Origin of the sequence: Zoogloea sp. 1C4, assembly GCF_009469605.1 — a bacterium.
GTDB lineage: Bacteria > Pseudomonadota > Gammaproteobacteria > Burkholderiales > Rhodocyclaceae > Zoogloea > Zoogloea oryzae.
In genome coordinates this window covers 73,368-131,038 of sequence record NZ_SSXU01000005.1, presented here as the reverse complement: position 1 = coordinate 131,038, position 57,671 = coordinate 73,368, and the positions used below count along the sequence as shown (strand labels likewise).

Genomic DNA, 57,671 nt, shown 5'->3' with positions numbered 1-57,671 from the left:
GGTGCAGCCAAACTGGCGCTCAATCACACAAAGACATGCGCTCTACCCACGTCCGGATCGATGACTCCCCTCGGCGCCCCATCTACCGGATCAGGGTCAGGGGCCGATCAGGGTCGAGCACTTCAGTCCGAGCACCGGGCCGGCTTATGTAAGCTCAATTAAACGCCACATCCCCTTTCATCGCAAGCCGCATCCACTGGGCATGGAACGCGGGAGATGCAGGCGATGCCCGCTACCCCGCCGCCCGCGGCGGCGGCGCTTGTGCTTTACCCTTCCCTTCTGATTCCGTCCCCTCCTCCGCCGCTTTCACTCGGGAGAGCGACTTGCGCTCGAATTTCTTCTTCAGGCCCATGGAGGCGATCTGGTTGGCGTCTTCGCCGTAGATGGCCTTCACTTGGTTCTTCGTTTCAATCATGATGCGTGGAATTCTTCTTCGGCGACGATAGCGCCGCCGCGGGCTTCTGCGGCGGCGTTGTTGGCGACGATCCCGGCTTCCAGCGCCCGGCGGTAGCGCTCGTCGACAGCAACGAGGATGGGGGCGGGATTGGTCGGGATAGGCGTGCTCAGGCGTGAGGGCGTGACGGGCGAGACTGAAGCGTATTTGGCCGCGGCAGAATCAAGCGCGTGCACGGCCGCATCGCCATCGGCGGCGGCTTGGTGGTCCTTGGTCACGGCCGGATCGTGCTCGTGCACCACCATGGACGATGCGGCGGTGGACGAGGACGCCTTGGCCCGGCGCGAGGAGGATCTTGACGCGCGGGAGGACGCCTCGGCCAGGGACGACGCGTGTTTGACGGCGGGTGGTTACGGCTGCTGCGCCCGTACTGTGGCGAAGGTGGTGTTGGGTTACGCTGCGCGAACCCGACCTACGCGGGCTGGGGCCGGCGAAGTTCGATCTGGGGCCGGTTCAAGTTCGGGTTGAACCCGTTCAAGTTCTTGTTGAACCGGTTCAAGTTCGAGATGAAGTCGTTCAACTTCGACTTGAGCCCGTGCAAGTCAGACTCGAACTTGTTCAACTTCAGGTTCGCCCGGCCAGCCCGACCACACCGGCACCCACCCGGCCGCGCCCGCCGGGCATGCAAACTGCGCAGCCACTCCCACCCCGGCGATCCACGCCAGTTGATCGCCTACCCACAGCAGCGGCAGCTCATCCCGTAGCCAGCCCGGCACGCCGGCTTCCTGCAGCAGCTTCTTCAGCGCCCGGGACGGCCCGTCAGGATGCACACGCAGACGCTCGCCGCCCCCACGCCGACGCAGCAGGCACGGCCCTCCGGCCAGCAGCGCCGCCGCCAGCCCTTGTCCCGTCGCCGGCCGGAAGGCCACCTCGCCACCGGCCCAGGCCAGCGTCGCCTCGCCAGACCACACCAGCGCTGCCGGTGCATCCCGGCACTCCACGGCCTCCAGCCACCATTCGTCGCGGTAGATGCACAGCGCCACGCTGCCCAGCGGCAGGCGCAGCCCGGCCGGCGCCGCAGCGGCGCGGAACTGGCGCTCCAGCTCGACCAGCCTGTCCTCATCGGGCATCGCCGCGCCGGCCGCCGCCAGCACCCGACGCAGCACATTGCGCAGCCGCGGCGACGTGAGCCCGACGGCCCCGGCACGCCGATAGCGCCGCGAACCCGGCCGGGCCAGCGCAGCCAGATCAGCGTCGGCCAGCTCGTCCAGCAGGTCCGACGCCTCGGCGGCAAGTCGGCCGAGACGCGCAAGCCCTGCCGCCGCACCGGGAAAGCGCGCGCTCACGGCCGGCAGGATGTCGTTGCGCAGAAAGTTGCGCGAGAAATGGCTGTCGGCATTGCTCGGATCGTCGATCCAGCCCAGATCGTGAGCGGTGGCATGGGCCATCAGCGCCGACCGGGGTACGTCCAGCAGCGGTCGCCACAGGCCCGGCTTGCCGCCACCCGGGACGACCGCCCGCATCCCGCCAGCGCCGCGCACGCCAGCTCCGCGCAGGGCACGAAAGAGGACTGTTTCGGCCTGGTCATCCCGGTGATGGGCGAGCGCCAGCCAGTCGGCGCCGCCTTCCAGCAGCACCGCGCGGCGGGCATCGCGGGCGGCGGCTTCGAGGCCACCGGGATGGGCGCGATCCACCGTCACGTCGTGCACGGCAAAGGGCACGTCCAGCCGCTCGCACAGCGCGCGGCAGACGTCACCCCACGCCGCCGATCCCGGCACAAGGCCGTGGCGCACGTGGGTGGCGGTCAGATCAAAATGAAACTGCCCGCGAAGCCCCGCGAGCAGATGAAGGAGAACCGTGGAATCGAGCCCGCCGGAGAGGCCGACCCGGATGCGCCCCGCGGGTGCCGGCAGGCGCTGCCAGCTCGCCGCGACGCGGGCAGACAGATCAGTCGACGGCAATTTCCTTGAACTTGCCGTAGCTCATCAGCCGCTCGAAACGCCGTTCGAGGAGCTCGGACGGCGACAGGTCGGACACCTGGCGCAGGGCATCCTGCAGCGCCCGCTTGAGGCTCTGGGCCATCGCACGATGATCCCGGTGGGCGCCGCCCACGGGTTCGTTCACCACCTTGTCGATCAGCCCCAGGGACTTGAGGCGGCCGGCGGTGATGCCCATCGTCTCGGCGGCATCGGGGGCACGGTCGGCGCTCTTCCAGAGAATGGAGGCGCAGCCTTCCGGCGAGATCACCGAGTAGGTGGAGTACTGCAGCATCATCAGCTGGTCGCCCACGGCGATCGCCAGCGCGCCGCCGGAGCCGCCTTCGCCAATGATCGTGCAGATGATGGGCACCTTGAGATTGGTCATCTCGTAGAGGTTGTGGCCAATGGCCTCGGACTGGCCACGCTCCTCGGCGTCGATGCCGGGATAGGCGCCCGGGGTGTCGACGAAGGTGAAGATCGGCAGCCCGAACTTCTCGGCCAGACGCATCATGCGCAGGGCCTTGCGGTAGCCCTCGGGGCGCGGCATGCCGAAGTTGCGGAAGATCTTTTCCTTGGTGTCGCGGCCCTTCTGGTGGCCGATGACCATGCACGGCTGGCCGTTGAAGCGGGCCAGGCCACCGACGATGGCCTTGTCGTCCGCAAAGCTGCGGTCACCGTGGAGCTCTTCGAAGTCGGTGAAGATGTGCTCGACGTAATCCAGCGTGTACGGCCGCTGGGGGTGGCGCGCCACGAGGGCGCACTGCCAGGGCGACAGCTTGGCGTAGATATCCTTGGTGAGACCAAAGTTCTTCTGTTCCAGGCGGGCGATCTCTTCGGAGATATCCACGGCCGAATCGTCCTGCACGAAGCGCAGTTCTTCGATCTTCGCCTCGAGCTCGGCAATCGGCTGCTCGAAATCCAGGAAGGTCGTTTTCATTGGGGGCAGGCTCAAAAAAATTTCCCGCATTTTACCCCATCGCCCCGAAAGAAACCCAACGGGCGGGCAGACACCACGCCCGACAGGCAAATCGCATTGCTGCACAGCGCAACAAGCCGCTAACATCCCGTCCTTTTACCCGCTCCGCGGCCCCTCCCCCTTCATGGCTTCGATGAATCTCCTGCGCGCCCTCGCCACCGTCAGCGGCATGACGCTGCTGTCACGCATCCTCGGCTTCGTGCGCGACTTCGTGGTCGCCCGGGCCTTCGGCGCCGGCGTCGAGACCGACGCCTTCTTCGTGGCCTTCCGCCTGCCCAACCTGCTGCGGCGGATGTTTGCCGAAGGCGCGTTCTCGCAGGCCTTCGTGCCCATCCTCGCCGAATACAAGAACAAGCGCGGAGAAACGGAAACCCACCGCCTCGTCAATCACGTGGCGAGCGCGCTGGGCCTGGTGGTGCTGATCGTCTCGATCATCGGCGCGATCTTCGCCCCGTTCATCATCTACGCCACCGCACCGGGCTTCTCGGCCGACGCCAACAAGTTCGAGCTCACCGTCCAGCTGACCCGCATCACCTTCCCGTACATCTTCTTCATGTCGCTGGTGGCGCTGGCCGGTGGCGTGCTCAACACCTGGAGCCGCTTCGCGATCCCGGCCTTCACGCCGGTGCTGCTCAACATCGCCTTCATCGGCATGGCGCTGTTCGCCGCACCCTACTTCGATCCGCCGGTAATGGCGCTGGGCTGGGCGGTGTTCATCGGCGGTCTGGCCCAGCTGGTGCTGCAGATCAAGCCCCTGGCGCAGATCGGCATGCTGCCGCGCTTCTCGCTGAATTTCTCCGATCCGGGCGTGCGGCGCATCCTCAAGCTGATGGCGCCGGCGATCCTCGGCGTGTCGGTCAGCCAGATCTCGCTGCTCATCAACACGGTTTTCGCCTCCTTCCTGCCCAGCGGCAGCGTGTCGTGGCTGTACTACGCCGACCGCCTGATGGAGTTCCCGGCCGGGATGCTGGGCGTGGCGCTCGGCACCATCCTGCTGCCCAGCCTCTCCAAGATGCACGCCGACAAGAACCCCACCGAGTTCTCGGCGCTCCTCGACTGGGGCCTGCGCCTCACCCTGATGCTCACCCTGCCCGCCGCGCTGGGCCTGGCCCTGCTGGCGGTGCCGCTCATCACCACCCTCTTCTACCACGGCGCATTCACCGCCGCGGATGTCTTCCAGACGCGCACCGCGCTGGTGGCCTACAGCGCCGGGCTGGCCGGGCTGATCCTCGTCAAGGTGCTGGCGCCGGCCTTCTACGCCCGCCAGGACGTGCGCACGCCGGTCAAGTTCGGCCTCATCACGCTGGCGGTCACCCAGCTCATGAACCTCGTGTTCATCGGCCCGCTGCAGCACGCCGGGCTGGCGCTGTCCATCGGCCTCGCATCGTGCATCAACGCCGGCATGCTCTACCGCGGCCTGCGCCAGCGCGGCATCTACATGCCCCAGCCGGGCTGGGCCAAGTTCGGCGCCAAGCTGGGCGTGGCGCTGGTGGTGCTGGGGCTGGCGGTGTGGTTTGCGGTGGGCGCCGATGCGGTGTGGCTCAAGTATCCGGGCACCGAGCGGACGATCCGCCTGCTGGTGCTGGTAATCGGCGGCATCCTGGTGTATTTCGCCACCCTGTTCGCCCTGGGTTTCCGGGTCAAAGACTTCCGCCGCCGCGGCACGAGCTGAAATAAAATCCGGGGAAACCTGCAAGAACAACCCGGAGACATCAGCATGCAACTGACCAGCCAGAGCCTGACCGACGGCACCCCGATTGCCGGCGAATTCGCCTTCTGCGTGCCCGCCGCCGAGGGCCACGTGGCCCTCAGCACCAACCGCAATCCGCATCTTGCCTGGGCGGGTGCCCCTGCCGGCACCCAAAGCTTCGCGGTGATCTGCCACGACCCCGACGTGCCCAGCCGCGGCGACGACGTGAACCAGGAAGGCCGCAGCGTGCCGGCCGATCTGCCGCGGGTCGACTTCTTCCACTGGGTGCTGGTGGACCTGCCCGCCGGCACCACCGCCATCGAGGCCGGCGCCCATTCGAGCAGCGTCACCGCCAACGGCAAGCCCGGCCCGGACGCCCCGGGCGGCGGCCGGCACGGCATCAACGACTACACCGGCTGGTTTGCCGGCGACGCGCAGATGAAGGGCAACTACTTCGGCTACGACGGCCCCTGCCCGCCGTGGAATGACTCCATCCGCCACCGCTACGTGTTCACGGTCTTCGCGCTGGACATCCCCCGCGTGCCGGTCGAGGGCATCTTCACCGGCCAGCAGGTGCGCGACGCCATCGCCGGCCACATCCTGGCCCAGGCCAGCCTCACCGTCAGCTACAGCCTCAACCCCGCCGTCCCGGCGTAACGGGCATCACTCTCCGCCGGCCCGCCCTTCCCGGCGCGGGTCGGCCGCACCAATCCAGCCCTTTCCGCTGCGCACCACCAGCGCAATGCCGCTGGTCATGTCGGTCTCGCGCAGCATGTGCCCGCGGGTCCGCAGCCCGTCGATCACCTCCGGCGCCATCCGGCCCCGCTCCACTTCCGTCGGCCCGTTGCGGCTGCCGAGGCGCGGCTGGCTCACGATCTGCGCCGGGCTCAAGCCACCTTCCAGCAAACCCAGCAGCGCCTGGGCCACGTAGTTGGGAATCTGGCTTCCGCCCGGCGAACCAAGCACCGCGTAGAGCCGGCCCTTCCGGTCGAACACCAGCGTCGGCGCCATCGAACTGCGCGGGCGCTTGCCAGGCTCCAGCCGGTTGGCGCCGTCCGTCGAAAAATCCGTGAGCTGGTTGTTGAGCAGAAAGCCACCGGCCATTCGCCGGTTGCCGAAGGCGTCCTCGATGGACGACGTGAGCGCCACCCCGTTGCCGGCCCCATCGACGATGGAAAGATGCGTCGTGGACGGCCGCTCGCCTTCCTCGCCGGGCGCTGCGCAGTCGATGCCCGCCGACCGCCGCGCCGGGCCGGCCATCTCGCCCACCAAGGCCGCCCGCCGGGCCAGATAGCGCACGTCCAGCAGCGCCGCCACCGGCACTGGCCGGAACGCCGGATCGCCCACGCACCCCGCCCGGTCGGCGTAGGCCAGCCGGCCGGTTTCGGCGAAGTGGTGGGCGAAGGCCGTTGAATCCGGCGGCATGCCCGCTGGCAATGCGCGCCAGATCCCGAGCATCGCCAGCACCGTTGTCGCACCGGAACTCGGCGGCGGAAAGCCGCACACGCGGTAACCACGAAACGGCCGGCACAGGGCGTCCCGGCGGGTCGGCGCGTACGCCAGCAGATCCCGCCGGCCGAGCAGCCCGCGCGCATCCGCCACGTCGGCCGGCGAACCACCCCGCACCGCATCGCTGATCGCCTCGGCCAGCGGGCCGCGACGCAGCGCCTCCGGGCCTTCGGCCGCAATGTGCCGCAGGCTGTCGGCGAGGGCCGGATTGCGCAGGCGATGGCCCACCGGCCACGCTTGCCCGTCGGCATCAAAGAAATGAGCCTGCAGCGCCGGATCGGCAAAGCGGCCCTCGTGGGCGAGCAGCCGATGCAGGCGTGGCGACACCGCAAAGCCATCTTCCGCCAGCCGGATCGCCGGCTCGAACAGCCGCGCCCAGGGCAGGCGGCCAGACTTGGCATGGGCCGCGGCGAGCATCGCCACCAAGCCCGGCGTGCCGACGGCCCGCGGATCACGCGCTGCATCGAGAAAGCCCAGCGGCGTGCCCGACCCATCGGTGAAGGGAAAACGGGATGCCGCCAGCGGCGCGGTCTCCCGGCCGTCCCAGGCGTCGATCCGCCTGGTGCGGGCATCAAAGTGCATGAGCAGCCCACCGCCGCCGATGCCCGACGACTGGGGCTCGACCACGCCCAGCACCATCTGCGCGGCGATCGCCGCATCCAGTGCCGACCCGCCTTGCCGCAGGACGGCGACGGCGGCGTCGGTGGCGTGGGGATTGGCGGTGACCGCCATGAAGCGCGTGCCCGCGGCGGGCGGTGAAAGCGTGAAACCGGCCGCGATCTCCGGCGGCGGCGGAAGCTCGGCCCGGGCGCCCAAGGCGACCAGGCCCAGCGTCAGCAGTACGCCATCAAGGCGCATAGGCGGGCAGGCAGGCCGGGACCAGAGGCAACTGCAGGCGCAGGTAATCCGGCAGCCCGCCTGCAAAGCGGGGCCAGTCCTCACCTTCGATCAGCGGACGGCACCAGCGCCGGAAGGCATCCGTGACGCCGAAGCCGTCCGCCGCGATGAACTCGGCCGGCAGCCGGCGCTCCAGGTTGCCCACCGCCTCGAAGGGCGACAGGTTGGTGCGCCAGCGGTAGGGCGAATCGGCGAGGCGTTCGATCCCCACCACGCCCTGCTGCCCCGCCAGCGCGCGCCGCACCGCCGCCTTGCCCACGGCCGCGGCCTGGGCGGTGTCGGTTTTCGAGGCCAGATGGCGGGCCGAACGCTGCAGATAATCGGCCAGCGCGTAGTGCACCTTGTAGCCCAGGCAGGCATGGATGCGCTCGGCCACCACCTCGCCGGCGCCGCCCAGCTGGATGTAACCCTTCTGGTTGCGATCCTGCATCGCCAGCACCTTGCCGTCGGGCCCGCAGATGCCTTCCGCCACCACCACCGCGCAGGCGCCGACCCGCTCCACCACCGCCTTCACCCGGGCCAGGAAGGCCGCCTCATTGAAGGCGACCTCGGGCAGCAGGATGAGGTGCGGCGCGGCGTCGGCGTCCTCGGCGGCCAGGGCGCAGGCCGCGGCGAGCCAGCCGGCGTTGCGCCCCATCACCTCCAGCACGAAGGCGCGGCCGTCGTTGGTGGTCATCGCGGCGAGATCGAGCCCCACTTCGCGGACGGAGGTGGCCAGATACTTGGCGGCGGAGCCGAAACCCGGGCAGCAGTCGGTGCCGACGATGTCGTTATCCACCGTCTTGGGCACGCCCACCACGGTAAGCGGATAGCCCCGGGCGTCGGCGGCGGTCTGGATCTGGCGGCAGGTTTCCATCGACCCGTTGCCGCCGTTGTACAAAAAGTAGCGCACGTCGTGGGCCGCCAGCACCGCAAACAGCCGGTCGTACTGGGCCGGGTTGCGCTCGAGCGGGTCAAGGTCGAAGCGGCACGAACCGAACGCGCCGCCCGGCGTGGCGCGCAGGCGCCCGAGATCCGCGTCGCTGATCCCGGCGGTATCCACCAGCGTCTCGCGCAGCACGCCGAGAATGCCGTTGCGCGCGGCCAGCACGCGGCCGATGCGGTCCGGGTGGGATCGGGCCTCGTCGATCACGCCCGCCGCAGACGCGTTGATGACGGCGGTGACGCCGCCCGACTGGGCATAGAGGAGATTTCCGTGAAGCGGGTTTGCTGTCATCGCATCCACCGTGCAGCGAACCGACGTTCGCCGCCCAGAAATGAAAAGGGCCGGCTGTGAAGGCCGGCCCTGATGCTGCGCGCGGAGCGCTTACTTCAGTGCGTCAAAGGCGCGATCGCGGATTTCCTCGACCTTGCCAAGACCGGCGATCTTGCGATACTGCGGAGCGTTCGGCTCGCCGTTCGCAGCCCAATCCGAATAGTAGGCCACCAGCGGCTTGGTCTGGGAATGATAGACATCCAGACGCTTCTTGACGGTTTCTTCCTTGTCGTCGTCACGCTGGATCAGCGGCTCACCGGTTTCGTCGTCCTTGCCTTCAACCTTGGGCGGGTTGAACTTGACGTGGTAGGTGCGGCCGGAAGCCACGTGAACACGGCGACCGGACATGCGGCCGATGATTTCCTCGTCGGGCACGTCGATCTCGAGCACGAAATCGATGGGCACGCCGGCGGCCTTCATGGCCTCGGCCTGCGGAATGGTGCGCGGGAAGCCGTCGAACATGTAGCCGGACTGGCAGTCGGCTTCCTTCAGGCGATCCTTGACCAGCCCGATGATGATGTCGTCGGACACGAGGCCGCCGGCATCCATGACCTTCTTGGCTTCGATACCCAGCGGGGTGCCGGCCTTGACGGCCGCACGCAGCATGTCGCCGGTGGAAATCTGCGGAATACCGAATTTTTCCTTGATGTAATTGGCTTGAGTGCCCTTGCCGGCTCCCGGCGGTCCCAACAGAATCAGACGCATGCTTACCCTCCTCTGGTTATTGTCGCAGCGATGTGGAACAACGAACTTAACTTGAAACTTACGTAAGGTCAAACACGCGGCGGACCCGCTCGAGATCGTCGGCGGTATCGACGCCCGCGGGTGGCGCGTGATCGAGCACCATGACCTGGATCGGGAAGCCGTGGGCCATCGCCCGCAGCTGTTCAAGGGCTTCCCACTGCTCCAGCGGCGAAGCCGCGAGCGTGGAATAGCGCTTGAGAAAACCCGCCCGGTAGGCGTATAGGCCGATGTGCCGGAAAGCCGGCAACCCGGCGGGCAGCGTGCTGCGGTCGGCGGCGAAGGCATCCCGCGCCCAGGGGATCGGTGCCCGGGAGAAATACAGCGCGCGGCCATCGGCCCCCATCACCACCTTGACGACGTTCGGGTTGAAGAACTCGTCGACGGATTCGAGGGGATGGCAGGCGGTGGCGATGGCGGCAGCCGGATCGGCGGCGAGCGCGGCGGCCGCATCGGCGATGAGCTGCGGCGGAATCAGCGGCTCGTCGCCCTGCACATTGACGACCAGCGTGTCGTCAGCCCAGCCCAGTTGCGTCGCAACTTCGGCGAGGCGGTCGGTGCCGGAGGGATGATCGGCGGAGGTGAGGATCACCTTGCCGCCGGCCGCTTCGACCACCTCGGCGATGCCGCTGTGATCAGTGGCCACCCACACTTCGTCGGCGCCGGCCTGCACGGCCCGGTCGAGGACGCGCAGGACCATCGGCTTGCCGGCGATGTCCAGCAGCGGTTTGCCCGGCAGCCGGCTCGACGAATGGCGGGCCGGGATGACGATCTTGAACGGGACGCTCATCGGGCCTGGGCGAGTTCTTCTTCGGTCAGCGGACGAGCCTCTTCTTCGAGCATCACCGGGATGCCGTCGCGGATCGGATAGGCCAGCCGGGCGCTGACGCTCCACAGCTCCTGCTTGTCCTTGTGGAAGTCGAGCGGGCCCTTGGTGATGGGGCAAACCAGGATTTCAAGCAGTCGGGGATCCATCGATCTTCTCCACAATCAGTTCTGCCGCGCCCGGCGCAAGCTGCGCCCGGACCGGCCACACCCAGCTGTCAGCCGGGGCGAAAGGCGCGCATTTTACCGCATCCTTCTCGGTCATCAGAAGCACATCGCCATCGGGCACCGCCACATCGGCGGCGGTAAAGGCGTGATGATCCGCAAAGGGCCGCCGTTCGATGGTGAGGCCCATGGCTTCGAGCTGGGCAAAGAAGCGCTCGGGCCGCCCGATGCCGGCCATCGCGTGGACGCGCCGCCCCTTGAGATCGGCCGGCAGGCAGTGCTCGGCCCGGTTGCCGACGCGCTCGAAGGCGCCACCGGCCAGATGAAAATCGAACACCGGCACCGGCTTCACCGCATCAGCCAGATCGGCCGAGAGCCCACCGTGGGCGAGGATCACCGTCGCCTCGGCCAGCCGCCCAACGCCTTCGCGCAGCGGGCCGGCGGGCAGGCGCAGGCGGTTGCCGAGGGTGGCTTCGTCCACCACCACGATTTCCACGTCCCGGGCCAGCCGGTAATGCTGCAGGCCGTCGTCGGCGATCAGCACGTCCACATCCGGATGCGCCGCCAGCAGCGCCCGCCCCGCCACCGGACGATCGCGCCCGACGAAAACAGGGCAACCGGACGCCGCAGCCATCAGCACCGGCTCGTCGCCATAGCGGCTTGGGTCGCCGCCCACAGGCACCTCGGCCACGCCTTCAACCGTTCCGCCGTAGCCACGGCTGACGATGCCCGGCCGCCTGCCGCGGGCGCGCAGCTCGGCCGCCAGCCACAGGGCGATCGGCGTCTTGCCGCTACCGCCGACGGCGATGTTGCCCACCACCACTACTGGCACCGGCAGCCGCTCGGCCTTCTTCAGCCCAAGCGCAAACAGCCGGCGACGCGCGCCAGCGAGGAATCCGAACAAGAGGGAGAGGGGAAGCAGGCTCCACGCCGCCGCCCCACGGTGCTGCCAGAAGCCGGGGGCGCTGCGTGGCATGGAGAAGACTGGATGGCTCGGAAGGGACTAGCGCTGGGCCGCCTGGGTGGCGAAGGAGATGTGCACCAGGCCAGCCTGCTGGGCCGCCTGCATCACGTCGATCACGCGCTGGTGCGCCGCCTTGGCGTCGGCATTGATGATGACCACCGGATCCTTGGCGCCGGCCGGCACCACCGCCTGCATCGCGGCGGCAATGGCCGGGATGCCGGTGCCGCTGACCGCGCGCTTGTTGATGACGACCTCGCCGGTGGCGGTGACCGCCACGTTTACCTCGACGGCCTTCTCGTTGCTGGCCTGGGCATCTGCCGTGGGCAGGTTGATCTCCAGCCCGGCGAAACGGGAATAGGTGGTGGTGAGCATCAGGAAGATGATGATCACCAGCAGCACGTCGATCATCGGGATCAGGTTGATCTCCGGCTCCTCGCGGGAGCGGCCACGGCCGAAATTCATGGGATGTGCCTCAGCGACGTTCGCCGTGGACCACTTCGACGAGACGGATCGCCTGCTGCTCCATCTCGATCACGAAGCCATCGACGGTGGCGCGGAAGTGGCGCCAGAAGATCATGCTCGGCATCGCGATGACCAGACCGAAGCCGGTGTTGTACAGCGCGATGGAGATGCCGTGGGCCAGCTGCTGGGGGTTGGAACCGCCCGGCGTCTGGGAGCCGAAGATCTCGATCATCCCGACCACGGTGCCGAACAGGCCCATCAGCGGGCTGATCGAGGCGATGGTGCCGAGGGTGGTGAGGAAGCGCTCCAGATCGTGGGTCACGGCGCGGCCGGCTTCTTCGATGGATTCCTTCATCACCTCGCGGGAGCTGCGCATGTTGCGCAGGCCGGCGGCGAACACCCGGCCCATCGGCGAACTGAGGGCCACGCGGTTGATCATCTCGGGGGTTGCGCCGGTCTGACGCAACTCAGCCACGACCTTTTCGAGCAGGCCATCGGGAAGAATCTTGCTGCGGCGCAGCGTCAAGAGCCGCTCGATGATCAGCGCCACGGCAACGATGGAAGCAAACAACAAGGGCCAGATTGGCCAGCCGGCAGCCTGAAGAATGGCGAACACGCGAGGACTCCTGCGAATCGTACGAAGCCCGAGAATGTAACCTGCCCTCGGGAGGAGAGCAACACGAAACGCGCTCAGGACAATCCACAAAATCTGTGGATAACTTTGTGGATTGTTGCCCGGCGAACACCCTAAACCCGCAGCGGGTAAGGCTTTTTCCTACTCGGGTCAAAAATTAAGCGACAAGCACTTTCGTTTAAAATCAACAACTTACAACTTTTAACCCAAGTCAAGCCCGGCGGCCGGTTTTTTTTGACGTGGATCAGAGGTACATGTGGATTCCGGTAGAATCCGCACCCATGAACACCCTCCGAAATTCTGCAGAAGTCAAGCCCGGCGAAGTCGTTTCCGTCTCATGGCTCAACCGCGCCGCGCGCGAGGCGCTGGAGGGCAGCATCCCCCTTTTATGGGTCGGCGGCGAAATCTCCACCCTCACCCGCGCCGCCTCCGGCCATCTCTACTTCACCCTCAAGGATGCCGACGCGCAGGTGCGCTGCACCATGTGGCGCAACCGCGCGCAGATGCTTCCTTTCAAGCTCGAGCACGGGATGCGGGTGGAAGTGCGCGCCCTCGTCACCCTCTTCGAGCCCCGGGGTGACTACCAGCTCAATGTCGAGTCGGTGCGCCACGCTGGCGTGGGCAACCTGTATGAAGCCTTCCTCCGCCTCAAGGCGCGGCTGGAGGCCGAAGGGCTGTTCGATCCGGCGATCAAGCGCCCCCTGCCCCGCTTTCCCCGCGGCGTCGCGGTGGTCACCTCGCCCCAGGCTGCCGCCTGGCAGGACGTGATCGCGGCCTTTGCCCGACGCGCGCCGCACCTGCCGCTGTGCCTGTATGCCACCCTCGTCCAGGGCGACGGGGCCCCCGCCCGCATCGCCGCGGCGATCCGCCGGGCCGGCGCCCGGGCTGCAGCCGACGGCAACGACGTGCTGCTGCTGGTGCGCGGTGGCGGCAGCCTGGAAGACCTCGCCGCCTTCAATGACGAAGCCGTGGCCCGGGCGATCCGCGCCTGCCCGCTGCCGGTGGTGGTCGGCGTCGGCCACGAGACCGACGTGAGCATCGCCGACTTCGCCGCCGACCTGCGCGCCGCCACCCCCACCGCCGCCGCCGAGATCACCAGCGCCGGCTTCGTGGATCTGCGGGATCACCTGGAACGCCTGTCGATGCGCATCTCCCGCGCCATGCAGCGGCGCTTCGAAACCGCCGCCCAGCGCCTCGACCGGGCCGCCGCACGGCTCACCCACCCGCGCCAGCGCATCGAGCAGGCCCGTCTGCGCTTGGGCAACCTGGAGCAGCGCCTGCAGGCCCGCGTCCAGCGCCAGCTCGCCGCCAGCCAGGCCCGAACCACCGCGCTGGGGCTGCGCCTCACTGCCCGCCGGCCCGACCTGGCCGCCCGCAAGCGCACCGTCGACACCCTCGCTGCGCGGCTGGAGCGCGCCGGACGCAGCCTCATCCAGCGCCAGCAGGATCGCCTCGACGCCCTCGGCCAGCACCTCGCCCACCTCGATCCGAAAGGCGTGCTGGCGCGCGGCTACAGCATCACCCGCGACGCCGATGGCGGGATCGTGCGGGATGCGGCGAGCCTTGAACCCGGTTCGCGTATCCGGGTCGAATTCCACGTCGGCGAGGTCGATGCAACAGTGAACAGCAAAAAAGGCTGAACCCGGTGCAAAATAACGCATGGTGCAGCGGCAGCCGGAGGAGGTCTGGCCGCGTCCGATTGTGCAGTGAATCAAATCCCGACTAGAATAGTCGGGCAATTGAAACCCCAACCAAAACCCGGAGAACATCAATGGCTCACACCCTGCCCGAACTGCCCTACGCCAAGAACGCGCTGGTTCCGCACCTGTCCGAAGAGACTTTCGATTACCACTACGCCAAGCACCACAACGCCTACGTGGTCAATCTGAACAACCTCGTCGCCGGCACCGAGTACGAGAACCTGTCCATCGAAGAAACCTTCCTGAAGGCCCCGGCCGGCGGCATCTACAACAACGCCGCCCAGGTCTGGAACCACACCTTCTTCTGGAGCTGCATGAAGCCGAACGGCGGCGGCGCTCCGACCGGCGCGCTGGCCGACGCCATCAACGCCAAGTGGGGCTCCTTCGACGAGTTCAAGAAGGCTTTCCAGGCTTCCGCCGTGGGCAACTTCGGTTCCGGCTGGACCTGGCTGGTCAAGAAGGCTGACGGCAGCGTCGACATCGTCAACACCGGCGCCGCGGGCAACCCGCTGAAGACCGGCGAAGGCAAGCCGCTGCTGACCATCGACGTGTGGGAACACGCCTACTACATCGATTACCGCAACCTGCGTCCGAAGTTCGTCGAAACCTTCCTGGCCAGCCTGGCCAACTGGGATTTCGCCTCCGCGAACTTCGCCTGATCGCCGGCTGAATCAGCGCAGTAAAAAGCCCCGGGAAGCATTGCCTCCCGGGGCTTTTTCACGTCAATCGCCCGGCCGGAATCAGGTGGTTGCAAACCAGCGCCGCTGCAGCCACAGCGACACATTGACCAGCCCGATCATCACCGGCACCTCGACCAGAGGCCCGATCACCGCCGCGAAGGCCGCGCCCGAGTCGATGCCATACACCGCCACCGCCACCGCAATCGCCAGCTCGAAGTTGTTGCTGGCCGCGGTGAAGGACAGCGTCGTGCACTTGCCGTAACCCGCCCCGGCCTTGCGGCTCATGGCAAACGACGCGAAGAACATCACCACGAAGTAGATCAAGAGCGGGATCGCGATGCGCACCACATCCATCGGGATGGTGACGATCATCCGGCCCTTCAGGGCAAACATCACCACGATGGTGAACAGCAGCGCCACCAGGGTGATCGGCCCGATCTTCGGCACGAAGCGGCTGTGGTACCACTCCTTGGATACGTAGCGCAGCATCACCACCCGGGTGAGCACCCCGGCCACGCAGGGGATGCCCAGGTAGATCAGCACGCTCTCGGCGATCTGGCCGATGGAGATGTCCACCACCACCCCGGTCAGCCCGAACAGCGGCGGCAGCACCGTCACGAAGAACCACGCATACACGCTGTAGAACAGCACCTGGAAGATCGAGTTGAAGGCCACCAGCCCGGCGGCGTATTCGGTCGAGCCCTTGGCGATCTCGTTCCACACGATCACCATCGCGATGCAGCGGGCCAGCCCGATCAGGATCAGCCCGACCATGTACTCCGGCTTGTCGGGCAGGAAGATCACCGCCAGCGCAAACATCAGCACCGGCCCGATCACCCAGTTCTGCACCAGCGACAGGCCCAGCACCTTGCCGTCGCAGAAGACGTCGGGCAGCTCCTCGTAGCGCACCTTGGCGAAGGGCGGGTACATCATCAGGATCAGCCCGATGGCGATGGGGATGTTGGTGGTGCCCACCTGAAAGTGGTTGATCGCCCCTTCGATGCCCGGCACCAGATTGCCCAAGGCCACGCCCAGCGCCATGGCGGCAAATATCCAGACCGTCAGGTAACGGTCGAGGAAAGACAGTTTGCGGCTTACTTCACTCACGATTCACCTCGATGACCACGGCCGATCTCGTCGAGCTCGTGCTTGAGCGCCATGCCGTCCAGCTTGGCAATGGGCAGGCTGGCGAACAGCGAGATGCGCCGATGGAGGATCAGCAATGCCTGGGAGAAGGCGTGCTGCCTGGCTTCGACCGAGCCCTCGACAGCCGCCGGGTCTTCCAGCCCCCAATGGGCCGTCATCGGCTGACCGGGCCACACCGGGCACACCTCGCCGGCGGCGTTGTCGCACACGGTGAACACGAAATCGAGATGCGGCGAATCAGGGCCGGCAAACTCGTCCCAGCTCTTGCTGCGCAGCCCCTCGGTGGGCATGTGGTTGCGCTTCAGGAGTTCGATGGCCAGCGGATTGACCTGTCCCGCCGGGTGGCTGCCGGCGCTGAAGGCCCGGAAGCGCCCCCCGCCCACCTTGTTGAGGATGGCTTCGGCCAGAATGCTCCGGGCCGAATTGCCGGTGCACAGGAAAAGCACGTTGTAGATCTTGTCCGACATGTCACGCTCCTTGGTTGGCTTGGGTCCGGCGGACCATTTGGCAAAGACGTTCCACGCCCACCGGCTCGTGGCGCAGCAGCGGCACCAGGGCGTAGCGGGCGGCGTGGCGCGCAGCCACGTTCTCGATCTCGGCCAGCTCGTTGCGGGCGCGCCGACGCAGCAGCGTCGACCTCGGCCCGGCCGCCGCCACGCTGTTGTTGATGACCCACGCCCACGGCTCGATGCCAGCGCGGCGCAGGTCGGCCTGCAGGTTGGCGGCTTCCAGCACCGGCGTGGTTTCGGCCAAGGTAACGATCAGCACCTTGGTCCGCTGCGGGTCCTGGAGCTGCATCATCGGCGTGGTGAAGTGGGCGATGCCGCTGCCCATCTGGCGCATGATCTCCCGGTGATAGGCGCCGGTGGCGTCGAGCAGCAGCAGGGTGTGGCCGGTGGGCGCGGTGTCCATCACCACAAACTTGCGCCCCGCCTCGCGGATGATCCGGGAGAAGGCCTGGAAGACGGCGATCTCCTCGGTGCAGGGCGAGCGCAGGTCTTCCTCCAGCAGCGCCCGGCCCTGGGCGTCGAGCTTGGCGCCCTGGGTGTCGAGCACATGCTGGCGGTAGCGTTCGGTCTCGGCGGCCGGGTCGATGCGGCTGACGGTGAGCTGATCCAGCGAGCCTTCCAGTGTCTCGGCCAGGTGGGCGGCCGGGTCGGATGTGGTGAGATGCACCGGCAGGCCGCGCCGGGCGAGCTCCACCGCCACCGCCGCGGCGAGGGTCGTCTTGCCGACGCCGCCCTTGCCCATCAGCATCACCAGCCCGTGGCCGTCGGCGGCGATGCCATCCACCAGCCCGGCGATGTCCGGCGCGGCGGGCGGCGAAACAGGCGCCACATCGTCGGTCGGGCAGACGTCTGCCGGCGCGAAGAGCTGGCGCAGCGCGTCCAGCCCCACCAGGTTGAAGGGCTTGAGGGCGATCCGGTCGGTGGGCAGGCTGGCGAGCCCGGCGGGCATCGCGGCGAGGGCCGCCTGCTCCCGGGCGAAGATCGCCGCGGCGAGCGGGTCTTGCGCAGCGCCGTCCTCCGCCTCGCCCGCCGGCAGCAGGCCGTTGATGACCAGAAACTGCCGGTCGATGCCGATGGCGGCGAGCTCATCGTGGGTGCGCGCCACTTCGCGCAGGGTGGCCTGCTGGGCGCGGGCCACCAGCACCAGCCGGGTGCGCGCGCCGTCGGCCAGGGCATCCACCGCCGCCTTGTACTGGCTGCGCTGCTTCTCCAGCCCGGCCAGCGGGCCGAGGCAGGAAGCGTCGCCCTTCCCCGCCTCCAGAAAGCCGCTCCACGCGCCGGGCAGCTGCAGCAGGCGGATGGTGTGGCCGGTGGGCGCGGTGTCGAAGACGATGTGCTGGTAGTCGTGGGTCAGGCTGGAATCCACCAGCAGCCCGGTGAATTCGTCGAAGGCGGCGATCTCGGTGGTGCAGGCGCCGGAGAGCTGCTCCTCGACGCCCTTCACCACGCTGTCGGGCAAGAGCCCGCGCACCGGCCCGACGATGCGGTCGCGGTAGGCCTGGGCGGCCGCCTGCGGGTCGATCTCGAGGGCCGAGAGGTTGGGCACCGCCGGGATCGGCGTGATCCGGTTGCCGATCTCCACGCCAAACACCTGCCCCACGTTGGAGGCCGGGTCGGTGCTCACCAGCAGCACGCGCCGGCCCCGGGCGGCAAGGTCGATGGCGGTGGCGCAGGCGATGGAGGTCTTGCCCACACCGCCCTTGCCGGTGAAGAACACAAAGCGCGGCAGCGCCTCGAGGAATTGCATGGCGGCCTCCGGGCTCAGCAGCACTTGCTGCCGCTGCAGCAGGGCTTGGGCGCGTCCGGCGCCACGTCGGCCAGGCCCAGCCAGCGGGCGATCTCGGCCCGGGCCGGGTAGCGGCCGGCCAGCGCCACTTCGCCATCCAGCAGCACCAGGGGCAGCGCCTCGGCGCCGGAGCGCTCCAGGAAGCCCTTGACCACCGGGTTGCCGGCAAAGGCCAGGGGCTCCTGGGCGAGATTGAAGCGTTCGACGCTGGCGCCCTGCTGGCGCGCCCAATCCACATCGGCGGAAAACTGGACAAGGGCCTGATCCACATCCACACCGCACACGCCGGTGCTGCAACACAGGGCCGGATCGAAAATCTGGAGAGTTTTCATTTTGACGTTCTTAATAATGTTGAAATATGGTTTACGGCAAAAGCTGGCCGATGCGATCGAGCTCGGCCTTCAGCGCGGCGCGGTCGTGCTGCAGGGTTTCCAGCGGCAGCGCCAGGAAGGCTTCGATGCGGGCGCGCAGGATGCGGTAGGCGGTGCCAAAGGCCGCGTCGATCTCGGCGTCGGTGCCGGTGGCGTGGGCCGGATCTTCCACGCCCCAGTGGGTGCGCAGCACGGGGCCGAGGTAAACCGGGCAGGTCTCGCCGGCGGCGCTGGCACACACCGTGACCACCACGTCCGGCGTCACCGGCAGCGCATCCCACGACTTGCTGTGGTAGCCGTCGGTGGCGATGCCTTCCCGCGCCAAGAGCGCGAGCGACCGGGGATGCACGTAGCCGGCGGGCTTGCTGCCGGCGCTCAGGGCTCGCCAGCCGGCCGGCGCCAGGTGGTTGAAGGTGGCCTCGGCGAGGATCGACCGGCAGGAATTGCCGGTGCACAGAAACAGCACGTTCATGGTCAGGGTTTTCCGTCGTCAGCGGGGATGGGTGGCAGCACGGCCTCCGGGCAGCACGAGGCGGCCCGCAGGTCGGCGCATTTTTCGGGCTGGCCGGAACAGCACTCTTCGGTGAGATAGGCGATCAGATCGAGCATCAGCGGGATGTTGGCCCGGTAACGCTGGAAGCGCCCCTCCTGCTCCACCGACACCAGCCCGGCGTGGGCCAGCGCCTTGAGGTGGAAGGACAGGCTGGACGGCGAGATGTCCAGCGCCGAGGCGATGTCGCCCGCCACCATGCCCTCCGGCCCCTGGCGGACCAGCAGCCGGAAGGCTTCCAGCCGCCAGCCGGACGAGAGGGATTCGAAGATCGTGGTTGCTGTTCTGGTTTCCATGCAGCAACTATACAACGCTTCAACAACTATTGAAATGAAGATTCCGTGAAACCCCACCGGGGTTCACAGCTGCATCCACACGCCGCCCGGCTCGCGCTCCACCGCGATGCCGGTGGCGGTGGTCGTGTAGGTGAGGAAGCACATCTGGCGCGGGTCCGACAGCACCGCCGGGTTCAGCACCGCATACACCTCGCCATTGCAGCGAGCCGAGGCGGTGACGAGGCCGGGGTGGCCTTCCCGGTGCAGCCGCGCGCCGACCTGATGGGTCAGGCCGTAATCGACGGGATCGACCAGCGCCGGGAAGGCCAGCGCCGTGGGGCGCAGATCCACCAGCGCCGCGTCGCAGCGCACCCGGTAGCACTTGCGGTCGATGCGCACGCCGGGCTGGGTGAAGCCGGCGTCGTCCAGCAGGCCGCTGCGCCAGTGATGCACGGTTTCGTGGACGCTGGTCTCCACCGTATCGGCGCCGTACCACACGCCGAAGCTGCCGTCGGAATAGCGGCTCTTCATCCAGTGGCGGAAGGGATAGTGGATGGCGTCGTTCCAGCGGGCGTCCTCGAAGGGCCGGTCGATCACCGGCACCGGCGAGACGAACATCCGCGGCTTGGTGGCGAGCTCGAGCTTGATCGCCGTCTGCCAGTCGGCCGGGTTGTCGGAAAGGTCGTCGAACAGATCCTGCGAGACGCGGATCGACACGATGTTGCGCACCAGATCGCCGTGGGTTTCGGCGAGGCGCGCCTGGGCGAATATCGGGTCGATCACTGGCCGCGCGCCCGGTCGAGATAGGCCAGCACCATCAGCAGGCCGGCAAAGCCGAACTCGCGGATCACGTCGATGGGCGAACGGTGCTCGAAGGCCCGGTTGCGGGTCTTCATCCACGCATAGGCCAGCTCGCGGTTATGGGGAAAGAGCAACCGCAGGTTCTTGTGGATGCCCAGCAGGTGGCCGGCCCGCTCCAGCGTGTCGCGGCTGCCCGACAAGGCCTCGCCCTTGCGGTAGCGCGCCAGCACGGCGCGATTGGAAGTGGCAAAGCCGAGGGCATCGAGCTGCTCTTCGGTGCTGAGTTTCCAGTGGTCGAAAAGCTGCATCAGCATGCCAGCCACGGCCTTGCGGTCGATGTCGTCGGTGACGGCGGCTTGAGGGGCGTTCATGATGGGCTCCGGGATGCGTTGTTGCAATTGTAACCCTGAAAGTTTCAAAAGCAACAATGAAGCCGTGGGGAGTGAGGAGAGATGAGTGAGGAGATGCGGCAATGAAAAACGGGCCGCTGGGCAAGCCCCTCTCAATTCCGGTTGAGAAACCCGGCCAAAATTGGCCAAAGCCCCATCCCGTCGAGGGTTGGGGCTTTTTCTTGTCGAAAACCCGTCCCGCAGATTTTTCGGTAAAACACACCGGTCAAAAGCCTTGAGGCAAAACGGCTACAAAACGAAAGCCCCTCCAAAATCAACCGATTTTCAGAGGGGCTTGCCTTCCTGGCCCTTCATTTTTGGTTGGCACTGCCAGCTAATTTCCATTAGCCCAGAGTTAATTTCTATAAACAACCCGGCCCAAGCTGACCGAACAGATTTTTGAAGAAGTAGCCGCCAGCACGGAAGCGGAGACTTTAACGGGAAGCTGCGAAGCAGAAATGGGTGCTTTTTCATCCCATTGCCATTCCACCGGGTTACCATCTCGGAAAAACAATGGGAGCCTAAATGCAAGCGAATCCGAGATCGCTCGACACCCTGTTCAACTCACAGCTTCGCTACGTCGTGCCGATGTTCCAGCGCCTCTACGTCTGGAAGGAGTCGCCGCAGTGGTCGACCCTTTGGGAGGATGTTTCCGAGAAAGCGCAGCTCCTGATGCGCGGCGTCAAATCCAATCCGCATTACCTCGGGGCCCTGATCATCGAAGGGGTCAAGCCCAACTCGCCGCGAGAGGTGAAGCGCTTCCTCATCATCGACGGCCAGCAGCGGCTCACCACACTCCAACTCCTGTTTTGCGCCTACCGCGACATCGCCCGCGCGAACGAGTGGAAGACGCTGGACCGGACGACGACGCGGTATTTGGAGAACGCCGACGCCGACGTGATGGAGAAGCCGGACGAGGAGCTCTTCAAGCTCTGGCCGACCACGCTCAACCGGGACGCCTTCCGCAGCGTCGTCTCCGCCGGAAGCCCGGAGGAGGTCTCCAAGCGGCATCCGCTCGTCTATCTGCCCAGGAAGCGCAAGCCGGAGCCGCGCAGCAACCTCGCCGAGGGCTACCTGTATTTCTCCAAGATGATTTCGGCATGGATCGACGCGTCGGCCGCGGAGTTCTCGAAGACGCGAGAAGAGGCCGCGTTCGCGCTGCTCCAATCGTTGCAGCAGGATTTCTGCGTCGTCGAGATTTCCCTGTCGGAGGGCGACGACTCGCAGGAAATCTTCTATTCGCTCAACTCCCAGGGCCAGCCGCTGACGCAATCCGATCTACTGCGCAGCCTGATCTTCATGCGGGCGGAGAAAGAGCAGATCGACCGCGACGAAATCTTCGCTGAGTATTGGAGCAAGTTCGAGACGGACTTTTGGAGCATGGACGTCCGCCGGGGCGGCCGAACCTATTCGAGGCTCGACCTCGGCCTCCGCTTCTTCCTCATGGCGAAGACCGGACAGATGGTCGACGCCCGCCGCGTGAACGAGGAATACCGCCGCTGGGTGTCCGCCCATCCCCCGCGCTACGCCACGGTCAAGGACGAGCTCGCGGACTTCACCCGGCACGGCGAGGCTTATCAACGCTACGAGTCCGCGATCCCCTCGGAGCTGCCCTGCACGGACCTGCGACGGGTCCTGATGGACTTCGACGTCTCCACGGCTCTGCCTCTCGTCATGTTCTTGGAGTTGGAGGCCGGCCTCGACGCGGAGCAATCGAAGGATTGCCTCGACGCCGTCGAGTCGTTCATCGCTCGTCGCGTGCTCGCGGGCGAAGAGACGAAGGAATACAACAAGCTGTTCGTCGACGTGATCGGAAGCCTGCGCGGACTGTCCGGCGACGCGGTGCTCCCCGCGTTGCGCAAGAAGCTGCTGGAAGGCGGCGGAACGACCCGGCATTGGCCGACGGACGGGGAGGTCGTCGAGAAGGCCATCTCCCGCCCCGTGTTCAAGATGATCAAGACTCCGGCCTTGCGGCTGATCCTCGAACGCCTGGAAACCGCCCTCCGAAACAAAAAGACGGAAAACTTGGACATTCCGGCCGGGCTGCAAATCGAGCATGTCCTACCGCAGAAATGGGACGCCCATTGGCCGTTGAAGGGCGTCTCGATCCCCGCCAATGTGGCCTTGTATCCGCACCTGGCCCAAGGCGAACTGGCGCCCTTGGCCGACGCCGTGCGGACGCGCAATTCGACCCTGCAAACCCTCGGCAACCTGACGCTTCTGAACCGATACCTCAACCCCGCCGCCAGCAACGGCTCGTTCGAGTCGAAGCTGGTCGAATACCGGAACTCGGTGCTGCGATTGAACCGCCATTTCGACGCCGCGACCGCTTGGGACGAGGAGGCCATCGCCAAGAGAGGGAAAGCGCTGGGCGAGGCGATCTGCAAAATCTGGCCTCGGCCGACCGTCCCGGAGAAATCCGAATCCTGATCCAGAAATGATAAAGGCCCCGAAATCGGGGCCTTCATGCTTTGGGCTACTGCCTTAAACCTGTCTCAAAAAAATCAATCGTTTTTGAGAGGGGCTTGGCCGCTGGGGCCCGTTTCGGTACTGCCGGGATGCGGGCAGGCCCGCTGGCGCTTACACCACCACGGTCTGGGCCTGGCCTTCGGCGCGGGCTTCGATGGTGCCAAGGTTGTACACCGTCTCGCCGGTGGAGCGCAGCTGGGCGGCAGCCATTTCGGCGTCTTCAGCGGCAACGATCACCACCATGCCGACGCCGCAGTTGAACACCCGGTACATTTCCTGGGCGTCCACATTGCCAGCGTGCTGCAGCCACTGGAACAGGTAGGGCATCTCCCACGCGTCCTTCTTCAGCACGGCGGTGAGGTTGTCAGCCAGCACGCGGGGCACGTTTTCGAGGAGGCCGCCGCCGGTGATGTGGGCCATGCCCTTCACGAGGCCGGCGCGCTTTTCCATCAGCGCGAGCAGCGACTTCACGTAGATGCGGGTCGGCTCCATGATGACGTCCTTCAGCTTGCGGCCGTGGAAGTCGCCTTCGAGGTTCGGCTTGGCAATCTCGATGACCTTGCGGATCAGGGAGTAGCCGTTGGAGTGGGCGCCGCTGGAAGCGAGGCCCAGCACCACGTCACCCGGGCGGATGGTGGAGCCGTCGATGAGGTTGCACTTGTCCACCGCGCCCACCGCGAAGCCGGCGAGATCGTATTCGCCATCGGGGTACATGCTGGGCATCTCGGCGGTTTCGCCGCCGATCAGCGCACAGCCGGACAGCTCGCAGCCCTGGGCGATGCCCTGGACGACGGTGGCGGCGGTGTCCACATCAAGCTTGCCGCAGGCGAAGTAATCGAGGAAGAACAGCGGCTCGGCGCCCTGCACCAGGATGTCGTTGACGCTCATCGCCACCAGATCCTGGCCGACGGTGTCGTGCTTGTTGAGCTGGAAGGCCAGCTTGAGCTTGGTGCCCACGCCGTCTGTGCCGGAAACCAGCACCGGCTCCTTGAACTTCTTGGAGATCTCGAACAGGGCGCCGAAACCGCCGATGCCGCCCAGCACCTCCGGGCGCATGGTGCGCTTGGCAAAGGGCTTGATGCGGTCGACCAGGGCATCGCCGGCATCGATGTCCACGCCGGCGTCACGATAAGTAAGGGAACTCATGGGTTCTGTGATCTCTTCAGAAGCGTCCGGATGCCACCGGGAACGCTCATCGGATTGAGCACCCCGCCGGAACCGGCTACATTAACGGGCCTTGCGCCGGGGTTTTGGCCCCTGCCACGCAAACAAACCCGAATTTTAGCCGAAATGTCGCCGGCCCGCCCCTGCCGGGTGCGCCGTCGCAACAATCGCGTGCCCCCATCCGCGTGAAGCAACTCACCCTCGACCTGCGCGCCGACTCACCGCCGCTGCTGGAAAATTTCGTCGCCGCTGCCAACGCCGACCTGCTCGCCGCCCTCTACGAAGCCGTGCCCGTGGCCGATGTGCCCCAGCACCTCTTCCTGTGGGGCGACGCCGGCAGCGGCCGCAGCCATCTGCTGAAAAGCGTCGTCACCGCCGCTGCCCAGGCCGGCCGCCCGGCGTGCTACCTGCAGGCCGCCGATGTCGGCGCCACCCTGCCCGAAGCGCCCGGCCTGCTGCTGGCGGTCGATGACGTGGAGGCCCTCGGCCCCGACGCCCAGATCGCTCTGTTCCGCGCCTTCAACGCTGCCCGCGGCCAGAAGATGACCCTCGTCACCAGCGGCGCGGTGGCCCCGCTGCAGCTGGCGCTACGCGAAGATCTGCGCACCCGCATCGGCCAGAGCCTGATCTTCGAGGTCAAGGGCCTCACCGACGACGACCGCAACGCCATCCTCCAGGCCCAGGCCGCCACCCGCGGGCTGCGCCTCGAACCCGAGCTGGTGCAATACCTCCTGCGCCACGGCCGGCGGGATCTCACCAGCCTGCTGCGCACCCTCGACGCCCTCGACGCCGCCTCGCTCGAACGCAAGCGTGCCGTCACCCTGCCCCTGCTGCGGGAAGTCCTGCAGCGCGACCCGACCCTTTAAGCGCACACCATGGAACTCGTACTTTTCGACCTCGACAACACCCTGCTCGCCGGCGACTCGGATTTCGAGTGGGCCCAATTCCTGATCTCCAAGGGCGTGCTCGACAAGGAAGTCTACGAAGCCCGCAACCAGCAGTTCTACGACCAGTACAAGGCCGGCACGCTGGACATCTTCGAGTTCCTCGACTTCCAGCTGAAACCCCTGGCCCGCCACAGCCGCGCCCAGCTCGACGCCTGGCACCAGGAGTTCATGGACACCCGCGTCCGCCCGATGATGACGCCCAAGGCCCAGGCCCTGGTGAAGCAGCACCTGGATTCCGGCGCGGTGGTGGCCATCGTCACCGCCACCAACAGCTTCGTCACCGGCCCGATCGCCCGGGCCTTCGGCATCCCGCATCTGGTTGCCACCATTCCGGCCCAGGAAGACGGCGCCTTCACCGGCAAGCCCCGCGGCACCCCGGCCTTCAAGGCCGGCAAGATCGAACGCGTCGAAGCCTGGCTCGAAAGCCTCGGCCTGTGCTGGGAGAGCTTCGCCAAGAGCAGCTTCTACAGCGATTCCCACAACGATCTGCCGCTCATGAACAAGGTCGGCAACCCGGTGGCCGTCGACCCGGACGACACCCTGCGGGCCCACGCCGGCAATCACGGCTGGCCGGTGATCTCGCTGCGTTAAACCACTCACGGCCGGGCGTTCCGGCCGGCTCAAGTTCGCGGGCATCGGGCCGTTAGGATTGCGTCATCCAATCACGCGCAGCCCTGAACCCCGAAGCCATATCTCAAGCGGGGCTGCGTCACATCGCCAGCCCCGATGAAGAACGCCTCCTCCCCCCACGCCAGCCTCAAATGCATCGCGCTGGCCCTGGCGGGCTGCTCCGCCTGCGCCCACGGCGCCGACGACCTGACCGAGCTGTCCCTCGACCAGCTCATCGACGTGCCGGTGGTGAGCGCCTCGCGCTTCGAGCAGAAGGCCTCCGAGACCACCGCCGCCGTCAGCGTCGTCACCCGCGACGACATCCGCCAGTTCGGCTGGCGCACCGTCGCCGAGGTGCTGCGCAGCCTCCACGGCTTCTACACCCACAGCGACCGGGGCTACGACTACGTGGGCGCCCGCAGCTTCGCCCGCCCCCAGGACTACAACACCCGCGTGCTGCTGCTGGTCGATGGCCAGCGGGTCAATGACGCCATCTACGACCAGGCCTACATCGGCACCGACGGCATCATCGACCTGGACATCGTCGATCGCATCGAATTCATCCGCGGGCCGGGCTCCTCGATCTACGGCGGCAACGCCGTGTTCGGCGTGATCAACCTCATCACCCGCAGCGGCGCACAGCTCGATGGGGGCGAACTTGGCGCGCGCATCTCCAGCCACAACACCATCGACGGCCGGGCCAGCGTGGGCAAGCGCCTCGACAACGGCGCCGACTTCCTCGCCTCGGTCTCCGGGATGAACGCCACCGGCCCGGCGCTGTACTTCCCCGAGTTCGACACCCCGGCCAACAACGGCGGCCACACCGCCCACACCGACTACACCCGCCAGGGCAGCGTCTTCGCCCGCGTCGGCATCGACGGCCTGCGCCTCACCACCGCCGCCAGCCGGCGGACCAAAGGCGTGCCCACCGGCGCGTTCGGGGCCGAGTTCGACGACCGCGGCCGCGCCTACATCGACACCCAGAGCTACCTCGCCGTCGACTACACCCGCGCCCTCGATGCCGCCACCGAACTCTCCGGCCGCACCTACCTGTCTGACTACACCTACTCGGCCCCCGCCCTTCTGGGCACGCCGCCGGTACGCAACTACGACGAGGCCCACGGCAGCTGGTACGGCGTCGAGCTCAAGCTGGTAAGCAGCCTCTCGGCCCGCAACAAGCTCGTCGCCGGCATCGAGCACCAGCGCAACCGCATCCAGAACCAGCGCAACTACGACGCGGCCCCCTACCGGCTCAACGCCGACGACCACCGCCAGAGCGAGCGCAGCGGCGTGTTCGTGCAGGACGATTTCCAATGGACGCCCGACCTCAAGCTCTCGGTGGGCGGCCGGGTGGATCAGGTCACTGGCCAGGGCGCCCAGTTCAGCCCACGGCTGGGCGCGGTGTATCGGCTGTCGGCCCAGACGGTCTGGAAGCTCCAGTACGGCACCGCCTTCCGGGCGCCCAACGTGTACGAGAGCAACTACAGCTACGCCGGCAGCGCCATCGCCAACCCGCGCCTGCGCGGCGAAAAGATCACCACCTGGGAAACCAGCGTCGAGCACTACCTCGACAGCCAGACCCGCCTGCTCGGCACCGCCTACGTCTATCGCCTCGCCGGCCTGATCGACCAGACCACCGAAGCCCGCTCCGGCCTGCTCCAGTACGTCAACGCCGGCCGCAGCTCGGCCCGCGGTGTCGAGCTGGAAATCGAGAAGCTGTGGACCAACGGCGCCCGCCTGCGCACCAGCCTCGAACTCCAGCACGCCCACGACGCCACCGGCAACGATCTCACCAACTCGCCCAACGTCATCGGCAAGCTCAACCTGTCGGTGCCCATGCCCTGGCAATCCCTGCGCCTGGGCACCGAAGCCCAGTGGCTCGCCGCCCGCAAGACCCACGCCGGCATGGTGCCCGACCACGGCCTCGCCAACCTCACCCTGCTGCGCCCCATGGCCGGCAACCACTGGGAATGGTCGGCCTCGGTCTACAACCTGTTCGACAACCGCTACTTCGACGCCACCGCCTACGACCCCACCGTGCCCCAGCGTGACCGCCTCGCGCAGGACGGCCGCAGCTATCGCCTGAAGGCGGTGTACCGCTTCTGATGGCAGCCCGCGTCATGACTGCCCGCTTCCGCCACCACGCCGTGTATCTGGCCCTGTGGGCCCTGCTCGCCCTGGCCAGCCCGGCTGCGCCGGCCGCCCCGGAGATCGCCGAGGAGAACGCGGTGAAGGCCGCCTTCATCTACAACTTCGCCAAGTTCTCCGAATGGCCGGACGACCCGTGGAGCCGCGCGCCCCGGCTGCGCATCTGCGTCACCGGCAACGGCAGCGACCTCACCGAGGCCGTCGCGGCCCTCGAATCCAAGCCCCCGGTGCGCGGCAAGGCGGTGGACGTGCGCCTCCTCGCCCGCGCCGATGAAGGCGGCCAGTGCCACATCCTGGTCATCACCGGCCGCGCCAGCGCGCTCCCGGTGCTCCAGTCGCTGGGCAGCGCGCCGGTGCTCACGGTGGGCGAATCCGACGGCTTCGCCAGCGCCGGCGGCGTGATCGGCCTTTACATGGAAGGCGACAAGGTGCGCTTCGAGGCCAACCCGGATGCCGCCCAGCGGGCCGGGCTCAAGCTCAGTTCCCAGATCCTCCGGCTCGCCCGGCTGGTCCGCGACGGCAAGGGAGGCCGCTGATGTCCGCCACCGAACGCCCGCCCTCGCTCCTCGAAAAGCTCCTCCGGGCGGGGTCGCTGCGCAAGAAGCTGCGCCTCATCAACCTGCTCACCACCGGCAGCGCGTTTCTCATCGCGGTGCTGCTGCTGGCGGTTCACGACTACTTCGAACTGCGCTCCACCTTCATCGAGGAAGCCCGCACCAAGGCCGAGTTCGTCGGCCGCAACAGTGCCTCGGCGGTGGTGTTCGACGATCAGGTGGCGGCCGAAGGCTTCCTGCGCTCCCTGGCCGATGACCACCAGGTGCGCTTCGCCGCCCTGTGGAAAGCCACCGGCCAGCCCCTCGCCACCTACACCCAGGCCGGCACGGGCGCCGCCCCGGTGCTCGCCCACGCGCCGGCCGCCGGCTACCTCCTCAGCCTGTCGGCGCTGGACGTCACCCAGCCGATCCGGGTCGACGGCGCCCAGGCCGGCGCGGTGACCCTGCGCTTCGACCTGGGCAAGCTCTACCTGCGCCTGATGTGGCACATCATCGCCTTCGCGGTGGTGATCCTCATCGCCCTGGCCATCGCCCACGGGCTGCTGGCGCGGCTCAACCAGACCATCACCGACCCCATGACCCGCCTCGTGGACGTGATGGACCGGGTCACCGCCGGCGCCGACTACGGCATCCGCGCACCGGTCGACTCCAGCGACGAGATCGGCGAGCTGGCCCGGGGCTTCAACGCCATGCTAGAACAGATCCAGGAGCGCGACCGCAGCCTCGCCAGCCACCGGGACCAGCTCGAACACAAGATCGAGATCCGCACCCTCGAACTGCGCCGCGCCAAGGAGCTCGCCGAGGCCGCCAACCAGGCCAAGAGCGATTTTCTCGCCACCATGAGCCACGAGATCCGCACGCCGATGAACGCCATCCTCGGCATGACCGAGATGCTCCGGAGCACACCCCTCAACGCCCAGCAGGCACGCTTCTCGGACGCGGTCTACCAATCCGGCGAGCACCTGCTCAACATCATCAACGACATCCTCGACTTCTCGAAGGTCGAGGCCGGCAAGCTCGAGCTCGAAACCATCGACTTCCACCTGCGCCAGCTCATCGAGGACGTGGGCTACATGTTCGCCCGCGCCGCCGAGGCCAAGGGCGTCGAGCTGGTCTGCGCGGTGCCCCACGACGCCCCGCTGGCCCTGTGCGGCGACCCTGTGCGCCTGCGCCAGATCCTCACCAACCTGATGAGCAACGCGGTCAAGTTCACCCACCAGGGCGAGATCGTCATCCGCGCCCAGCTGCTGGACGAAGACGACGCCCAAGCTCGCTTCCGCATCGAGGTCAAGGACAGCGGGATCGGCATCGCCCCCGACGCCCACGACCGGATCTTCAGCGTCTTCTCCCAGGCCGACAACTCCACCACCCGGCGCTACGGCGGCACCGGCCTCGGGCTGGCGATCACCCGCCGGCTGGTCGAGCTGATGGGCGGCCGCATCGGGCTGGACAGCACCCCGGGCGAAGGCGCCCGCTTCTGGATCGAACTGCCCTTCGCCAAGCAGGATGCCAACGCCCGCACCGGCGTCGACCCGGCCGGGCAGCTCAATGGCCGCCGCGTGCTGCTGGCGGTGGACAACACCAGTCAGCGCCAGGCCATCGGGCAGATCGTCCGGGGCTGGGCGATGCAGCCCGCCGGCGTCGCCACCGGCACCGACGCCTTGCGCGCCCTCGAACACGCCGCCGCCCGGCACCAGCCCTACGACCTCGCGATCATCGACCTGCATCAGCCGGAGATGGACAGCGCCCGGCTGGCGGACGCCATCCGCCGCCACCCGGCCCTCGCCCGCCTGCCCCTGCTCATCGTCGCACCGGTTGGCACGCAGGGCAGCGCTGGCCAGCCGTCGGTCGCCGATGGCGTGCTCACCAAGCCGGTGCGCCAGTCCGACCTTTACGACGCCATCGCCACCGCCCTCTTCCGGGCACCCGCCAAAGCCCCTGCAAGCACTGCCGCCACCAAGCCGGCCACCGGGCTCGCCGGCCACGTGCTGGTGGCCGAGGACAACCCGGTCAACCAGCAGCTGGCGCTGGCCATGCTCCAGTCCTTCGGCCTGCAGTGCACCCTCGCCCACAACGGCGTCGAGGCCGTCGAGAAAGTCCGCAGCGGCCACTTCGATCTGGTGCTGATGGACTGCCAGATGCCCGAGATGGACGGCCTCGAAGCCACCGCGCGGATCCGCGTGCTGCAGGACGAAGGCCAGATCCGCCCGCTCCCGGTGATCGCCCTCACCGCCAACGCCGTGTCTGGCGACCGCGAGCGCTGCATCGCCGCCGGCATGGACGCCTACCTCAGCAAGCCCTTCACCCGCGAACAGCTCTCGCGGATGCTCGCCACCTGGCTGCCCGGCGGGCACGCCGCCGCCCACGAACCCGCAGCCGCGCCCCTGCCGGCCGGCGACGCCCCGATCAACCCGGCCGCCCTCGACGCGATCCGCCGCATCCCCGGGCCCAACGGCCCCGCCCTCGTCGAGCGGGTGATCCGCAGCTTCCTCGCCGAGACCCCGCCGCGCCTCGCCGAACTCGGCCGCAGCCTGCGCGAGGCCGACGCCGAATCCCTGCGCCGGACAGCCCATTACCTCAAGTCGAGCACCGCCCATGTGGGCGCCGAGGTGCTCGCCGCCCAGCTCAAGGCCCTCGAAGCCAGCGCGCGCACCGCCAGCCCGGATGCCACGCAGCGCCTTCTGGCCACCATCGAAGAAGAGTGGTCCCGGGTACGCGATGCCCTGCAGGACACCCTCGAAGGACACGTTCCCCATGTCGAAGCCTGATTCCCTCCCGCCACCCCGCGTCCTGATCGTCGACGACGACTACACCGCCCGCCTGCTCGAAAGGGAAGCCCTCGAACAGACCGGCTTTGCGGTCATCGAAGCCTGCGACGGCAACGAAGCCCTCGCCGCCGTCGACCGGCAGCCGCCCGACCTGGTGCTCCTCGACGTGGACATGCCCGGCCTCGACGGCTTCGAGGTCTGCCGCCAGATCCGCCAGCGCTGGGCCGCCTGCGACATCCCGATCATCATGGTCACCGGGATGGACGACCTCGCCTCCATCAACCTCGCCTACGAGGTGGGTGCCAATGATTTCATGGCCAAGCCCATCAACTGGCCGATCCTCGGCCACCGGGCCCGCTACGTGCTGCGCGCCGCCGAGAGCGTGCGCATCCAGAAGGAACTCGAAGCCCGCCAGACCGCCATCGTCCGGGCCATTCCGGACATGCTGTTCACCCTGCGCGGCGACGGCATGATCCTCGACGCCAAGGCCGGCGCCGGCCGCCGCGACGCCATCCAGCCACGCCTGTTCATCGGCCGGCGGGTGGCCGACGTGCTGCCCGCCGAGCTCGCCGAGCAGCTGGACGACAACCTCCGCCGGGCCCTCGCAGACGGCATGCTCCAGGCCCTCGTGCTCACCCTCCCGGTCGACGGCCAGGACAGGCACTACGAGGCGCGCCTCGCCCGCAGCAGCCAGGATCAGGTGATCGCCGTGGTGCGCGACATCACCCGCGAGAAGCAGAACGAAGAGAAGATCCGCCGGCTGGCCTACTACGACCCGCTCACCGGCATGCCCAACCGCCAGCATTTCGTCGAGCGCCTCGAGCAGGAACTCCAGCGCTCCGCCCGCGAGCGCCGCAAGCTCGCCCTGCTGTTCCTTGATCTGGACGGCTTCAAGCGCATCAACGACACCCTCGGCCACGACACCGGCGACGTGGTGCTGCGCGAAGTGGCCCTGCGCCTGAAGGAAAAGCTGCGGGTCAGCGACATCGTCTCCCGGCCCGGCGCCGACGAACCGAGCCCGCCCCTGCACCTGGCGCGCCTGGGTGGCGACGAATTCGTGATCGCCCTGCCATCCCTCGAAGACGCGCGTGCCGCGATCCAGATCGCCCAGCGGGTGCGCAGCGCCCTCGCCCGCCCCTTCCAGGCGGACGACGCCGAGGTGAGCATCGGCGCCAGCATCGGCATCGCCATGTACCCCGAAGACGGCACCGACGCGGCCACCCTGCTCAAGCACGCCGACACCGCCATGTACCACGCCAAGGAGCGCGGCCGGAACAACTGGCAGATGTACAGCGAGGACCTGACCCATCAGGCGGTCGAACGACTCAAGCTCGAGAACGACATCCGCAAGGGGCTGGAGCGCGGCGAGTTCGTGCTGCACTACCAGCCCATCGTGGATACCGCCGACAGCCGCATCGTCGGTGTCGAGGCGCTGCTGCGCTGGCAGCACCCGGAGCGCGGGCTGCTCGAACCCTCGGCCTTCATTCCGGCTGCCGAAGAGAGCGGGCTGATCATCCCCCTCGGCCACCGGGCGCTGGACGCGGCCTGCGCCCAGGGCGCCGCGTGGCAGCGGGCGGGCGTCGCCCCGGCGCGGATCGCCGTCAACCTGTCCGTCCGCCAGCTACGGATGCCGGATTTCACCCACGGCGTGACAAGCCTCCTCGCCCACCACGGGCTCGACGCCGGGCGGCTGGTGCTGGAACTCACCGAAGGGCTGGTGATGGACGGCGACCCGGCCATCGCAGCCGAACTGCACCAGCTGCGGGCGGCCGGCGTGCATTTCGCGCTGGACGATTTCGGCATCGGCTATTCATCCATCGCCCACCTCAAGCGCCTGCCCATCGGCAGCCTGAAGATCGACCGCAGCTTCGTCCACGGCCTGTTCGACAACCCCAACGACGCGGGCATCACCACCGCCATCCTGGCGATGGCCCGGCATCTGGGGCTGGACGTGGTGGCCGAAGGCGTCGAGACCGCCGCCGAGCGGGATTTTCTGCGGGACGCCGGCTGCCGGACGATGCAGGGCTACCTGTTCTCGCCGCCGCGCCCGGCCGCCGAGATGGAAACCCTGCTGCGGGACGCCCTGCGCGAGCCGGCCTGAACCAGCCTGACGGGGATCAGAGCCCGCTGGCCTTGAACCACGCCAGCAGCCGGCCCCAGCCATCCGCCGCATCGGCCGCCCGGTAGCTCGGGCGGTAGTCGGCATGAAAGGCGTGGCCGGCATCCGGATACACCACGAACTCCGCCCGCTTGCCGGCCTTGGCCAGATCGGCCTTCATGTCGTCCACGTCGGACACCGGGATGCCCTGGTCCTTGGCGCCGTAAAGGCCCAGCACCGGGGCGCTGATCTTGTCCACCACGTCGATCGGGTGCTGGGGCGTCATCGCGCTGGCCACGCCGGTCAGGCGGCCATACCAGGCCACGCCGGCCTTGAGCTTCGGGTTGTGGGCGGCGTACAGCCAGGTGATGCGCCCGCCCCAGCAGAAGCCGGTGATGCCCAGCCGCGCCGCATCGCCGCCATTGGCTGCAGCCCACGCCGCGGTGGCGTCCAGGTCGGCCAGCACCTGGGCGTCCGGAACCTTGCTCACCACCTTCGCGAGGATGTCCGCCACGCTGTCGATGCCCACCGGGTCGCCCTGGCGCTGGTAAAGATTGGGCGCGATGGCCTGATAGCCCTGGCGAGCCAGACGCCGGCACACATCGCGGATGTATTCGTGAACGCCGAAGATTTCCTGCACCACCAGCACGGTGGGGAAAGGCCCCTTGCCCGCGGGCTGGGCACGGTAAGCCTTGAGGGCGACGCCATCCGGCGCCGGCAGCGTGATCTCGCCCGCTACCAGCCCGTCGGCCGGGGTGACGACCACGCTATGCCCGAGGGCCGGCTGCACGGCCAGCGCAAAACCCGCCGCCAGCGAACCGCCGACGAAGGTCCGCCGGCTCAGGGGCAGGCCGGGAACGAGACTGTCGAAATCGGAATCCTGAACCGTTGCCATCGAACGCTCCTCACTGTTGGGAAGAGCGTCAGCATACCGCGCCACCGGCGCGGCGCGATCAGTTCCAGGCCGCGTGGGCGGTGGTCACGGCAGCGGGGCGGTCGAACCACACGCCGCTGCGGCTCGCCGGGCGCCGCTCGGCCAGCGCGCGCTCGGTGCCACAGGCGTACTGGCGGGTGAATTTCTCGGTCAGGGTGACGTGCTTGCCGAGCACCTGGATGAAGCCCGCATCCGACAGCTCCCGGAAGATCCGCGACAGGGTTTCCGGCGTGAAGCCCATGCGCGCCGCCAGCACGTTCTTGGGGATCGCCAGCTCCAGTTCGATCCGCGCCGCCTTCGCCGCCGCCGCGGCGCCCAGCCGGCGCAGGTATTCCACCACCTTGGCCGAGCCGGACTGCAGGCAGTCGGCGGCAATGTCGCGCTCGATGGACGACTGACGCTGGGCCACCGCGGCGAGCATCTGGCGCATCAGGCGCGGCTCGCTGTCCATGGCCCGGAAGATGCCGTCGCGCCCGACCGACACCAGCACCACCGGCGACACGGTCTCCACCGACGACACGTAAGGCGCATCGCCAAACAGCTCGGCCACGCCGAACAGCTGGTTGGGCGACAGGATCTCGATGACCTTCTCGCCGCCCTCCGGCGACGAAACCGCCACCTTCAGGTGCCCGGACATCACGTGGAAGAGCGCCTTCGGACGCTCGCCCGAGGCGTAGATCGCCGCCCCCTTGGGCAGGCTCACCACATGAGCTGCGCGCGCTACCTCGGCGATCACGGTATCGGGCAGATCACGAAACAGGGCAAGCTCGCCCAACACCAGAGACAGATCATCAAGACTCGTGCGCATCACATTTACCTCGCTGCTACAAAGTGGGGTCATGCGGGGAAAAACTGCCTTCGACCCCAGTACATGGCACGCAGTCTAGGAGCCCAAACCGGGCTGAAAGTTGACTTAGATCAGAGTCCAAACCTGCTCAAAAATGAGGCAAATACCTCCAACGAGGTATCCGTTTCACCACCCCAAATCCGGCGCCATACCATTGCTTTATAGCGCTTTTTACTAAAAACGCCGCGACACCACCCGAGTCGCACAAAGCCGCTGCCTATCCTTTCGTCTAACCCCATTTTCCTGGCCCGCGTACCCACCGGACGTGACCCCGGAGGCGACTCGGGGCGAGAATGGCGACCTGCCGAACAACCCAGGCCTGCCCCGTGACCGCCCAGCCCTCAAACCAAGGCGTATCCCCCGCCTCGCCGCCCCCGTCCGGGCGCCGCCGCCCGTCGGTGGTGCTGCGCCTGGGTGCGTGGATCGCCGCCATCGCCAGCCTCGCCGCGGTGTCGATCTTCGCCTCGATCACCGTGGCCGAGCTGTCGTCGGGCGAGGCCCGGGCGATCAACCTCGCCGGCTCCCTGCGCATGCAGTCCTACGCCATCGGCGCCGCCGTCACCCAGGGCGACGCCCGCGGCATCGAGCAGGCCATCGCCGAGTTCGAGACGCGCTTCACCAGCCCCGACCTCACGCGCACCATCCCCCAGGGCGCCGATGGAAGCCTGCGCCAGGCCTACGACGCGGTGGGCAGCGTGTGGCGCGGGCGCTTCCACCCGGCTGTGGAGAAGGCCGCCACCGAAGTGGCCGCCGGCCAGCCCGGCGGCGGACGGCTTTCCGCCGAGACGGCCGAGATCGTCACCGCCATCAACCAGCTGGTGGTGCTGATCGAACAGGGCCTGGAAGACAAGCTGCAGCTCCTGCGGCTGGTGCAGGGCATTTCGCTGGTGTTGCTGGTGATCGTCGGCGCGGCGGCGGTGCTGCAGCTGAAACAGAAGGTGTTGCTGCCGCTGCACGACCTGCTCGCCTCCGCCGACCGGGTGCGGCGCGGTGATTTCGCCGTGCGGGTACCAATCCGCGAGCCGGACGAACTCGGCCAGCTCGGCGAGGCCTTCAACTTCATGGTCGAGGATCTCTCCCGCAGCTACGCCCAGCTGGAAAACCGGGTCCAGGAGAAGACCGAGGAGCTCGCCCGCAGCAACCAGTCCCTCGACCTGCTCTACCGGACCACCCGCGCCCTCTCCGAGCGCGCCGTGACCCGGGCGACGCTCCAGCAGGTGCTCGACGACATGGAACAGGTGGTCGGGGTGACGAGCGGCGCAATCTGCCTGAGCCGGGCCGACGCGCCGGAGACCGTCTGCCGCACCGGCGCAGACGGCATCGCCATCGACGCCCTGTGCCGCTCCACCTGCCACGGCTGCGAAAGCGGCGACCGTGCCATCGTGGCCCACCCCAAGCCCGCCGGTGGCCAGACGATTGCCGCCCCGCTCTTCGACGGCAGCCGCAGCCACGGCGCCCTGCTGCTTGCCCTGCCGCCGGGCCAGGCCCTCGCCCCCTGGCAGCTGGAGCTCCTCGAGACCGTCGGCCGCCACGTGGGCGCCGCGCTGGCCTCGACCCAGCGCAACGAGGAGCGCCACCGCCTGGCGCTGCTCGACGAACGCTCGGTGATCGCCCGGGAGCTGCACGACTCCCTCGCCCAGTCGCTGTCCTATCTCAAGATCCAGGTCACCCGGCTGCAGACCCTGCTGCGCAAGAGCCCCACGCCCGAGCCCGTCACCGAGATCGTCGGCGAGCTGCGCGACGGGCTCAACGAGGCCTACCGCCAGCTGCGCGAGCTGCTCACCACCTTCCGCCTGCGCATCGACGGCCGCGGCCTCAACGCGGCCATCGACGACACGGTGCAGGAATTCCGCCGCCGCACGGGGCTGGAGATCACCCTCGACAACCGCCTGGGCGGCGTCGAGCTGGCCCCCAACCGCGAGATCCACGTGCTGCAGATCATCCGCGAGGCCCTCACCAACATCGAACGCCACGCCCAGGCCGGCCGGGTGGCGATCGCCCTCGCCCCGAACGGCGCCGATCGCCTGCGGGTGACGGTGGACGACGACGGCGTGGGCTTCGACGAGGCCGACCGCCCGCTCCATCGCTACGGCATCGTGATCATGCACGACCGCGCCCAGAGCCTCGCCGGCCAGATCAGCGTGCGCCCCCGCGAAGGCGGCGGCACACGGGTCGAGCTGGATTTCCCCGCCGACGCCACCCTCTCCGATTCTCCGACCTCCGCCCAAGGAAGCGCGCCATGAACGCCCCCGCCACCACCTCCGTCATCATCATCGACGACCACCCGCTGTTCCGCAAAGGCGTCTCCCAGCTCATCGCCCTGTCCGACCAGCTCCACCTCATCGGCGAAGCCAGCAGCGGCGAGGAAGGGCTCGAACTGGCCCGCGCCCTCGAGCCCGACCTGATCCTGCTCGACCTCAACATGCGCGGGATGAGCGGCATCGAGACCCTGCGCGCGCTCCGCGAGGCCGACCTCGCCGCACGCATCCTGATCCTCACCGTGTCGGACGCCGCCGACGATCTGGTCGCGGCGATCCGCGCCGGCGCCGACGGCTACCTGCTGAAGGACATGGAACCGGAAGAACTGTTGGCGCGCATCGTCGAGGCGCTCTCGGGGCGCATCGTCATCAGCGAGAGCCTCAACGGACTCCTGGCCCGCTCCCTGCGCGACGAGGCCCAGGCCGCCGAACGCAGCCTCGCCCCGCTCACCGACCGGGAGCGCGACATCCTCGGCTGCCTGGCGAGCGGGCTGTCGAACAAGCTGATTGCCCGCGACCTCAACATCGCCGAGGGCACGGTGAAGGTGCACATCAAGAATCTGCTGAAGAAGCTCAAGTTCCGCTCACGCCTCGAGGCCGCCGTGTGGGCCATCGACCAGAACCTGCGCCCGGGCACCCCCGGGCCGCGCTGAACCCGCCCCGTCAGGCAGGCGCGTCGTCCCGCAGGGGCAGCGCGTCGGCGTAGCGCCGGCTCTCCGGTGCGTCCGGCTGGAAGCGGATCACGATCCGCGTGCCCGAATGGATGCGGCTACTGGTGTCGGCCCCGACGACCAGCTTGCCGCCAATCTGATTCACCAGCCCCACCACCAGGCGCCAGCCCAGGCTGCGGCTGGTGGCCGGCGAGAAGCCCGGCTGAAGCCCCACCCCGTCGTCCTCCACCCACAGGCGGGCGCCGTCCTCGCCGTCGGCTTGCAGGCCCACCTGGATGCGCCCCGCGCTGCCGTGGGGGAAGGCGTGCTTGACGGCGTTGGAGACCAGCTCGTTCACGATCAGCGCGCAGGGGATCGCCGTCTCGATGCCGAGCACCACCTGATCCAGTGCCGATTCGATGCGCACCCCCTGCCGCCCGTGCTGGGACGCCAGCCGCTCCACCAGCTGGCCCAGGTAGCGCTTGAAGTCGATGCTCGCCAGATCGTGGGAGCGGTACAGCTGCTCGTGCACCTGGGACATGGCCATCACCCGCGCCGCGCTGTCCTCGAACAGCTCGCGCACGTCCGCGTCGTCCACGCTGCGCCCCTGCATGGTGAGCAGGCTCGCCACCACCTGGAGGTTGTTCTTCACCCGGTGGTAGATCTCCTTCAGCAGCGCCTCCTTCTCGTGGAGCGCCGCGCTGATCCGCTGTTCGGCGATCTTGGCGTCGGTGATGTCGGCATGCGACCCCGCAACCCGCAGCGCCCGGCCGTCCGACTTGCGCTTGACCACCGCGCCACGGGACAGGATCCAGCGCCACTCGCCGCTCTTGGCGCGCATCCGGAACTCGGCCCGGAAGGCCGCATCGGGCGAGGCGATGAACTCCCGGAAGCGCGCCTCGGTGGCCTCCCGGTCGTCCGGGTGAATCTGCCGCATCAGCGCTTCGGGGCCCAGTTCGAGCTCGCCCACCTCGTAGCCGAGCATCGTGAAATAACGCGGGCTCACGTAGATCGCGCCGGTCTTGAGGTTCCAGTCCCAGATGCCGTCGGTGGCCCCCTCGACCGCCAGGCGCAGGTGTTCCTCGCTCTGCTCCAGCACCGACTCGGCCCGGTTGAGGCGCTTGATGTTGGCGATCAACACCACAATCACCACCGTCAGGGCGACCAGCGCCGCCAGCATCGCCCAGAAGACACCGCCGCTGCGCTCGACCACCCCGGGGGGCTTGCCGATCAGTTGGGCGCCCTCGGGCAAGCGGCTTTCAGGCACGCCAAAGCGCTCCATCACGGTGTGATTGAAGAGCAGCACCGGCTCGGCATCGACCACCGGCAGCGACCGGGCCGGGGTGCCCGCGAGGACGCGCCGGGCCATCCCGGCGGCGACCCGCCCCTGGGTGACGCCGTCTTCCACGCTGCCGCCGATGGTGATCCCGTCCCGCACCCGGTGGCTGGTGATGTCGAACACCGGCGCCGGCGACACCTGGGCCATGCGGGTGATCACCTCGGAATAATCCAGCCGGCGCCCCTGGTCATCCACCGCAGTGGCCAGGGGCAGGATGATGTCGTTGGGCGACAGCCGCGCCACGATGGTGAGGATCTCGCTCAGGCCCAGGTCGAAATACTGCTCCACCGGCAGCGGGCTGCCCATCTTGAGCAGCGCCTCGTGGGCGTGGGCGAAGCCGGTCGCCGACCCGCCCAGATTGCCGAACACCACCATCCGGCGGGCGTCCGGCAGCAACTTGCGGGCCGCGCCCAGGGTGCCGACGATGTCCACGTTCTCCCGCACGCCGGTGATCGGCACATCGGGCCGCACCCGCGCGGGGTCGAAATCACGCACGTCCGAGAACACCACCGACGCCTTGGGAAACAGCGCATCCCGGTGACGCAGCGCGAAGTCCAGCGCCGGGTCGTCGGTGACGATCACCAGGTCGACACGCCGCTCGCCAACCCGCTGGCGCAGATGCGCGACAGTGCCCGCATCATCGTCGCGGCGGGGCTGACGCAGGGCGTCCAGGTCATGGACAAAGACCTCCGGCGGCGCGTCGCCACTGCGCAGCACCTGCAGGATCCCGCTCACCTGGGCGTCCGTCCAGGCAAAGCCCCAGTGGTAGGAATTGATGACCAGCACGGTCTTGCGCTCGGCCACCGGCAGGACCGGGGCGTCCGTGCGGGCCGCCACCGGCCCGAAGACCAGCGCCGCCAGCATCGCCAGAAGCGTGAATACGCGCAGCACGATCGCCTCTCCGGCCTACTGGACCGAAACCGCCGACCCCATCCCGGCACGGCGACCCAGCCCCAGCAGGCTCTCGATCACCATCGCCGGCGCCGGTTGCTCGAACAGGAAGCCCTGTAGCAGGTCACAGCCGAGATCGTTGAGGAAGCGCGCCTGGGCACTGTTCTCGACGCCCTCGCCCACCACCGTGAGCCCCAGCGCCCTCGACATGGTGACGATGGCCGAGACGATGGCGCCACTCTCCCGGTTGTCCGGCAGGTCGGTCATGAACGAGCGGTCGATCTTGAGGGCGTGGATCGGCAGACGCTTGAGATAGCTGAGGCTGGAATAGCCGGTGCCAAAGTCGTCCACCGCGATGCGCAGGCCGTTGCGGCGAAGCTCGTCGAGGGTCGCGCGGGCCCGCTCGGGCTGCTGCATGATGCTCGACTCGGTGAGCTCCAGTGCCAGGCACGACGGGTCGAGGTCGAACTCGGCCAGCGTGCCCATCACCAGCCCGACCAGATCCGGATCGCGGAACTGGCGCGCCGACAGATTCACCGCCACCTTCACGTCCACCGCGCCGGCGTCATGCCAGGCGCGGAGCTGGCTGCACACGGTGCGCAGCACCCAGGCACCGATGGGCACGATCAGCCCGGAGCGCTCGGCACTCTGCATGAAGACATCCGGCGCCACCAGGCCGCGCTCCGGATGCTGCCAGCGCAGCAGCGCCTCCAGCGAATGCACGCCGCCATCGGCGTCGTGGATGGGCTGGTAGTGCAGCTCGAACTGGGATTCGGCCAGCGCCCGGCGCAGGTCGGCCTCCAGCACCATGCGCTGGTTGATCTGCCGGCCCCACTCGCTCGAATAGAACACAAAGCCGTTCTTGCCCAGCTCCTTGGCCCGGTACATGGCGTCGTCGGCGGCCACGATCAGCCGGTCGCCGGTCACCGCGTCGTTGGGAAAACGGCTGATGCCGATGCTGCAGGAGGTCTGGATGAGGTGCTCCTCAAAGGTGCAGGGCAGCTCCATCGCAGCGATCAGCTTGGTGCACACCCCCGCCACCGCGCTGTCGTCCTCGACGCCAGGGAGGATCACCACGAACTCGTCGCCCCCCAGGCGGCCGACGATGTCGGTCTCGCGTACGGCCCCCTTCAGGCGCCGGGCCACATCGCGCAGCAGCGCGTCGCCGGCGTTGTGGCCGAGGGAACCATTCACCAGCTTGAAGTTGTCCAGATCGATGAACATCACCGCCAGCTGCTCGCCCCGGCGCCGGCAGAAGGCGATGGACTGCTCCAGCTGGCGGTTGATCTGGGTGCGGTTGGAGAGCCCGGTGAGGGCATCGTAATAGGCCACGAAGACCAGCTGCTCCTCGGCCGAGCGGCGGGCGGTGACATCCTGCAGCTGGACGATGTAGTAGCGCGTCGTGCCCCGGTCGTCGCGCACCGCGGAGACTGACAGCAGCGCCCACACCACCCGGCTGTCCGGCGTCACCAGGCGCAGCTCGATCTGGAAGCTCGGCAGGCTGTTGTCCATCAGCCGGGCGAGGTACTCGTCGAGCATCGGGCGGTCGCCCTCGTGGCACAGATGGAGGAAGGACAGGCCGGCGATGACCTCGCCATGCACGCCCAGCATCGCCACCGCCACGTCGTTGGCCTGCAGGAAGCGGCCATCCGCCGCCACCAGCGCCATGCCGATGGCCGCGTATTCGAAGGCCGAGTGGAAGCGCCGCTCGCTCTCGGCCAGGGCCCGCTCCATTTCACGGCGGCGGGCGATGTCGCGCAGCACCAGCACGCAGCCCATCAGCTCGCCGTCGCCGGCGATGATCGGTGCGGCGGCGTATTCCACCGGCGTGACCGCACCGCTGCGGGTGGTGAGCAGTGCCGGGCACTGGGCCGGCAGCCCGGACATCATCATGGCGCCGGCCACCGGATCGGGCACCGGCAGGCCGCTCCGCTCGTGGCGCAGATCGAGGATGGCGCCGATCGGCTGGCCGACCGCCTCGGCGTCGCTCAGGCCGATCAGCCCTTCGGCGATGGGGTTGATCATGCGCACCCGCCCGGCCGTATCGGTGGCCACCACGCCCTCGCCGATGGAGCACAGGGTGCGCGAAAACCACTCCTCGCTCTGGCGCAGGCGGCTGTCCATGGCGTGCTTGACGAGGGCCACCTCGATGGAAGCGCGGATGTCGTCGGGCCGGAAGGGCTTCAGCAGATAGCCCTGGGGCGCCGTGGCGCGGGCCCGGCGCAGGGTCTCGTCATCGCTGAAGGCGGTGAGGTAGATCACCGGCACATCCCGTCGCTCGCGCAGGCGGGCGGCCGTTTCCACCCCATCCATGCCACCGCGGATGACGATGTCCATCATCACCAGATCAGGGCCGGTCGAATCGAACAGTTCGATGGCCTGGTCACTGCTCGCCGCAATGCCGGTGACCACATATCCGTAACTCTCGAGGCGCTGGGCCAGGTCCATGGCGATGATCGCCTCGTCCTCGACGATCAGAACCCGGGTCGGCTTGTCGCTCATGCTCTCTCCCACCCGATTGAAATCGGGCGTCTTCCTTGTTATCAAACCGTTCGGAATATGGCTTAACGGTATCTTGACGTATGTCTTTAGTCATATTTTCGGAAACGTTTTCCGAAACCGCGAACATTTCGGCCAGCCGGCTGTCGACCTTCCTGCCGGAAAAATGTACCGTCCATCCCGGCTCAAACTTTGCGGTGGAGAAACAATTGAACAAGCGAATCATCTGGACCCTGCTCTCGGTGCTGTGCGCCGGCCAGACGGCGGCCCAGGAACTGGCCGCGGCGCCCCGCCTGGCCCCCACCGCCGACCAGGCCCAGACGGCCTACCTGAGCGCGCAGATCCTGAGCCGCTATCACTACAAGACCGTTCCCCTCGACGACGCCATGTCGGAGAAGATCTTCGACCGCTATCTCAAGGCCCTCGATCCGGAACGGCTGTTCTTCACCCAGGCCGACATCGACGGCTTCGCCGATGCCCGCACCCGGCTCGACGACGCGATCCTGCGGGGCAATCTTTCTGCGCCCTTCGCCATCTTCCAGCGCTACGAGCAGCGCGTGACCGAGCGCCTCGGCTACGCCCGCGAGCTCCTCGGCCAGGGCTTCGACTTCAGCACCAAGGAAAGCTACCCCTACGCCCGCGACAAGGCCCCGTGGCCCGCCGACGAGGCCGAGGTGCGCGACCTGTGGAAGAAGCGCGTCAAGAACGACTGGCTGCGTCTCAAGCTCGCCGGCAAGGACGACAAGGCCATCCGCGACACCCTCGCCAAGCGCTACGACAACTACGTCACCCGCGCCACCCGCAACAAGAGCGAGGACGTCTTCCAGATCTTCATGAACGCCTACGCCATGTCGATCGAGCCCCACACCAACTATCTCGGGCGTAGCGCCTCGGCCGATTTCGACATCTCCATGCGCCTTTCGCTGGTGGGCATCGGCGCCGTGCTGCAGGAACGTGACGAGTACATCACCATCCGCGAACTGGTGCCCGGCGGCCCGGCGGCGCGCTCCGGCAAGCTCGCCGTGGGCGACCGCATCGTCGGCGTCGGCCAGGGCGACGACGCCGTGGCCGACGTGGTCGGCTCGCGGGTCGACGAGGTCGTCAAGCTGATCCGCGGCGAGAAGAACACCCGCGTGGTGCTCGACGTGCTGCCCGCCGACGCCGGCCCCGACGCCAAGCACAAGCAGGTCGCCCTCACCCGTGACAAGATCAAGCTCGAAGAGCAGGCCGCCAAGAAGTCGGTCATTAAGACCGGCGAAGGCGCCACCGCCCGCAAGATCGGCGTGATCAACCTGCCCGCCTTCTACGAAGACTTCGAAGGCCGCCGCAAGGGCGACAAGGACTACCGCAGCGCCAGCCGCGACGTGGCCCGCCTGATCGACGAGCTGAAGAAGGAAAAGGTCGACGGCCTCCTGATCGACCTGCGCAACAACGGCGGCGGCTCGCTGCGCGAGGCGGTCGAGCTCACCGGCCTCTTCATCGACAAGGGCCCGGTGGTCCAGCAGCGTCGCCCGGATGGCCAGATCGGCGTCGAGAAGGACGAACACGCCGGCACCGCCTGGGATGGCCCGCTGGCGGTGCTCATCAACCGCGGCTCCGCGTCGGCCTCCGAGATCTTCGCCGCCGCGCTGCAGGACTACGGCCGCGCGCCCATCATCGGCGAGCCGAGCTTCGGCAAGGGCACCGTCCAGACCATGATCAGCCTGGACCAGATCGCCCGCAACGACCCGCCCAAGTTCGGCGACCTGAAGATGACCGTCGCCCAGTTCTTCCGCATCAACGGCGGCACCACCCAGCTGCGCGGCGTGGTGCCCGACATCCGCTTCCCGTCGGTGTCCGATCCGCAGAGCTTCGGCGAATCCAGCTACGACAACGCCCTGCCGTGGATTCAGGTGAAGGCCGCCGAATTCCGTCCGGTGGATGAAGTCTCGCCGCGCCTGGCCGATCTCCAGCGCCGCCACGATGCCCGCATCGCCAAGGACAAGGATTTCGCCCAGCTGCTGCAGGACGTGGCCGAGTACAAGCGCCTGCGCGAAACCAAGCAGTTGTCCCTCAACGAGACCGAGCGCCGCCAGGAGAAAGAACGCCAGGAAGCGCGCCTCAAGTCCCGCGACAAGGGCAGCAAGGACAAGCTCGCCGCCCTCCAGGACGACGGCCTCCAGTACGGCGAACGCAGCCTGGCCGCCGATCTCGCCGCCGAGAAGGCCCGCAAGGACAGCAAGGACGTGCTCCTCACCGAAGCCGCCCGCATCGTCGCCGACGAGGCCGAACTGTTTGCCACCCGCACCCAGCTCGCCCTGCGCGAGCGGAATGCCGCCGGCTCCGCCAAGGCCACAACGCTGCGCTGAAACGCCGGCGCCAGAAGCACAACACCCCGGGGTGTCACGCCCCCGGGGTGTTTTCGTTTCAAGGCCCGGCGCGTCCGATCAGGTCGTCACCTCGCCCTCCAGCGAGCGGGACAGCCACTTCAACACCGTCTCGAACAGCAGGTCGGAATCCACCGGCTTGGTGATGTGGTCGTTCATGCCGGCCTCCAGGCACGCCTGGCGATCCTCCACAAAGGCGTTGGCTGTCATCGCCAGGATCGGGGTGCCGGTGTTGGCCGAGTCGGCGCGGATCCGCCGGGTCGCCTCCAGGCCGTTCATGCGGGGCATCTGCATGTCCATCAGGATCAGGTCGTAGCCCGTCTGCCGGGCCATCTCCACGGCCACCAGCCCGTCGTCGGCCACCTCCACGACAAGGCCGGCGTCTTCCAGCAGGCACAGGGACACCTCCTGGTTCACCGGCTCGTCCTCCACCAACAGCACCCGCGCGCCGGCAAACTCGGCCTGAAGCAGCGACTCGGCCGAAACCGGCTTGCCTGCCGCGTCGCTCCGCACCGCGCTGCCGATGCCCAGCCTGGCGGTGAACCAGAAAGTGCTGCCTTCGCCCGGCACGCTCTCCACGCCGATATCGCCCCCCATCTGCAACGCCAGGCGCCGGCTGATCGCCAGCCCAAGGCCCGTGCCGCCGTACTTGCGGGTGGTCGATGCGCCGGCCTGCTCGAAGGCATTGAACAGGCGCGCCGCCTCTTCCGGCGCAATGCCGATCCCCCGGTCGCGCACCTCGAAGCGCACCAGCACGTCGTCCGCGCCGGATTCGATCTGCGCCACGCTCAGCACGATCTCGCCCGCCGGGGTGAACTTCACCGCGTTGCCGACGAGGTTCAGGAGGATCTGGGTGAGCCGCAGCGGATCGCCCCGCAGCGGCGAAATGCCCAGCGCTGGCGGCAGATCGATGCAGAGCCGCAGCCCCTTCTCGGTGATCCGCTGCCCCATCAGGCTGGCCAGGTTCTCCACCACTTCGCCGATACGGAAGTCCACCTGCTCCATCGTCAGCCGGTCGGCCTCGATCTTCGACAGGTCGAGGATGTTGTTGATGACACCCAGCAGATGCTGGGCAGCCTTGCCGATCTTGCCCAGCTGGTCGATCAGCCGGGGGTCGGTGGCCCGGCGCAGGGCCAGGCTGTTCATCCCGATGATGGCCGTCATGGGCGTGCGCAGCTCGTGGCTCATGTTTGCGATGAACGAACTCTTGGCCCGGCTCGCCGCTTCGGCCCGACGCCTTTCGCGGTTGAGCAGAACCAGGCCGATCTGGTCGGCCAGCTGGCAGGCGAAGTCGATCTCATCCGGCGCCCACGCGTGGGGCCTGCCGGTCTCGGCCAGACACAGCAGCCCGAAGGGACGCCGGCCCGAGGCGATCAGGCAGCCGAGCATCGACTGGATCTCGGCCTGCGCGAGCGGACCATGGACCAGGGCGGCCAGACGCGGGTCATGCTGCGCGTCGTTGCTGGCCCTGTAGCGCGCCGCCTTCAGCGCCGCCAGGTGGTCGCCAAAACCGGTCTCTTCAATCACCCGCCCGGCGCAGTGCTCGCCGCTCGAACGGGTGAACAGGTCGATGCAGCGCAGACGGGACTCCCCGTCCTCAAGCAGCCAGACGCTGACCCGCTCCACCTCGAAGGTACGGGCGAGCCGCGCGGTCACCACCTGCACCATGGTGTCCAGATCGCCCTCGTTGATCGCCGGCAGGCCAGCCAGCTGGAGCATCAGCTCCTGCATTGCGGCGCGACGCCGGGCCAGGCGGGTCTGCTCCGTCATGTCACGGAAGGACAGCACCCCGCCGACACAGCGATCCCCATCGAACATCGGCGTGACCAGGAAATCCACCGGAAAGCCGCTGCCATCCCGACGCCAGAAGAACTCGTCATCCCCCCGGCGCGGCCGGTGGTCGATCAGCGACTGCCCGATTGGACAGGCCTCCTCCGGGTACGGCGTGCCATCAGGACGGGAGTGGTGCGTCAGGTCATGCAGCGACTGGCCCAGGAGCGCCTCGCCCGGGTGGCCCAGCATCCGCTCGGCTGCGGGATTGACGAAGGTCATGTGCCCGTCCGAATCGAAACCGATGATGCCCTCGCCCGATGAGGCCAGGATCAGCGCCTGACTGCGGTGGAGCGCCCCCAGCTGCCCGAGGGCCCGGTCCGTTTCGCCCTTGGCGACGCGCAGGCGGGTCAGCGCCTCCACCTGGAAGATATCCAGCAGACGCACCATCGAAGCCGCGATGACGATGGCCGCCGCCGCCCGCGCCAGCTGCACCGGAAAACCGAAGGTCTCGAGGAAGCGCTGGTGGTTGATCACCGACGCAGGAAACCAGTCGGCCTCCGGCACCACCAGCCCGCCCAGCACGCCGTAGGCAATCAGGGCGCCGGCCCCCAGCTGCCCGGCCCGGGTCAGGCTGCGCACATCCTCCCGGGGCAAGCCCGGCAGCCGGGACGGCCTGAGCGCCCGCAGCAGCCCGACCCCCGCGAGGGTGGCGCCTGCAAAGCCAAACACGTAACGGGAAAGAATGCCGAGGGTGGGCAGCGAAGCATCCGACACCGCCGCGCCGATGCCGACAAGGGCCAGCAGGGGCACGTACAGCGCCGGCCGACAGACCGCCGCCAGACAGCCGGCAAGCCAACCGCGCCCGCCGGACCGGTCGTCCGCCTCGACCACGAGCCGGCGGCCGAACTCGAACAGGAACAGGTAGGACACCAGCAGCAACACCGACTGCCCCGCCGCCAGTGACGGCTCGCTGCCGTGCACCGTCCGCCACAGATCCGTCCACTCCAGTACCCCATGCAGCCCGGCAAAACCGCCGAGCAGCCAGAGGGAGCGGGAAAGCGGAAGTTCGCTGTGATCGTTGTGACGGACAAGGATGGCCAGTCCAAGGGCCAGGAAAGCCGCGCCGTAGACGAGGAACACGAGATCCATCGCGCCGGCAAAGAGGTTGGCAGGAGGCATGAGCGCTTATTGTTATCGGCAGATCGGCCACCCCACGAACGGTGGCTCGACACAGCCATAACGGCACACGCCTCCTCCCATTTAGGCCGGGCACACAACTTTGACGCCCGCCCGGGGCTACAGCATCACCTGCGTGCCCAGCTCAACCACCTGATTGGCCGGCAGCCGGAAGTGGCTCGCAGCCCCTTCCGACTGGCGGACCATCCACGCAAACAGGTTGCAGCGCCAGCGCGGCAGCTTGCCCGGGCCATCGACGATGCTCGAGCGGGCCACGAAGAAGGTGGTGGTCATGGGCTCGAGATCCAGCCCCTGGGCCGCGGCCAGGGCCAGGGCGGCCGGCACGTCGGGTTCTTCCCGAAAGCCGACGCGGGCATCCACGTTGTACAGCCCGGGCGCCAGCCGGGTGACGTGCACCCGCTCCCCGTCGGCAACCCGCGGCACGTCCTCGTTCACCACGTGGAGGAACACCGTGCGCTCGTGCATCACCTTGTAGTGCTTGAGGTTGTGGAACAGCGCGCTGGGCACGAGGCTCGGCTCGGAGGTGAGATACACCGCGGTGCCGGGCACCCGGGGCACATCCGGCGGCGGCCCCTTCACGAAACCATCCAGTGGCACATCGATCTGCTCCCGCTGGCGCGCCAGCAGCCGGCTGCCTTCCTTCCAGGTGGTGAGCATCAGGAAGATCGCGGCGCCCAGCGCCATGGGCATCCAGCCGCCCTCGCCCAGCTTGGTGAGGTTGGAGCTGAAGAACAGGCTTTCCAGCAGCCCGAACAGCGCCAGCGCCACCAGCAGGCCGATGCGCATCCGCGCCCGGGTCATGAAGACGATGTAGGCGGTGAGCAGCGTAGTGATGATCATCGTGCCCGACACCGCGATGCCATAGGCCGCCGCCAGGGCGCCGGAAGAACGGAACTGCAGCACCAGCACGACCACCGCCACCAGCATCAGCCAGTTAACACCGGGCACGTAGATCTGGCCGCGCTCGGTATCCGAGGTGTGCAGGATGCGCATCCGCGGCAGGTAACCGAGGCGGGTGGCCTGGAGCGTCATGGAATACGCGCCGGTGATGGTCGCCTGGGAGGCGATCACCGTGGCGAGGGTCGCCAGCCCCACCAGCGGCAGCAGGAACCAGTCCGGCGCCAGCAGGTAGAACGGGTTTTCGATGGCGACCGGCTCGCGCAGCACCAGCGCGCCCTGGCCAAAATAGTTGAGCACCAGCGACGGCCACACCAGCCCGTACCAGGCCAGCCGCACCGGCCGGGCGCCGAAGTGGCCCATGTCGGCATACAGCGCCTCACCCCCGGTGAGGGCCAGGAACACCGCCGACAGCAGGATGAAGGCGAGCTTCGGGCTCTCGAGCGCAAAGTCGAGGGCGTAACGGGGGTCGAGGGCCCGCAGCACCTCAGGCGTGCGCAGGATGCTCGCCACCCCCAGCACCGCCAGGGTGATGAACCACAGCACCGTCACCGGCCCGAAGTAGCGCCCCACCTGCCCGGTGCCGTGCTTCTGGATCATGAACAGCGCCACCAGAATGCCCACGGTGATGGGCACCACGTAGTGCTCCAGGTGCGGCGTGGCCACGCTGAGGCCCTCCACCGCCGACAGCACCGAGATGGCCGGGGTGATGATGGCGTCGCCGTAGAACAGCGCCGCCGCGAAGATGCCCGCCCCCACCGCCAGCGCCGCCCGGCGCGGGCCACGGGCCACCCGGTGGGCCAGCGCGGTGAGGGCCAGCACCCCGCCCTCCCCTTCGTTGTCGAAGCGCAGCACCACCCACACGTATTTGAGGGACACCACGATCAGCACCGCCCAGAAGAAGGCCGACAGCGTGGCCAGCACGTGGGCCTCGCTCGGGTCGATGCCGTGGGCGCCAGCAAAGGCCTCCTTGAAGGCGTACAGGGGGCTGGTGCCGATGTCGCCGTACACCACCCCGAGGGCGGCCAGCGCCAGCGGAATCAGCCCGGCGCCCGCCTGGGCGGATGGATGGGAAGACGCAGATGAGGTCACAGGATCACTCCGGGGTAGGGTTCGGGGGTCAGAGCTGGAAGCGATAGCCCACGCCGGTTTCCGTCAGAAAGTGGCGCGGCTGGGCGGGGTCGTCTTCGAGCTTGTGGCGCAGGTGGCCCACGTAGATGCGCAGGTAGTGGCTGTTGTCGCCCGAGGCCGTGCCCCACACCTCGCGCAGCAGCTGGCGATGGGTGACGACCTTGCCGGCGTTGGCGATCAGGTGCCCGAGCAGGCGGTATTCGATGGGCGTGAGCTTGACCGCCTCGCCCCGGCGCAGCACCTGCCGGCGCGAGAAATCCACCGTCACGTCGCCAAAGGCCACCTCGGCGGCCTCGTTCTCCGGCGCACGCCGCCCGCGCCGCAGCAGCGCGCGCACCCGGGCCAGCAACTCGCCGATGGAAAAGGGCTTGGTGAGGTAGTCGTCGGCCCCCGCGTCGAGCACGCCGATCCTGTCGTGCTCGGTGGAGCGGGCCGACAGCACCAGCACCGGCGCGGAGGACCACGCCCGGAAATCCGCCACAAAGCCCGCGCCGTCGCCGTCGGGCAGGCCCAGGTCGAGGATCACCAGATCGGGCTTGCAGCGCCCGGCTTCCTGCAGGCCCAGGCGCCGGGTGTCGGCGTCCACCACCCGCAGGCCCTCGCCTTCCAGCGCCGTGCGCACAAAGCGGCGGATCTGCAGTTCGTCCTCGATGACCAGGATGGTTGCCTCGCTCATGGGCGTTCTCCGGGGTTGGCGAAGGGTTCGGCATCGATGGCCGGCGGGTTGCCCCGGGGCAGCGTGAAGGCCACGCAGGCGCCGCCTTCGGGCGGATTGATCGCGCGGATCGACCCGCCGTGGGCCTCGACGATGGCCCGGCAGATGGCCAGCCCGACGCCCATCCCCGCCACCGCCGTCTCGCTGCGGCCGCGCTCGAAGAGGTTGAACACCGCCTCCAGCTTGTCCGGCGGAAAGCCCTCGCCGCCGCTCGTCACCCGCAGCTCCACCGTATCCAGCCCCGCCACCGCATCGAGCCGGATCGGCGTGCCCGGCGGCGAATACTTGGCGGCGTTCTCAAACAGATTGCAGAACACCCGCTCCAGCAGCACCGCGTCGAATGCCAGCAGCGGCAGCGCGTCGAGGCCCTCGATGCGCACCGGATGCCCGGCCAGGGCCGGCTCCAGCAGCTTGAGGCTGGCGCCGATCACTTCCTCCACCGGTTGCCACTCCCGGCGCAGGCTCACCGGCCCGGTCTGCAGGCGGGCCATGTCGAGCAGGTTGCCGACCATGCCGTTCACCCGCAGCACCTGATCGCGGATCGCAGCCGCCGTCTCCCGCGCCGCGTCGGGCAGCGGGGGGCGCTGCACCACCAGCGAATCGGCCATTCCGAACAGCGCCGTAAGCGGCGTGCGCACATCGTGGGACAGGGCCGACAGGATGGAGCTGCGCAGGCGCTCCGACACTGCCTCCACCTGGGCCGAGTGGGCCACCTCCACAAAGTGCAGGCGCTCCACCGCCGTGCACGCCAGCGCCGCCACGGCCTCCAGCAGCGGGCGGACGGGCTCGTCGGTCGGGTTCATCCGCACCACCAGGGCGCCCCGGTTGCGCGTCGCGCCGATCATCGGAAGAAAGTGCCGCTCGGGGATCTCGCCTTCGGCAAACACCAGCCCGCGCCCGGCCTCGCAGGCCGTGCGGGCCATCACCAGCTCCGGCGGCTCCAGGTGGGTGGCCGTGCCCGGCGCGGGGATCAGTCGGTCACCATCGCCCGCCAGCAGCAGCACGCACTCGGCGCCCCAGTTGTCACGCAGAAAACCCGCCACCGCCTCGGCCACCTGCTCCACCGACATGGCGCCGGCCAGCGCCCTGGCCAGCCCGTAAAGGGCCTGGGCGATGCGCTCGCGGCCGGCGGCGGCCGTGGCCTGGGTGCGCAGCCCGGCGGTGAGATGCCCCACCAGCAGCGACACCGCCAGCATCACCGCAAAGGTCACCAGATACTGGGCGTGGCTCACCGCCAGCGAAAAACGCGGCGGCACGAAGAGGAAATCGAACAGCACCACGCTCACCAGCGAGGCCATCACCGCCGGCCCGCCCCCGGCCTTCACCGCCACCAGCACCACGGTGAGGAGGAACAGCATGACGATGTTGGACAGATCCAGCACCCCATAAAACGGCAGCGCGAGGCCCGCGGTCAGCCCGCAGGCCAGTAGCGACAGGCCATAACGCCAGCCAGCATGGGCAGCGGCGGGTTCGATCGTGGGTGGAACGACAGGCATCGGGGGCATCTTCTGGCCACTCCAGACGGGGGATACAGAAAAATTCTGGCAGCGATATCGTAAAAATTGCGTAAAGCCCGCAAAAACCTGCCGCGCGATGGCGACCGGCCCCGTGCCCCCTCCGGATGCGCCGAACGGAAACCACCCTTGCCGGCCGATGACCGCCCCCACCTGCCACACCGTCCGGCCTACCCGCAGGCCACGACCGGCAAGTTCGGACGAACAAAAGCAAAAAGCCCTTGGATCACCAAGGGCTTTTTGCTTTGAAACAATGGCGGAAAGGGAGTCCGCCAAATAGTTCTTTCCTGTCCTCTGAGTTCTCTTGAGTTCCTACGTTAAGCCTTTGATTTACCGTAAACCATAGAATCTTGTTGTGCACATACGTTCCCAGCGGATATCATCCGATCACAAATTCTTTGTGGGGTTGGATGTGGGGGATGTGGGGTTATGCCGAAAATAGCGAAGGAACTCGGGGCGCTTGAGGTTGGACGGCTCAAGGACGCAGGGCTGCATGCGGTGGGCGGCGTGGCCGGGCTGCACTTGCAGGTGACACCAGCCGGGAGCCGGTCGTGGATTTTGAGGGCGGTAGTGGGCGGAAAACGACGGGATGTGGGGTTGGGCGCGTTCCCGGCCATCGGTCTGGCAGATGCCCGACGGCTGGCGCGAGAATTCCGCGAGCGAGCCGCAGCGGGGGTTGATCCTGTGGCTGAGCGCGAAGCCGCAAAACAGGCGCTGATTGCCGCGCAGGAAGCCCGCGTTACATTCGATGAGGCGTCACGGCAATTTATTCGAGCCAAGGAATCGGAGTGGCGCAATGCGAAGCATGGCGCCCAATGGACCGCAACTCTGACCAATTACGCAAGCCCGGTAATCGGCAAGCTGGCGGTTGGGGATGTTGAACTGTCGCACATCCTCAGGATTCTTGAACCGATATGGGCGACGAAAACGGAAACCGCCTCAAGGGTCCGGGGGCGTATTGAGTCCGTGCTTGATTGGGCGATTGTTCGCGGTTATCGAAAAGGCGACAACCCGGCAAGGTGGCGCGGACATCTCGACAAGATTCTATCGAAGCCATCCAAAACAAAGGAGGTTGAACACCATACGGCGGTTCCCGTCGATGATTTGGGGGCTTTCATCGAAAGCTTGAGAAAGCGCGAGGGGATCGCAGCTAAAGCGCTCGAATTCTTGATTCTGACCGCTGCGCGATCTGGCGAGGTGCGAGAGGCGGTATGGTCCGAAATTGACCTTAACAAAAAGGTTTGGGTTATCCCGAAAGAGCGGATGAAGGCTGGCCGAGAACATCGGGTTCCCTTGTCGGAGTCGGCAATCAAGCTGCTGCAGGCATTACCGCGCAAGGAAGGAAGTGACGTGGTATTTCCCGCACCTCGCGCTAACTTCCTGAGCGATATGTCACTTTCTGCGGTTATGCGGCGCATGCAGGTTGATGCGGTTCCACACGGTTTTCGCTCGACCTTCCGGGATTGGGCTGCAGAGCGGACCAATTACCCCCGCGATGTTGCTGAAATGGCTTTAGCGCACGCGATTGGTAATAAGGTCGAGGCTGCTTACCGGCGAGGGGATTTGTTCGATAAGCGTACTCGCATGATGGAAGAATGGGCGAAGTTCTGCGACAAACCACAGGTGGGGGCTTCGGTGGTGCCAATTCGGGCAAAGACAAAAGCCAGCGCCGGCAAGTAAGAATTCAACGAGATACAGGAGAAAGACCATGCAAGGCATTAAATACCCTATCAAGCGGCTTATCGACGCAATCCAGACCATTACGAAAATCGAGGTCGAGGACATCGCCAAGGTTTCGGGCATCCCGATGTTTATGGTCGATAGCGCGCTGCGCAGGGAGGCTGAGGGCTTGGAGATTACCGCGCATGGCAATGAGGTTTTGGATCAGCTTCTATTTACGTGGGTCGCCGTCACCGCTGCGGAAATTCCCGTTTATGGCGAGGATCGGATTAGCTATGCAATGCGGGCTTGGCTTGATACTCGCGTCAAGGGGCTTATGTCGAACGTGCTTGAGATATTCGGGCCTGATGCACTTTGCGAGATGACAGGCATTGACGCGGGAAGATTGGTGGGTTGTGCTGAGTTTGCATGGCACGACCTGCGGACGTTGCCGGAGTGGCGCATCATCCGGGCGGCAATCCTGCGCGAGATTGGGCCGGCTGACGCTTGGGCGCTGACGTGGGACGTGCGGGGGCTCGCACCTGTTGCCCGGCAGGCGTCGCCGCGTGACCTGACGCTAGCCGGCCTGCTGGAGGTCGCATAAGCCGTTGACAAGCACCGCTGAGACGATGACACTCAGACCGGAATCAAGCCCAAGCACGCTTGTAGCGCTCCCCGGCATAGCGGGGGGTTGCGCAGGCGGTGGCAGGCTACGGCGCCGATCTGATGGGGCATACCGCCCGGCTCCCCTGGGGCCGTAGGATCGGCGACCGGCATCAACACACACATAGCCTCGACAGGCACGTTAACGGATCGGACAACCGTAAACCCTATGCGATCAGCCACTTAACCGGGCTGGCGCATGGGGTTTTTCTTTTCTGCGCTGGCCTTTGGAAACAAGGATCAGCTATGCAGCAAATCGTCCACACCCCCGCCCTGCTCTCTCGCCGCAGCGTTGAGGCTATTACCTCAATTTCGCGCGCGTCTATTTACCGCTTAATGAAGGCCGGCGAATTCCCCACCCCTGTGCGCGTGTCCGCCAATCGTGTCGCTTGGCGCGAGGCTGATATCCGCCTGTGGATTGAAGCCCGCCAGCCTAATTAAGCAAAACATTCCGCTTCAATGCGGACCCATCAACTATTAACCGAATCAACCAGGAGATAACGAGATGACCACCCAAACCTATGCAATACCACCGCCAACTAAAAAGGATCGTTATATGCATATTTTCCGCTTCGTGAGCCCAGAGGCGCTAGTCTGCAAGCTGCTAGGGATTAAGCCCCGCCAACTGGAGCGCATGTCCGTCAAGCAGATGCTGGAGAGACTATATGGGCTTGACCAGCAAATAACGGACCCAAATGCAAAGGATGCTGCCCTGCAGTTGGCTGCGCTCGCTATGCAGCGAGCGGTCCTTAGCGCGGTCGAGACAAGCGTTAAATCCAATCCCGCACTAGCCGAACACTTTTTGGAGCGAATGGACGACGCAACGGGGGATTGGATCGCGCTCTATAACTGGCTGATTGCGGCGCGTGACGGCGCTGCAATCAAGGATAACCACCGCAAATAACGACAAGCCCGCGTCGTGACGGACGCGGGCTGATAACTGATCTGACACACAAAATTCTATGCTTCACACTGAAAAAATCAAGCCCGATATTGAGGCGATCCGGGCGGCTGGGCTCGATCAGATCGCGCAAGGCTGGTGCTGCTGGCGTTACGCCAAGCGAGAAGGTGGCGGGAAACCTGCAAAGCTGCCGGTCAGCGCGGGCGGCGCGCGCCTGTCCGTCGATGCGCCGGACGACTGGCCGAGTTTCGAGGCTGCGGCGAGCGCTGCGGGGAAATTCAACGGGATCGGACTGTTGCTGTCGAGCGCGCGCGGAATCGTCGGGCTCGACCTAGACGGCTGTATCGACGATGCGGGGGAGGTTAATCCTGATCGCGCGGCAATTGTCGATGATTTTCTAAGTCTGGGAAGTTACGTTGAAGTATCCCCTTCTGGGATGGGCCTGCGACAATTCCTGAAGGGCGTCCGCCTTGAGGACTATTCCAGCCGGGGGCGTGATGGGTTGGAGATTTACGACGACGACGACAAGCGCTATTTAACCGTGACAGGCTGCGCTTATCCGGCCGGCAGCCCTCCCCGCCCGATCATCGCTAATCAAGCAGCGCTTGAATCATTTATCATGAAGTGGAGCCGGGCCACAGTGGGGGCTTCGGGTGCGGCGGATGTGGGCGAGGTCAAGGGCGCACCCGGCAGTCAGACCCGGAATTACGATGAGGTGCTGAAACTGCTCAAGACCCACAATAGACGGGGGAGGATAACCCGCCTTTTGAGGGGTTGTCTCGACGATTACGACGGGGACCATTCTGCGGCTGATCTTTCGCTTTGCTGCGAGGTCGCTTATTTTTCGCGTGACCCTGCTGTTATTGACCGGATTATGCGCGAGTCCGGGTTAATGCGTCCAAAATGGGATGAGATGCGCGGCGCTGAGAAATACGGAGCCCGGACGATTAAGACCGCGCTTGAAAAACAGGATCGCAGCTTTGACGACGATCAGGCAGCGAAGGTCGAGGACGAAAAAGCGGACGCTAAGCAGGTCGGGGACGCGGCATCCCACTTGATCGGCGGCGGTGATGATCTGCGGACGCGTAAGGGCTGGCGGTCTGACGCGTGGGCGCTAACCGAGTTGTTACTGCGGGATCGCCGGTTGCTGGGTGCCGCGTTTTTTGATGAGTTCGCGGGTTATCCGGTCTTGGCCCGTAGCCTGCGGGATGCCTTCGGGGATCGGTCGGCCCCGTTCACAGTGGGGCGCCTCACTGATGCACATCTTCAGGGCGTGGCGCGCTGGTTTGGCCGGTCGTGGGGCTTGCGGCTCGACGCGCGGGCGGTCGCTGCGGCGGTGGCCGGCTGGGCTCAAGCGGTGCGCCGCAACCCGGTCCGTGAGCGGCTGGACGAACTGCGCGCGGGCTGGGACGGTGTTGCGCGGCTCGACGATTGGCTGATTCGATACTGTCATGCGGAAGTCATGACGGATGAGGGCCGGGACATCGGCGCCTATGTGCGCGCAGTCGGTGCGCGCTGGCTGGTGGGGGTCGTCGCGCGGGCTATGGAGCCGGGTTGCAAAAATGACACGATGCTGATTCTTGAGGGTCGGCAAGGGGCGCGCAAATCGTCAGCGGTTCGGGCCATTGCCGAAGCTATCGACGTTAGTTGCCTGCGCGAGGGTTTCACCCTTGGCGAGGGCAAGGACGATCTTATCGCCCTTCGCGGCAAGCTGATCGTTGAATGGGGCGAGCTGGCGGGTATGGGCAAGCGCGACCGGGAACACCTCAAAAATTTCTTGTCGCAGCAAACCGACTCATACCGCGAAGTTTACGGGGTTACTGAATCGGACTGGCCGAGAACCGCCGTGTTCTGTGGGACAACAAATGAGGGGTCGTATCTGGCCGACGTGACCGGGAACCGCAGGTTCTGGCCGGTCAGGGTCGGACGGATTGATATTGATCGCCTTCGCAGGGACGCGCCACAAATCGTCGGGGAAGCGG

48 protein-coding genes and 1 pseudogene (2 of these 49 cut by a window edge) are annotated in these 57,671 nt (G+C 67.3%); 19 read left to right on the top strand and 30 right to left on the bottom strand.

Annotated features, from left to right (window positions below):
* From GH681_RS23615 to GH681_RS08005, 5 genes and pseudogenes are all read right to left on the bottom strand, one after another.
* Positions 1–27 (bottom strand): annotated as a pseudogene (locus GH681_RS23615) (IS5/IS1182 family transposase); its annotated part reaches 93 nt to the left of the window's first position; the annotation flags it as partial.
* Between the two features lie 205 nt (positions 28–232).
* On the bottom strand, positions 233–415 hold the full coding sequence (locus tag GH681_RS08020) for a hypothetical protein (protein ID WP_153160951.1): 183 nt from the start codon (positions 413–415) through the stop codon (positions 233–235).
* A complete protein-coding gene (locus GH681_RS08015; protein ID WP_153160950.1) occupies positions 412–699 on the bottom strand; it encodes a hypothetical protein in 288 nt (95 codons plus the stop codon). The genes GH681_RS08020 and GH681_RS08015 overlap by 4 nt, the downstream gene beginning before the upstream one ends.
* A 297-nt stretch (positions 700–996) precedes the next feature.
* Positions 997–2,355 carry a tRNA lysidine(34) synthetase TilS gene (gene tilS, locus GH681_RS08010; protein WP_228111825.1) on the bottom strand — a complete coding sequence of 453 codons (1,359 nt, stop codon included), beginning with the start codon at positions 2,353–2,355 and terminating at the stop codon, positions 997–999.
* Positions 2,342–3,310: an acetyl-CoA carboxylase carboxyltransferase subunit alpha gene (locus tag GH681_RS08005; protein WP_153160949.1), complete on the bottom strand. Its 969-nt coding sequence runs from the start codon at positions 3,308–3,310 to the stop codon at positions 2,342–2,344. The genes tilS and GH681_RS08005 overlap by 14 nt, the downstream gene beginning before the upstream one ends.
* Before the next feature lie 172 nt (positions 3,311–3,482).
* Here GH681_RS08005 and murJ point away from each other — a divergent pair, with 172 nt between their 5' ends.
* Together murJ and GH681_RS07995 are read left to right on the top strand one after the other, a co-directional pair.
* Positions 3,483–5,021: a murein biosynthesis integral membrane protein MurJ gene (gene murJ, locus GH681_RS08000; RefSeq protein WP_153160948.1), complete on the top strand. Its 1,539-nt coding sequence runs from the start codon at positions 3,483–3,485 to the stop codon at positions 5,019–5,021.
* 45 nt (positions 5,022–5,066) lie between these two features.
* On the top strand, positions 5,067–5,696 hold the full coding sequence (locus tag GH681_RS07995; protein ID WP_153160947.1) for a YbhB/YbcL family Raf kinase inhibitor-like protein: 630 nt from the start codon (positions 5,067–5,069) through the stop codon (positions 5,694–5,696).
* A gap of 6 nt (positions 5,697–5,702) precedes the next feature.
* On the opposite strand, the gene GH681_RS07990 is transcribed toward GH681_RS07995, so the two are convergent.
* The 8 genes from GH681_RS07990 to GH681_RS07955 all read right to left on the bottom strand — a co-directional run bounded on the left by GH681_RS07990 (position 5,703) and on the right by GH681_RS07955 (position 12,473).
* Positions 5,703–7,406 (bottom strand): gamma-glutamyltransferase family protein, encoded by a 1,704-nt coding sequence (locus tag GH681_RS07990; RefSeq protein ID WP_153160946.1) that lies wholly within the window; start codon positions 7,404–7,406, stop codon positions 5,703–5,705.
* Positions 7,396–8,661, bottom strand: coding sequence for a 6-phosphofructokinase (locus tag GH681_RS07985; RefSeq protein WP_153160945.1), 1,266 nt, complete (start codon positions 8,659–8,661; stop codon positions 7,396–7,398). The genes GH681_RS07990 and GH681_RS07985 overlap by 11 nt, the downstream gene beginning before the upstream one ends.
* Before the next feature lie 90 nt (positions 8,662–8,751).
* Positions 8,752–9,405 (bottom strand): adenylate kinase, encoded by a 654-nt coding sequence (gene adk, locus GH681_RS07980; protein ID WP_153160944.1) that lies wholly within the window; start codon positions 9,403–9,405, stop codon positions 8,752–8,754.
* A 58-nt stretch (positions 9,406–9,463) separates the two neighbouring features.
* A complete protein-coding gene (gene kdsB, locus GH681_RS07975) occupies positions 9,464–10,231 on the bottom strand; it encodes a 3-deoxy-manno-octulosonate cytidylyltransferase (protein ID WP_153160943.1) in 768 nt (255 codons plus the stop codon).
* A complete protein-coding gene (locus tag GH681_RS07970; protein ID WP_141348759.1) occupies positions 10,228–10,416 on the bottom strand; it encodes a Trm112 family protein in 189 nt (62 codons plus the stop codon). The genes kdsB and GH681_RS07970 overlap by 4 nt, the downstream gene beginning before the upstream one ends.
* Positions 10,397–11,407, bottom strand: a complete 1,011-nt coding sequence (lpxK, locus tag GH681_RS07965; protein ID WP_153160942.1) for a tetraacyldisaccharide 4'-kinase — start codon at positions 11,405–11,407, stop codon at positions 10,397–10,399. The genes GH681_RS07970 and lpxK overlap by 20 nt, the downstream gene beginning before the upstream one ends.
* A gap of 27 nt (positions 11,408–11,434) precedes the next feature.
* Positions 11,435–11,857 (bottom strand): biopolymer transporter ExbD, encoded by a 423-nt coding sequence (locus tag GH681_RS07960; protein ID WP_153160941.1) that lies wholly within the window; start codon positions 11,855–11,857, stop codon positions 11,435–11,437.
* Between the two features lie 10 nt (positions 11,858–11,867).
* Positions 11,868–12,473 carry a MotA/TolQ/ExbB proton channel family protein gene (locus GH681_RS07955; protein ID WP_153160940.1) on the bottom strand — a complete coding sequence of 202 codons (606 nt, stop codon included), beginning with the start codon at positions 12,471–12,473 and terminating at the stop codon, positions 11,868–11,870.
* Between the two features lie 299 nt (positions 12,474–12,772).
* Here GH681_RS07955 and xseA point away from each other — a divergent pair, with 299 nt between their 5' ends.
* A complete protein-coding gene (gene xseA / locus GH681_RS07950; RefSeq protein ID WP_153160939.1) occupies positions 12,773–14,131 on the top strand; it encodes an exodeoxyribonuclease VII large subunit in 1,359 nt (452 codons plus the stop codon).
* Positions 14,132–14,262: 131 nt separating this feature from the next.
* Positions 14,263–14,850, top strand: coding sequence for a superoxide dismutase (locus GH681_RS07945; RefSeq protein ID WP_153160938.1), 588 nt, complete (start codon positions 14,263–14,265; stop codon positions 14,848–14,850).
* Between the two features lie 81 nt (positions 14,851–14,931).
* On the opposite strand, the gene arsB is transcribed toward GH681_RS07945, so the two are convergent.
* From arsB to GH681_RS07905, 8 genes are all read right to left on the bottom strand, one after another.
* Positions 14,932–15,978 (bottom strand): ACR3 family arsenite efflux transporter, encoded by a 1,047-nt coding sequence (gene arsB / locus GH681_RS07940; protein ID WP_228111824.1) that lies wholly within the window; start codon positions 15,976–15,978, stop codon positions 14,932–14,934.
* The gene (locus tag GH681_RS07935) at positions 15,975–16,484 is read right to left on the bottom strand and encodes an arsenate reductase ArsC (protein ID WP_153160936.1); all 510 of its coding nucleotides are present in this window, start codon (positions 16,482–16,484) and stop codon (positions 15,975–15,977) included. Before GH681_RS07935 ends, arsB begins: the two co-directional genes overlap by 4 nt.
* Position 16,485: 1 nt before the next feature.
* Positions 16,486–18,273, bottom strand: a complete 1,788-nt coding sequence (gene arsA / locus GH681_RS07930) for an arsenical pump-driving ATPase (RefSeq protein WP_153160935.1) — start codon at positions 18,271–18,273, stop codon at positions 16,486–16,488.
* Positions 18,274–18,287: 14 nt separating this feature from the next.
* Positions 18,288–18,644: an arsenite efflux transporter metallochaperone ArsD gene (gene arsD / locus GH681_RS07925; RefSeq protein WP_153160934.1), complete on the bottom strand. Its 357-nt coding sequence runs from the start codon at positions 18,642–18,644 to the stop codon at positions 18,288–18,290.
* Between the two features lie 31 nt (positions 18,645–18,675).
* Complete coding sequence (locus GH681_RS07920) at positions 18,676–19,155, bottom strand: arsenate reductase ArsC (RefSeq protein ID WP_153160933.1); 480 nt, start codon at positions 19,153–19,155, stop codon at positions 18,676–18,678.
* Between the two features lie 2 nt (positions 19,156–19,157).
* On the bottom strand, positions 19,158–19,529 hold the full coding sequence (locus tag GH681_RS07915) for a helix-turn-helix transcriptional regulator (RefSeq protein ID WP_153160932.1): 372 nt from the start codon (positions 19,527–19,529) through the stop codon (positions 19,158–19,160).
* Between the two features lie 63 nt (positions 19,530–19,592).
* Positions 19,593–20,291: an RES family NAD+ phosphorylase gene (locus GH681_RS07910; RefSeq protein WP_228111823.1), complete on the bottom strand. Its 699-nt coding sequence runs from the start codon at positions 20,289–20,291 to the stop codon at positions 19,593–19,595.
* Positions 20,288–20,680 carry an MbcA/ParS/Xre antitoxin family protein gene (locus GH681_RS07905; RefSeq protein ID WP_153160931.1) on the bottom strand — a complete coding sequence of 131 codons (393 nt, stop codon included), beginning with the start codon at positions 20,678–20,680 and terminating at the stop codon, positions 20,288–20,290. Before GH681_RS07905 ends, GH681_RS07910 begins: the two co-directional genes overlap by 4 nt.
* Positions 20,681–21,223: 543 nt before the next feature.
* Here GH681_RS07905 and GH681_RS07900 point away from each other — a divergent pair.
* The gene (locus tag GH681_RS07900; protein ID WP_153160930.1) at positions 21,224–23,128 is read left to right on the top strand and encodes a DUF262 domain-containing protein; all 1,905 of its coding nucleotides are present in this window, start codon (positions 21,224–21,226) and stop codon (positions 23,126–23,128) included.
* Positions 23,129–23,278: 150 nt separating this feature from the next.
* Here the strand turns inward: GH681_RS07900 and purM are convergent, their stop codons facing one another.
* On the bottom strand, positions 23,279–24,313 hold the full coding sequence (purM, locus tag GH681_RS07895) for a phosphoribosylformylglycinamidine cyclo-ligase (RefSeq protein WP_153160929.1): 1,035 nt from the start codon (positions 24,311–24,313) through the stop codon (positions 23,279–23,281).
* Between the two features lie 203 nt (positions 24,314–24,516).
* Here purM and hda point away from each other — a divergent pair, with 203 nt between their 5' ends.
* From hda to GH681_RS07865, 6 genes are all read left to right on the top strand, one after another.
* Positions 24,517–25,197, top strand: a complete 681-nt coding sequence (hda, locus tag GH681_RS07890; protein WP_153160928.1) for a DnaA regulatory inactivator Hda — start codon at positions 24,517–24,519, stop codon at positions 25,195–25,197.
* 9 nt (positions 25,198–25,206) lie between these two features.
* On the top strand, positions 25,207–25,869 hold the full coding sequence (locus GH681_RS07885) for an HAD family phosphatase (protein WP_153160927.1): 663 nt from the start codon (positions 25,207–25,209) through the stop codon (positions 25,867–25,869).
* A 135-nt stretch (positions 25,870–26,004) separates the two neighbouring features.
* Positions 26,005–27,993: a TonB-dependent siderophore receptor gene (locus tag GH681_RS07880; RefSeq protein WP_153160926.1), complete on the top strand. Its 1,989-nt coding sequence runs from the start codon at positions 26,005–26,007 to the stop codon at positions 27,991–27,993.
* Positions 27,993–28,571 (top strand): YfiR family protein, encoded by a 579-nt coding sequence (locus GH681_RS07875; RefSeq protein WP_153160925.1) that lies wholly within the window; start codon positions 27,993–27,995, stop codon positions 28,569–28,571. The genes GH681_RS07880 and GH681_RS07875 overlap by 1 nt, the downstream gene beginning before the upstream one ends.
* A complete protein-coding gene (locus GH681_RS07870; protein WP_153160924.1) occupies positions 28,571–31,357 on the top strand; it encodes a response regulator in 2,787 nt (928 codons plus the stop codon). Before GH681_RS07875 ends, GH681_RS07870 begins: the two co-directional genes overlap by 1 nt.
* Positions 31,344–33,458, top strand: coding sequence for a bifunctional diguanylate cyclase/phosphodiesterase (locus GH681_RS07865; RefSeq protein ID WP_194271174.1), 2,115 nt, complete (start codon positions 31,344–31,346; stop codon positions 33,456–33,458). The genes GH681_RS07870 and GH681_RS07865 overlap by 14 nt, the downstream gene beginning before the upstream one ends.
* Positions 33,459–33,474: 16 nt before the next feature.
* On the opposite strand, the gene GH681_RS07860 is transcribed toward GH681_RS07865, so the two are convergent.
* Together GH681_RS07860 and GH681_RS07855 are read right to left on the bottom strand one after the other, a co-directional pair.
* Positions 33,475–34,350 (bottom strand): dienelactone hydrolase family protein, encoded by an 876-nt coding sequence (locus tag GH681_RS07860; RefSeq protein WP_153160922.1) that lies wholly within the window; start codon positions 34,348–34,350, stop codon positions 33,475–33,477.
* Between the two features lie 58 nt (positions 34,351–34,408).
* On the bottom strand, positions 34,409–35,197 hold the full coding sequence (locus GH681_RS07855) for a Crp/Fnr family transcriptional regulator (protein WP_194271173.1): 789 nt from the start codon (positions 35,195–35,197) through the stop codon (positions 34,409–34,411).
* Positions 35,198–35,562: 365 nt separating this feature from the next.
* Between GH681_RS07855 and GH681_RS07850 the strand changes: the two genes are divergently transcribed.
* Both GH681_RS07850 and narL read left to right on the top strand, forming a co-directional pair.
* Positions 35,563–37,479, top strand: a complete 1,917-nt coding sequence (locus tag GH681_RS07850; protein WP_194271172.1) for a histidine kinase — start codon at positions 35,563–35,565, stop codon at positions 37,477–37,479.
* Positions 37,476–38,147: a two-component system response regulator NarL gene (narL, locus tag GH681_RS07845; protein WP_153160919.1), complete on the top strand. Its 672-nt coding sequence runs from the start codon at positions 37,476–37,478 to the stop codon at positions 38,145–38,147. The genes GH681_RS07850 and narL overlap by 4 nt, the downstream gene beginning before the upstream one ends.
* A 10-nt stretch (positions 38,148–38,157) precedes the next feature.
* Here the strand turns inward: narL and GH681_RS07840 are convergent, their stop codons facing one another.
* The gene (locus GH681_RS07840) at positions 38,158–40,374 is read right to left on the bottom strand and encodes a histidine kinase dimerization/phosphoacceptor domain -containing protein (protein ID WP_153160918.1); all 2,217 of its coding nucleotides are present in this window, start codon (positions 40,372–40,374) and stop codon (positions 38,158–38,160) included.
* A 15-nt stretch (positions 40,375–40,389) separates the two neighbouring features.
* The gene (locus tag GH681_RS07835) at positions 40,390–42,876 is read right to left on the bottom strand and encodes an EAL domain-containing protein (RefSeq protein ID WP_153160917.1); all 2,487 of its coding nucleotides are present in this window, start codon (positions 42,874–42,876) and stop codon (positions 40,390–40,392) included.
* Positions 42,877–43,082: 206 nt separating this feature from the next.
* On the opposite strand from GH681_RS07835, the gene GH681_RS07830 reads away from it, so the two are divergent.
* Positions 43,083–45,221, top strand: coding sequence for a carboxy terminal-processing peptidase (locus tag GH681_RS07830; RefSeq protein ID WP_228111822.1), 2,139 nt, complete (start codon positions 43,083–43,085; stop codon positions 45,219–45,221).
* Between the two features lie 78 nt (positions 45,222–45,299).
* Here the strand turns inward: GH681_RS07830 and GH681_RS07825 are convergent, their stop codons facing one another.
* The 4 genes from GH681_RS07825 to GH681_RS24040 all read right to left on the bottom strand — a co-directional run bounded on the left by GH681_RS07825 (position 45,300) and on the right by GH681_RS24040 (position 52,448).
* Entirely contained in the window at positions 45,300–48,191 is a 2,892-nt protein-coding gene (locus GH681_RS07825) for an ATP-binding protein (protein ID WP_153160915.1), read from the bottom strand.
* 117 nt (positions 48,192–48,308) lie between these two features.
* Positions 48,309–50,198 (bottom strand): potassium transporter Kup, encoded by a 1,890-nt coding sequence (locus GH681_RS07820; RefSeq protein WP_228111821.1) that lies wholly within the window; start codon positions 50,196–50,198, stop codon positions 48,309–48,311.
* A gap of 28 nt (positions 50,199–50,226) precedes the next feature.
* Positions 50,227–50,913: a two-component system response regulator KdpE gene (gene kdpE / locus GH681_RS07815; RefSeq protein WP_153160914.1), complete on the bottom strand. Its 687-nt coding sequence runs from the start codon at positions 50,911–50,913 to the stop codon at positions 50,227–50,229.
* Positions 50,910–52,448, bottom strand: a complete 1,539-nt coding sequence (locus GH681_RS24040; RefSeq protein WP_153160913.1) for a DUF4118 domain-containing protein — start codon at positions 52,446–52,448, stop codon at positions 50,910–50,912. Before GH681_RS24040 ends, kdpE begins: the two co-directional genes overlap by 4 nt.
* 447 nt (positions 52,449–52,895) lie before the next feature.
* Here GH681_RS24040 and GH681_RS07805 point away from each other — a divergent pair, with 447 nt between their 5' ends.
* The 5 genes from GH681_RS07805 to GH681_RS07785 form a co-directional block, all read left to right on the top strand.
* Positions 52,896–54,146, top strand: a complete 1,251-nt coding sequence (locus GH681_RS07805; protein ID WP_153160912.1) for a site-specific integrase — start codon at positions 52,896–52,898, stop codon at positions 54,144–54,146.
* A 28-nt stretch (positions 54,147–54,174) separates the two neighbouring features.
* The gene (locus GH681_RS07800; RefSeq protein ID WP_153160911.1) at positions 54,175–54,729 is read left to right on the top strand and encodes a hypothetical protein; all 555 of its coding nucleotides are present in this window, start codon (positions 54,175–54,177) and stop codon (positions 54,727–54,729) included.
* 305 nt (positions 54,730–55,034) lie between these two features.
* The gene (locus GH681_RS07795) at positions 55,035–55,229 is read left to right on the top strand and encodes an AlpA family transcriptional regulator (RefSeq protein ID WP_153160910.1); all 195 of its coding nucleotides are present in this window, start codon (positions 55,035–55,037) and stop codon (positions 55,227–55,229) included.
* A gap of 64 nt (positions 55,230–55,293) precedes the next feature.
* Positions 55,294–55,692, top strand: a complete 399-nt coding sequence (locus GH681_RS07790; RefSeq protein ID WP_153160909.1) for a hypothetical protein — start codon at positions 55,294–55,296, stop codon at positions 55,690–55,692.
* 58 nt (positions 55,693–55,750) lie between these two features.
* Positions 55,751–57,671, top strand: the 5' portion of a protein-coding gene (locus GH681_RS07785) for a VapE domain-containing protein (RefSeq protein ID WP_153160908.1). 395 nt of this gene lie beyond the right edge of the window; only the first 1,921 of its 2,316 coding nucleotides appear in the window; it begins with the start codon at positions 55,751–55,753; the stop codon falls past the right edge of the window.

Coding starts and splice junctions, on each gene's coding strand:
- GH681_RS08020 (WP_153160951.1), bottom strand. CDS start 415: ATGATTGAAACGAAGAACCAAGTGAAGGCCATCTACGGCGAAGACGCC.
- GH681_RS08015 (WP_153160950.1), bottom strand. CDS start 699: ATGGTGGTGCACGAGCACGATCCGGCCGTGACCAAGGACCACCAAGCC.
- GH681_RS08005 (WP_153160949.1), bottom strand. CDS start 3,310: ATGAAAACGACCTTCCTGGATTTCGAGCAGCCGATTGCCGAGCTCGAG.
- murJ (WP_153160948.1), top strand. CDS start 3,483: ATGAATCTCCTGCGCGCCCTCGCCACCGTCAGCGGCATGACGCTGCTG.
- GH681_RS07995 (WP_153160947.1), top strand. CDS start 5,067: ATGCAACTGACCAGCCAGAGCCTGACCGACGGCACCCCGATTGCCGGC.
- GH681_RS07990 (WP_153160946.1), bottom strand. CDS start 7,406: ATGCGCCTTGATGGCGTACTGCTGACGCTGGGCCTGGTCGCCTTGGGC.
- GH681_RS07985 (WP_153160945.1), bottom strand. CDS start 8,661: ATGACAGCAAACCCGCTTCACGGAAATCTCCTCTATGCCCAGTCGGGC.
- adk (WP_153160944.1), bottom strand. CDS start 9,405: ATGCGTCTGATTCTGTTGGGACCGCCGGGAGCCGGCAAGGGCACTCAA.
- kdsB (WP_153160943.1), bottom strand. CDS start 10,231: ATGAGCGTCCCGTTCAAGATCGTCATCCCGGCCCGCCATTCGTCGAGC.
- GH681_RS07970 (WP_141348759.1), bottom strand. CDS start 10,416: ATGGATCCCCGACTGCTTGAAATCCTGGTTTGCCCCATCACCAAGGGC.
- lpxK (WP_153160942.1), bottom strand. CDS start 11,407: ATGCCACGCAGCGCCCCCGGCTTCTGGCAGCACCGTGGGGCGGCGGCG.
- GH681_RS07960 (WP_153160941.1), bottom strand. CDS start 11,857: ATGAATTTCGGCCGTGGCCGCTCCCGCGAGGAGCCGGAGATCAACCTG.
- xseA (WP_153160939.1), top strand. CDS start 12,773: ATGAACACCCTCCGAAATTCTGCAGAAGTCAAGCCCGGCGAAGTCGTT.
- GH681_RS07945 (WP_153160938.1), top strand. CDS start 14,263: ATGGCTCACACCCTGCCCGAACTGCCCTACGCCAAGAACGCGCTGGTT.
- GH681_RS07935 (WP_153160936.1), bottom strand. CDS start 16,484: ATGTCGGACAAGATCTACAACGTGCTTTTCCTGTGCACCGGCAATTCG.
- arsA (WP_153160935.1), bottom strand. CDS start 18,273: ATGCAATTCCTCGAGGCGCTGCCGCGCTTTGTGTTCTTCACCGGCAAG.
- arsD (WP_153160934.1), bottom strand. CDS start 18,644: ATGAAAACTCTCCAGATTTTCGATCCGGCCCTGTGTTGCAGCACCGGC.
- GH681_RS07920 (WP_153160933.1), bottom strand. CDS start 19,155: ATGAACGTGCTGTTTCTGTGCACCGGCAATTCCTGCCGGTCGATCCTC.
- GH681_RS07915 (WP_153160932.1), bottom strand. CDS start 19,529: ATGGAAACCAGAACAGCAACCACGATCTTCGAATCCCTCTCGTCCGGC.
- GH681_RS07905 (WP_153160931.1), bottom strand. CDS start 20,680: ATGAACGCCCCTCAAGCCGCCGTCACCGACGACATCGACCGCAAGGCC.
- GH681_RS07900 (WP_153160930.1), top strand. CDS start 21,224: ATGCAAGCGAATCCGAGATCGCTCGACACCCTGTTCAACTCACAGCTT.
- purM (WP_153160929.1), bottom strand. CDS start 24,313: ATGAGTTCCCTTACTTATCGTGACGCCGGCGTGGACATCGATGCCGGC.
- GH681_RS07885 (WP_153160927.1), top strand. CDS start 25,207: ATGGAACTCGTACTTTTCGACCTCGACAACACCCTGCTCGCCGGCGAC.
- GH681_RS07880 (WP_153160926.1), top strand. CDS start 26,005: ATGAAGAACGCCTCCTCCCCCCACGCCAGCCTCAAATGCATCGCGCTG.
- GH681_RS07875 (WP_153160925.1), top strand. CDS start 27,993: ATGGCAGCCCGCGTCATGACTGCCCGCTTCCGCCACCACGCCGTGTAT.
- GH681_RS07870 (WP_153160924.1), top strand. CDS start 28,571: ATGTCCGCCACCGAACGCCCGCCCTCGCTCCTCGAAAAGCTCCTCCGG.
- GH681_RS07865 (WP_194271174.1), top strand. CDS start 31,344: ATGTCGAAGCCTGATTCCCTCCCGCCACCCCGCGTCCTGATCGTCGAC.
- GH681_RS07860 (WP_153160922.1), bottom strand. CDS start 34,350: ATGGCAACGGTTCAGGATTCCGATTTCGACAGTCTCGTTCCCGGCCTG.
- GH681_RS07855 (WP_194271173.1), bottom strand. CDS start 35,197: ATGCGCACGAGTCTTGATGATCTGTCTCTGGTGTTGGGCGAGCTTGCC.
- narL (WP_153160919.1), top strand. CDS start 37,476: ATGAACGCCCCCGCCACCACCTCCGTCATCATCATCGACGACCACCCG.
- GH681_RS07835 (WP_153160917.1), bottom strand. CDS start 42,876: ATGAGCGACAAGCCGACCCGGGTTCTGATCGTCGAGGACGAGGCGATC.
- GH681_RS07825 (WP_153160915.1), bottom strand. CDS start 48,191: ATGCCTCCTGCCAACCTCTTTGCCGGCGCGATGGATCTCGTGTTCCTC.
- kdpE (WP_153160914.1), bottom strand. CDS start 50,913: ATGAGCGAGGCAACCATCCTGGTCATCGAGGACGAACTGCAGATCCGC.
- GH681_RS24040 (WP_153160913.1), bottom strand. CDS start 52,448: ATGCCTGTCGTTCCACCCACGATCGAACCCGCCGCTGCCCATGCTGGC.
- GH681_RS07805 (WP_153160912.1), top strand. CDS start 52,896: ATGCCGAAAATAGCGAAGGAACTCGGGGCGCTTGAGGTTGGACGGCTC.
- GH681_RS07800 (WP_153160911.1), top strand. CDS start 54,175: ATGCAAGGCATTAAATACCCTATCAAGCGGCTTATCGACGCAATCCAG.
- GH681_RS07795 (WP_153160910.1), top strand. CDS start 55,035: ATGCAGCAAATCGTCCACACCCCCGCCCTGCTCTCTCGCCGCAGCGTT.
- GH681_RS07790 (WP_153160909.1), top strand. CDS start 55,294: ATGACCACCCAAACCTATGCAATACCACCGCCAACTAAAAAGGATCGT.